Annotated in this window: 57 protein-coding genes and 1 tRNA gene; 23 read left to right on the forward strand and 35 right to left on the reverse strand. The window is 61.0% G+C overall.

Annotated elements, in window-relative coordinates:
• Positions 1 to 128: 128 nt before the first annotated feature.
• From KBY99_RS13455 to chrA, 6 genes are all read left to right on the forward strand, one after another.
• Positions 129 to 824 carry a DUF305 domain-containing protein gene (locus KBY99_RS13455; protein WP_254999553.1) on the forward strand — a complete coding sequence of 232 codons (696 nt, stop codon included), beginning with the start codon at positions 129 to 131 and terminating at the stop codon, positions 822 to 824.
• Positions 825 to 866: 42 nt separating this feature from the next.
• Positions 867 to 1,088: a DUF3721 domain-containing protein gene (locus KBY99_RS13460; RefSeq protein WP_254999555.1), complete on the forward strand. Its 222-nt coding sequence runs from the start codon at positions 867 to 869 to the stop codon at positions 1,086 to 1,088.
• Positions 1,089 to 1,094: 6 nt separating this feature from the next.
• On the forward strand, positions 1,095 to 1,370 hold the full coding sequence (locus KBY99_RS13465; protein WP_254941910.1) for a hypothetical protein: 276 nt from the start codon (positions 1,095 to 1,097) through the stop codon (positions 1,368 to 1,370).
• A gap of 233 nt (positions 1,371 to 1,603) precedes the next feature.
• Complete coding sequence (locus tag KBY99_RS13470) at positions 1,604 to 3,694, forward strand: copper-translocating P-type ATPase (protein ID WP_254999557.1); 2,091 nt, start codon at positions 1,604 to 1,606, stop codon at positions 3,692 to 3,694.
• Positions 3,694 to 4,119 (forward strand): cupredoxin domain-containing protein, encoded by a 426-nt coding sequence (locus KBY99_RS13475; RefSeq protein WP_254999558.1) that lies wholly within the window; start codon positions 3,694 to 3,696, stop codon positions 4,117 to 4,119. Before KBY99_RS13470 ends, KBY99_RS13475 begins: the two co-directional genes overlap by 1 nt.
• 421 nt (positions 4,120 to 4,540) lie before the next feature.
• Positions 4,541 to 5,887, forward strand: coding sequence for a chromate efflux transporter (chrA, locus tag KBY99_RS13480; RefSeq protein ID WP_254999559.1), 1,347 nt, complete (start codon positions 4,541 to 4,543; stop codon positions 5,885 to 5,887).
• Between the two features lie 52 nt (positions 5,888 to 5,939).
• On the opposite strand, the gene KBY99_RS13485 is transcribed toward chrA, so the two are convergent.
• Positions 5,940 to 7,562: a mechanosensitive ion channel family protein gene (locus KBY99_RS13485; protein WP_254999560.1), complete on the reverse strand. Its 1,623-nt coding sequence runs from the start codon at positions 7,560 to 7,562 to the stop codon at positions 5,940 to 5,942.
• A 420-nt stretch (positions 7,563 to 7,982) separates the two neighbouring features.
• Here KBY99_RS13485 and KBY99_RS13490 point away from each other — a divergent pair, with 420 nt between their 5' ends.
• Positions 7,983 to 9,584 carry an SGNH/GDSL hydrolase family protein gene (locus KBY99_RS13490; RefSeq protein WP_254999562.1) on the forward strand — a complete coding sequence of 534 codons (1,602 nt, stop codon included), beginning with the start codon at positions 7,983 to 7,985 and terminating at the stop codon, positions 9,582 to 9,584.
• Between the two features lie 97 nt (positions 9,585 to 9,681).
• Here the strand turns inward: KBY99_RS13490 and KBY99_RS13495 are convergent, their stop codons facing one another.
• Positions 9,682 to 10,509: a shikimate dehydrogenase family protein gene (locus KBY99_RS13495; protein ID WP_254999563.1), complete on the reverse strand. Its 828-nt coding sequence runs from the start codon at positions 10,507 to 10,509 to the stop codon at positions 9,682 to 9,684.
• A gap of 28 nt (positions 10,510 to 10,537) precedes the next feature.
• On the opposite strand from KBY99_RS13495, the gene KBY99_RS13500 reads away from it, so the two are divergent.
• Entirely contained in the window at positions 10,538 to 10,879 is a 342-nt protein-coding gene (locus KBY99_RS13500; RefSeq protein WP_254999564.1) for a hypothetical protein, read from the forward strand.
• 43 nt (positions 10,880 to 10,922) lie between these two features.
• Positions 10,923 to 11,861: a substrate-binding domain-containing protein gene (locus KBY99_RS13505; RefSeq protein ID WP_254999566.1), complete on the forward strand. Its 939-nt coding sequence runs from the start codon at positions 10,923 to 10,925 to the stop codon at positions 11,859 to 11,861.
• Here KBY99_RS13505 and KBY99_RS13510 read toward each other — a convergent pair.
• The gene (locus KBY99_RS13510) at positions 11,858 to 12,781 is read right to left on the reverse strand and encodes a DMT family transporter (protein ID WP_254999618.1); all 924 of its coding nucleotides are present in this window, start codon (positions 12,779 to 12,781) and stop codon (positions 11,858 to 11,860) included. The two genes, KBY99_RS13505 and KBY99_RS13510, sit on opposite strands and share 4 nt — an antisense overlap.
• 123 nt (positions 12,782 to 12,904) lie before the next feature.
• Here KBY99_RS13510 and KBY99_RS13515 point away from each other — a divergent pair, with 123 nt between their 5' ends.
• The 3 genes from KBY99_RS13515 (at position 12,905) to KBY99_RS13525 (ending at position 15,735) form a co-directional block, all read left to right on the forward strand.
• Positions 12,905 to 13,066, forward strand: a complete 162-nt coding sequence (locus tag KBY99_RS13515; RefSeq protein ID WP_254999567.1) for a hypothetical protein — start codon at positions 12,905 to 12,907, stop codon at positions 13,064 to 13,066.
• Positions 13,067 to 13,144: 78 nt separating this feature from the next.
• Positions 13,145 to 14,947, forward strand: coding sequence for a flavin-containing monooxygenase (locus KBY99_RS13520; protein WP_254999568.1), 1,803 nt, complete (start codon positions 13,145 to 13,147; stop codon positions 14,945 to 14,947).
• A 137-nt stretch (positions 14,948 to 15,084) separates the two neighbouring features.
• Positions 15,085 to 15,735 carry an SGNH/GDSL hydrolase family protein gene (locus KBY99_RS13525; RefSeq protein WP_254999569.1) on the forward strand — a complete coding sequence of 217 codons (651 nt, stop codon included), beginning with the start codon at positions 15,085 to 15,087 and terminating at the stop codon, positions 15,733 to 15,735.
• A gap of 72 nt (positions 15,736 to 15,807) precedes the next feature.
• Here the strand turns inward: KBY99_RS13525 and KBY99_RS13530 are convergent, their stop codons facing one another.
• Complete coding sequence (locus KBY99_RS13530; protein WP_254999571.1) at positions 15,808 to 16,350, reverse strand: DUF1579 domain-containing protein; 543 nt, start codon at positions 16,348 to 16,350, stop codon at positions 15,808 to 15,810.
• A 1,044-nt stretch (positions 16,351 to 17,394) separates the two neighbouring features.
• On the opposite strand from KBY99_RS13530, the gene KBY99_RS13535 reads away from it, so the two are divergent.
• The 3 genes from KBY99_RS13535 to KBY99_RS13545 all read left to right on the forward strand — a co-directional run bounded on the left by KBY99_RS13535 (position 17,395) and on the right by KBY99_RS13545 (position 19,468).
• Positions 17,395 to 17,757 (forward strand): AbrB family transcriptional regulator, encoded by a 363-nt coding sequence (locus KBY99_RS13535; RefSeq protein ID WP_254999572.1) that lies wholly within the window; start codon positions 17,395 to 17,397, stop codon positions 17,755 to 17,757.
• 448 nt (positions 17,758 to 18,205) lie between these two features.
• Positions 18,206 to 18,904 carry a cupin domain-containing protein gene (locus KBY99_RS13540; protein ID WP_254999573.1) on the forward strand — a complete coding sequence of 233 codons (699 nt, stop codon included), beginning with the start codon at positions 18,206 to 18,208 and terminating at the stop codon, positions 18,902 to 18,904.
• A gap of 120 nt (positions 18,905 to 19,024) precedes the next feature.
• Positions 19,025 to 19,468 (forward strand): EamA family transporter, encoded by a 444-nt coding sequence (locus tag KBY99_RS13545; protein WP_254999574.1) that lies wholly within the window; start codon positions 19,025 to 19,027, stop codon positions 19,466 to 19,468.
• 126 nt (positions 19,469 to 19,594) lie between these two features.
• Here KBY99_RS13545 and KBY99_RS13550 read toward each other — a convergent pair whose 3' ends face one another.
• The 8 genes from KBY99_RS13550 to KBY99_RS13585 form a co-directional block, all read right to left on the reverse strand.
• A complete protein-coding gene (locus KBY99_RS13550; protein WP_254999575.1) occupies positions 19,595 to 19,906 on the reverse strand; it encodes a hypothetical protein in 312 nt (103 codons plus the stop codon).
• Positions 19,907 to 19,963: 57 nt separating this feature from the next.
• Entirely contained in the window at positions 19,964 to 20,266 is a 303-nt protein-coding gene (locus tag KBY99_RS13555; protein ID WP_254999576.1) for a hypothetical protein, read from the reverse strand.
• Between the two features lie 148 nt (positions 20,267 to 20,414).
• Entirely contained in the window at positions 20,415 to 21,095 is a 681-nt protein-coding gene (locus KBY99_RS13560; protein ID WP_254999577.1) for a Coq4 family protein, read from the reverse strand.
• Between the two features lie 311 nt (positions 21,096 to 21,406).
• Entirely contained in the window at positions 21,407 to 21,664 is a 258-nt protein-coding gene (locus KBY99_RS13565; protein WP_254999578.1) for a hypothetical protein, read from the reverse strand.
• Between the two features lie 33 nt (positions 21,665 to 21,697).
• Positions 21,698 to 22,699 carry a sensor histidine kinase gene (locus KBY99_RS13570; protein WP_254999580.1) on the reverse strand — a complete coding sequence of 334 codons (1,002 nt, stop codon included), beginning with the start codon at positions 22,697 to 22,699 and terminating at the stop codon, positions 21,698 to 21,700.
• Positions 22,700 to 22,844: 145 nt separating this feature from the next.
• Positions 22,845 to 23,537, reverse strand: a complete 693-nt coding sequence (locus tag KBY99_RS13575) for a response regulator transcription factor (RefSeq protein WP_254999619.1) — start codon at positions 23,535 to 23,537, stop codon at positions 22,845 to 22,847.
• A 43-nt stretch (positions 23,538 to 23,580) separates the two neighbouring features.
• Positions 23,581 to 24,276 (reverse strand): winged helix-turn-helix domain-containing protein, encoded by a 696-nt coding sequence (locus KBY99_RS13580; RefSeq protein ID WP_254999582.1) that lies wholly within the window; start codon positions 24,274 to 24,276, stop codon positions 23,581 to 23,583.
• Complete coding sequence (locus KBY99_RS13585) at positions 24,273 to 24,920, reverse strand: Crp/Fnr family transcriptional regulator (RefSeq protein WP_254999584.1); 648 nt, start codon at positions 24,918 to 24,920, stop codon at positions 24,273 to 24,275. The genes KBY99_RS13580 and KBY99_RS13585 overlap by 4 nt, the downstream gene beginning before the upstream one ends.
• Before the next feature lie 295 nt (positions 24,921 to 25,215).
• Between KBY99_RS13585 and KBY99_RS13590 the strand changes: the two genes are divergently transcribed.
• A complete protein-coding gene (locus KBY99_RS13590) occupies positions 25,216 to 25,905 on the forward strand; it encodes a carboxymuconolactone decarboxylase family protein (protein WP_254999586.1) in 690 nt (229 codons plus the stop codon).
• A gap of 87 nt (positions 25,906 to 25,992) precedes the next feature.
• The gene (locus KBY99_RS13595; protein ID WP_254999587.1) at positions 25,993 to 26,757 is read left to right on the forward strand and encodes an SDR family NAD(P)-dependent oxidoreductase; all 765 of its coding nucleotides are present in this window, start codon (positions 25,993 to 25,995) and stop codon (positions 26,755 to 26,757) included.
• A gap of 53 nt (positions 26,758 to 26,810) precedes the next feature.
• On the opposite strand, the gene KBY99_RS13600 is transcribed toward KBY99_RS13595, so the two are convergent.
• The 6 genes from KBY99_RS13600 to KBY99_RS13625 all read right to left on the reverse strand — a co-directional run bounded on the left by KBY99_RS13600 (position 26,811) and on the right by KBY99_RS13625 (position 30,658).
• Positions 26,811 to 26,945 (reverse strand): hypothetical protein, encoded by a 135-nt coding sequence (locus KBY99_RS13600; RefSeq protein ID WP_254999588.1) that lies wholly within the window; start codon positions 26,943 to 26,945, stop codon positions 26,811 to 26,813.
• Positions 26,946 to 26,953: 8 nt separating this feature from the next.
• Entirely contained in the window at positions 26,954 to 27,643 is a 690-nt protein-coding gene (locus tag KBY99_RS13605) for a hypothetical protein (protein WP_254999589.1), read from the reverse strand.
• A 4-nt stretch (positions 27,644 to 27,647) separates the two neighbouring features.
• Complete coding sequence (locus KBY99_RS13610; RefSeq protein WP_106633011.1) at positions 27,648 to 28,010, reverse strand: ExbD/TolR family protein; 363 nt, start codon at positions 28,008 to 28,010, stop codon at positions 27,648 to 27,650.
• Positions 28,007 to 28,393, reverse strand: coding sequence for a hypothetical protein (locus KBY99_RS13615; protein ID WP_254999591.1), 387 nt, complete (start codon positions 28,391 to 28,393; stop codon positions 28,007 to 28,009). Before KBY99_RS13615 ends, KBY99_RS13610 begins: the two co-directional genes overlap by 4 nt.
• Complete coding sequence (locus tag KBY99_RS13620) at positions 28,393 to 28,875, reverse strand: MotA/TolQ/ExbB proton channel family protein (RefSeq protein ID WP_254999592.1); 483 nt, start codon at positions 28,873 to 28,875, stop codon at positions 28,393 to 28,395. Before KBY99_RS13620 ends, KBY99_RS13615 begins: the two co-directional genes overlap by 1 nt.
• Before the next feature lie 106 nt (positions 28,876 to 28,981).
• On the reverse strand, positions 28,982 to 30,658 hold the full coding sequence (locus KBY99_RS13625) for a peptide chain release factor 3 (RefSeq protein ID WP_254999593.1): 1,677 nt from the start codon (positions 30,656 to 30,658) through the stop codon (positions 28,982 to 28,984).
• A 123-nt stretch (positions 30,659 to 30,781) separates the two neighbouring features.
• Here KBY99_RS13625 and KBY99_RS13630 point away from each other — a divergent pair, with 123 nt between their 5' ends.
• Positions 30,782 to 31,744, forward strand: a complete 963-nt coding sequence (locus KBY99_RS13630; protein WP_254999594.1) for an amino acid ABC transporter substrate-binding protein — start codon at positions 30,782 to 30,784, stop codon at positions 31,742 to 31,744.
• A gap of 374 nt (positions 31,745 to 32,118) precedes the next feature.
• On the opposite strand, the gene KBY99_RS13635 is transcribed toward KBY99_RS13630, so the two are convergent.
• Both KBY99_RS13635 and KBY99_RS13640 read right to left on the reverse strand, forming a co-directional pair.
• The gene (locus KBY99_RS13635; RefSeq protein ID WP_254999595.1) at positions 32,119 to 32,361 is read right to left on the reverse strand and encodes a PAS domain-containing protein; all 243 of its coding nucleotides are present in this window, start codon (positions 32,359 to 32,361) and stop codon (positions 32,119 to 32,121) included.
• Between the two features lie 214 nt (positions 32,362 to 32,575).
• The gene (locus tag KBY99_RS13640; RefSeq protein WP_254999596.1) at positions 32,576 to 33,253 is read right to left on the reverse strand and encodes a class I SAM-dependent methyltransferase; all 678 of its coding nucleotides are present in this window, start codon (positions 33,251 to 33,253) and stop codon (positions 32,576 to 32,578) included.
• An 87-nt stretch (positions 33,254 to 33,340) separates the two neighbouring features.
• On the opposite strand from KBY99_RS13640, the gene nrdJ reads away from it, so the two are divergent.
• Together nrdJ and KBY99_RS13650 are read left to right on the forward strand one after the other, a co-directional pair.
• Entirely contained in the window at positions 33,341 to 35,770 is a 2,430-nt protein-coding gene (gene nrdJ, locus KBY99_RS13645; protein WP_409996572.1) for a ribonucleoside-triphosphate reductase, adenosylcobalamin-dependent, read from the forward strand.
• 46 nt (positions 35,771 to 35,816) lie between these two features.
• A tRNA-Ser gene (locus KBY99_RS13650) sits at positions 35,817 to 35,901 on the forward strand.
• A gap of 56 nt (positions 35,902 to 35,957) precedes the next feature.
• Here KBY99_RS13650 and KBY99_RS13655 read toward each other — a convergent pair.
• The 6 genes from KBY99_RS13655 to KBY99_RS13680 form a co-directional block, all read right to left on the reverse strand.
• A complete protein-coding gene (locus KBY99_RS13655; RefSeq protein WP_254999598.1) occupies positions 35,958 to 36,251 on the reverse strand; it encodes a hypothetical protein in 294 nt (97 codons plus the stop codon).
• A 369-nt stretch (positions 36,252 to 36,620) separates the two neighbouring features.
• Positions 36,621 to 37,523: a polyphosphate kinase 2 gene (ppk2, locus tag KBY99_RS13660; RefSeq protein WP_254999600.1), complete on the reverse strand. Its 903-nt coding sequence runs from the start codon at positions 37,521 to 37,523 to the stop codon at positions 36,621 to 36,623.
• A gap of 18 nt (positions 37,524 to 37,541) precedes the next feature.
• Positions 37,542 to 37,907: a hypothetical protein gene (locus KBY99_RS13665; protein ID WP_254999602.1), complete on the reverse strand. Its 366-nt coding sequence runs from the start codon at positions 37,905 to 37,907 to the stop codon at positions 37,542 to 37,544.
• A complete protein-coding gene (locus KBY99_RS13670; protein WP_106633003.1) occupies positions 37,904 to 38,152 on the reverse strand; it encodes a hypothetical protein in 249 nt (82 codons plus the stop codon). The genes KBY99_RS13665 and KBY99_RS13670 overlap by 4 nt, the downstream gene beginning before the upstream one ends.
• A gap of 66 nt (positions 38,153 to 38,218) precedes the next feature.
• Complete coding sequence (locus tag KBY99_RS13675) at positions 38,219 to 38,815, reverse strand: DUF4335 domain-containing protein (RefSeq protein WP_254999603.1); 597 nt, start codon at positions 38,813 to 38,815, stop codon at positions 38,219 to 38,221.
• A 19-nt stretch (positions 38,816 to 38,834) separates the two neighbouring features.
• Entirely contained in the window at positions 38,835 to 39,377 is a 543-nt protein-coding gene (locus KBY99_RS13680) for a DUF3038 domain-containing protein (RefSeq protein WP_254999604.1), read from the reverse strand.
• 41 nt (positions 39,378 to 39,418) lie between these two features.
• On the opposite strand from KBY99_RS13680, the gene KBY99_RS13685 reads away from it, so the two are divergent.
• The gene (locus KBY99_RS13685) at positions 39,419 to 39,943 is read left to right on the forward strand and encodes an adenine phosphoribosyltransferase (protein ID WP_254999620.1); all 525 of its coding nucleotides are present in this window, start codon (positions 39,419 to 39,421) and stop codon (positions 39,941 to 39,943) included.
• Here KBY99_RS13685 and KBY99_RS13690 read toward each other — a convergent pair.
• The 5 genes from KBY99_RS13690 to dapB all read right to left on the reverse strand — a co-directional run bounded on the left by KBY99_RS13690 (position 39,934) and on the right by dapB (position 43,277).
• The gene (locus KBY99_RS13690) at positions 39,934 to 40,143 is read right to left on the reverse strand and encodes a DUF2949 domain-containing protein (RefSeq protein WP_254999605.1); all 210 of its coding nucleotides are present in this window, start codon (positions 40,141 to 40,143) and stop codon (positions 39,934 to 39,936) included. The two genes, KBY99_RS13685 and KBY99_RS13690, sit on opposite strands and share 10 nt — an antisense overlap.
• A 28-nt stretch (positions 40,144 to 40,171) precedes the next feature.
• Positions 40,172 to 41,332, reverse strand: coding sequence for an FAD-dependent monooxygenase (locus KBY99_RS13695; protein WP_254999606.1), 1,161 nt, complete (start codon positions 41,330 to 41,332; stop codon positions 40,172 to 40,174).
• Between the two features lie 103 nt (positions 41,333 to 41,435).
• Entirely contained in the window at positions 41,436 to 41,693 is a 258-nt protein-coding gene (locus KBY99_RS13700; protein WP_254999607.1) for a high light inducible protein, read from the reverse strand.
• 82 nt (positions 41,694 to 41,775) lie between these two features.
• Positions 41,776 to 42,423 carry a hypothetical protein gene (locus tag KBY99_RS13705; protein ID WP_254999609.1) on the reverse strand — a complete coding sequence of 216 codons (648 nt, stop codon included), beginning with the start codon at positions 42,421 to 42,423 and terminating at the stop codon, positions 41,776 to 41,778.
• On the reverse strand, positions 42,423 to 43,277 hold the full coding sequence (dapB, locus tag KBY99_RS13710; protein WP_254999610.1) for a 4-hydroxy-tetrahydrodipicolinate reductase: 855 nt from the start codon (positions 43,275 to 43,277) through the stop codon (positions 42,423 to 42,425). Before dapB ends, KBY99_RS13705 begins: the two co-directional genes overlap by 1 nt.
• Positions 43,278 to 43,384: 107 nt before the next feature.
• On the opposite strand from dapB, the gene KBY99_RS13715 reads away from it, so the two are divergent.
• Positions 43,385 to 47,401, forward strand: coding sequence for a magnesium chelatase subunit H (locus KBY99_RS13715; RefSeq protein ID WP_254999611.1), 4,017 nt, complete (start codon positions 43,385 to 43,387; stop codon positions 47,399 to 47,401).
• Positions 47,402 to 47,678: 277 nt separating this feature from the next.
• On the opposite strand, the gene KBY99_RS13720 is transcribed toward KBY99_RS13715, so the two are convergent.
• Positions 47,679 to 47,822 carry a hypothetical protein gene (locus KBY99_RS13720; protein ID WP_254999613.1) on the reverse strand — a complete coding sequence of 48 codons (144 nt, stop codon included), beginning with the start codon at positions 47,820 to 47,822 and terminating at the stop codon, positions 47,679 to 47,681.
• Between KBY99_RS13720 and KBY99_RS13725 the strand changes: the two genes are divergently transcribed.
• Positions 47,815 to 47,961: a hypothetical protein gene (locus KBY99_RS13725; RefSeq protein WP_254999614.1), complete on the forward strand. Its 147-nt coding sequence runs from the start codon at positions 47,815 to 47,817 to the stop codon at positions 47,959 to 47,961. The genes KBY99_RS13720 and KBY99_RS13725 overlap by 8 nt on opposite strands.
• On the opposite strand, the gene KBY99_RS13730 is transcribed toward KBY99_RS13725, so the two are convergent.
• The 3 genes from KBY99_RS13730 to KBY99_RS13740 form a co-directional block, all read right to left on the reverse strand.
• A complete protein-coding gene (locus tag KBY99_RS13730; RefSeq protein WP_254999621.1) occupies positions 47,948 to 48,637 on the reverse strand; it encodes a response regulator transcription factor in 690 nt (229 codons plus the stop codon). The two genes, KBY99_RS13725 and KBY99_RS13730, sit on opposite strands and share 14 nt — an antisense overlap.
• A 17-nt stretch (positions 48,638 to 48,654) precedes the next feature.
• Positions 48,655 to 49,044, reverse strand: a complete 390-nt coding sequence (locus KBY99_RS13735) for a hypothetical protein (RefSeq protein ID WP_254999615.1) — start codon at positions 49,042 to 49,044, stop codon at positions 48,655 to 48,657.
• 3 nt (positions 49,045 to 49,047) lie between these two features.
• Positions 49,048 to 52,463: VCBS domain-containing protein (locus KBY99_RS13740; RefSeq protein WP_254999617.1), on the reverse strand; the 3,416-nt coding region annotated here is incomplete at its 5' end.

A 52,463-nucleotide genomic window follows, 5' to 3' on the forward strand; every position in this document is an offset into this window, starting at 1 on the left:
AGCAGTCCCTGATCGCAATAGAAGCGGATCGTTTTTACGGAAACGCCCGAATGGGCAGCTGAAGTGCGGCCACTTGACTCTCCACCAAGGGGAGACCCCATCGTAGGAACACAGCCAACTTCATACCCATGCGTTCCCTCGCTGCATCGCTATTGCTTGCTGGGATCTGGACCGCCCCGGCCCTGGCCCAGGGCGATCCCCACAAGCACCATCACCACCATCAGGCGGCCCCTGCTGCCGCTTCCCCCAGCCAGACAGACGCCAGCCATAGCCATGACGTCGGCCCAGCCGGTGCCACCTACGACCTGCGCTGGCTCGACGCAATGGTGCAGCACCACACCGGTGCGCTGCGGATGAGTGAGTTTGTGTTCAACATCGGCCACCCCGGGGTGGGCGCCCTGGCCAACGGCATCTGGCGCGAGCAGGCCCGCGAGATCAAGGCGATGGCCCAGTGGCGCAAGGCCTGGTATCCAGACGCGCCGGTCTATCCCGTGGCCCTCAGGCCGGGCGGTGATCCCAACTCCATGAGCAGCCTGGAGCGCATGGGCGCTGCCCAGATCCAGGCGATGCAGATGATGGGCTCCACCCCCACCAAAGCCAACCGGTTGGGGTGGTTTCTCGAGGGGATGATCGCCCACCACGGCGGTGCCCTGCAGATGGCCCACGACGCCCTCAACAAGAGCAGCGATACCACCGTGCGCCGGCTAGCGCGGGATATCATAGTGGCCCAGCGCGCTGAAATCATCGAGGTGCGCCGCATGCTGCGCCTGGAGGGATTGATCAAGCCGGAGTACAGCCAATACGACGCACTCTTTCGCTTCTAACTCTTTTAATCTGACTCTTTTGATCTGATCGATTCACCTCTGATGGATCTCTTCTCCATGACTAGCCGCATGGCCCTGATCGCCCTGGCCCTGGCGGCATTACCACTTGCCAGCCAAGCCCACCCCAAAGGGCTTTACGACAATCAACAGCAAGCTGAGCAAAGGGCCAAGGAGCTCGGCTGCACAGGCACTCACCAGAACAGCGGTAAGTGGATGCCCTGCAGCAATGAGGCAACCCTGCACCAGCACCTGCGTCACCACTAAAACGCCATGCCTGTATTGCCTAAAACTCGCTGGCGTCAGCTGCACCGCTTGGTAGTGCCGATCGCGGCGGCACCACTACTGCTCACCGCCGCCACCGGCTCGCTCTACAGCCTGCTTCTCGAGCAGGGAATCGACGCCTTCTGGCTGCTCAAGATTCACTCCGGTCGCTTTGGCCCGCTGAATCTGCAGCCCTTTTACTCAGGGCTACTGGGGCTGTTCACGCTTATGGTCATTGGTTCCGGCTTGGCCCTGCTGATTTCAAGCCGCAGGGCTAGGGCCTGAGTGCTGGAAATCCACACGGACAACTTCGAGACAATCAAGCTGCAGCGCTATTATCCGGAGATTATTTTACTCGGCGATCAATATAATTCACTTGCTACATAACTGAGCTCAAAGGAGAAATATCAAGAGCAAGAATAGGAAAATCACGGGATATGGCTCTCCATCGAACTGGACATCACTAGCTTAAAGAGATAGCTCCGCGCCGACGGCAGGCCTCTTATGTCAAGCACACAATGAGCGCCCGTTCCCCCGGCCCAGCCGAGGGACCAGCCCTTTCGGCAGACGGCATGGAGCGGGAGCTGGCCCGGGAGCGCACCCTGCTGCGCCGCAAGGTCAGCGTTGCTGCCGTCCTCACCGTCCTGGTGATGGGCTCGAGCCTGCCCCACATGTTGGGGCTTCACAGCCTTCCGTTACTGCCTTTCTGGTTCACAAGCCCCTGGACCCAGCTGATCCTCACCACACCGGTGTTGTTCTGGTGCGGGCGTGACTTCTTCACCGGCGCCGTCTCGGCCTTCCGGCAGCACTTCGCCGACATGAACACCCTGGTGGCGGCCGGCACCGGCATCGCCTACCTCACCTCGCTGTTCACCACCCTGTTCCCCCAGGTGCTGATCGCGGAAGGCCTGCCCGCCGACGTCTACTACGAAACCGTGGCGGTGATCCTGACCCTGGTGCTGCTGGGCCGGCTGCTGGAGGCCAGGGCCCGTGGCCAAACCTCAGAAGCGATCCGGCGGCTGCTGCAGCTGCAGCCCCCCAGCGCCCGGGTGCTGCGGGATGGACAACCGGTTGAAGTTCCGGTGTCGATGGTGGTGGTCGGTGACCTGGTGCAGGTGCGGCCCGGCGAAAAGATCCCGGTGGATGGGGAGGTGAGCGAAGGCAGTTCCTGGGTGGAGGAGTCGATGCTCACCGGTGAACCCACGCCCGTGGCCAAAGCTGCCGGCGATGCCGTGATCGGCGCCTCGATGAACCGCAGCGGCAGTTTCACCTTCCGAGTCAGCCGGGTGGGGGCCGACACGGTGCTGGCCCAGATCGTGGAGCTGGTGCGCCAGGCCCAGAGCTCCCGCACCCAGGTGCAGCGCCTGGCCGATCAGGTGGTGGGCTGGTTCGTACCGGTGGTGATCGCCCTGGCTATTGCCGCCTTTGTGGTCTGGTTCCTGATCAGCGGCAATCCCGTGCTGGCGATGCTGTTTCTGGTGAGTGTGCTGGTGATCGCCTGCCCTTGTGCCCTGGGCCTGGCCACCCCCACTTCGATCATGGTGGCCTCCGGCAAGGGGGCGGAGAACGGCCTGATCTTCCGCAGCGCCGAAGCCCTGGAAACGGCCGGCAAGCTGCGCACCATCGTGCTCGACAAGACCGGCACCCTCACCCGCGGCCAGCCGGAGGTGACCGATTTCGAGCGGCTGGCCGGTGGCGTGCTGCCGGCCGACACCCTGCTGGCCCTCACGGCAGCGCTTGAATCCCGCTCGGAGCATCCCCTGGCCGAAGCGATCACGACCTACGCCCGCAGCCAGTTGAAGGACAGTGAACTCCCGGCGGTGGAGGACTTCGAGGCAGTGGCCGGCCGCGGCGTGCAGGGGGTGGTCGCCGGCCAGCAGGTGCGGGTCGGCACCCCCCGCTGGTTCAAGGAACTGGGCATCGACACCGCCGCCCTCCAGCCCCTGGTGGAGCGTCTTGAGGCCGCCGCTTGCAGTGTGGCGGCCGTGGTGGTGGACGGGCGGATCGAGGCCTGCTTCGGCGTGGCCGATCCCCTCAAAGCGAGTTCAGCGGCAGCGGTGGCTGGCCTGCGGCGTCTGGGCCTGCAGGTGGTGATGCTCAGCGGCGATGCCCGCCGCACCGCTGAGGTGGTGGCCGCCCAGGTGGGGATCGAGCGGGTGATCGCCGAAGTGCGTCCCGCCGACAAGTCCTCGGTGATTCGCAAGCTGCAGGAGCAGGGAGAGGGCCCGGTGGCAATGGTGGGCGACGGCATCAACGACGCCCCAGCCCTGGCCCAGGCAGATGTGGGCATCGCCATGGGCACCGGCACCGATGTGGCGATCGCCGCCAGCGACATCACCCTGATCTCCGGCAACCTGGCCGGCGTACCGGCGGCGATCGAGCTCAGCCGCGCCGCGATGGCCAACATCCGCCAAAACCTGCTCTTCGCCTTCGCTTACAACGTGGCCGGCATCCCGATCGCCGCCGGCCTGCTGTTTCCGCTCACCGGCTGGTTGCTGAGCCCGATGATCGCTGGCGCCGCCATGGCCTTCAGCTCGGTGTCGGTGGTGAGCAATGCCCTGAGGCTGCGGAACTTCCGCCCCGCGCGCCTACCTCTTCCAACCACCTGATGCTGATCCTTGCTGCCGCAGCGCCCCTCTGGCGCACCATCGATCAACCCGTGGCCCTCAAAGGGCTGGTGGCCATGGTTGGCTTGCTTCTCATCGCCTGGCAGCTCTGGTGGTTTCTGGGTCGCCATGGCGGTGGCGTGGCGGCCCGCCAGAGCGGGGCAGGATTGCAGGAGATCACCATCCTTGTGGATGGCGGCTACGCACCCTCAAGAATCAATGTGAAGGCCGGCCAGCCGATGCGACTTGCCTTTCTTCGGGTCGATCCGAGCAGCTGCTTGGCCCAGGTGATCTTCCCCGATTTCCACAAAAGCCTCGATCTGCCCCTTGATGCCACCACCAGCCTGGAGTTGCCCCCCACAAAAGCCGGCGTCTATCCCTTCCACTGCGGCATGAACATGGTGCGAGGAGTGCTGGAAGTGAAGTGAGGGACGAGGGTGTCCCAGGTAGCTGGCTAAAACAGAAACGAGCCAATTTGCACTCACAGGCTGCCAACGCAGAGAAGCAACAGCCGTCGACAGGAGGCTTGGGCAGGCAAAGGGAGCCTGGATGTTCCGCGGCACCAGGTTCGCGGCACCAGGGTCCCGGTAGCTGCCCTGCTTGAAAACCTGGAAGACGGGGTTCTCCATGACCGGAACCGAATTCGTTGAGTGCTTCCCCGGTGTGCAGCTGGAATAGATCCGCTTTGTGCTGGAGCATGGCGCCCGCATTACGCCAGTGGCCCTACCTCGATGAGGCGGTGCTGCTCAAGGCCCGCAGCCGCCATGGGGTTAGGCCCGCCCCCGCTGCCCAGACTCCTTTGCGTTGACCTGTGCCTTGATATTGATCGTGCCCGCATTGCCCACGCCCGTGACCACTGGATCCGTCAGCCCTGTGAGCCTCGCCGAGGCCTCGCGCTTCTGGTTCCAGCTGGGCTGGGTGAGCTTCGGCGGGCCGGCCGGGCAGATCGCCCTGTTGCAACGCCAGCTGGTGGACCAGCGCCGCTGGCTCTCGGAACGGCGCTACCTGCACGCCCTCAATTACTGCATGCTGCTGCCGGGGCCAGAGGCCATGCAGCTAGCCACCTACCTGGGTTGGCTGATGCACGGCGTGCCCGGTGGCCTGATCGCCGGGGGGCTGTTCATTATCCCCTCGGTGTTTGTGCTCACGGCCCTGGCCAGCGTCTATGCGCTCTGGGGGCAGCTGCCGCTGCTGGCCTCGGTGTTCGCCGTGCTCAAACCCGCGGTGCTGGCCATCGTGCTGATGGCCGCCTGGCGCATCGGCCGCCGAACCTTGCACACGCCCCTGCTCGTGGCCCTGGCGATTGCCGGTTTCTTGGCTCTGGCGGCGTTCAAGCTTCCCTATCCCGTGGTGGTGATCGCCGCTGGCCTGATCGGCCTTGGCGCCGCCCGTTGGCGGCCCAACCTGCTGGTGGCGAGCAAGCCCCACGGGGCCGGATCGAGCGACTCCCAGCAGGATCGACCTGGCGCTCTTCATGACGATGACTCCGCTTCGCCGGACCATGCGCGCTTTTCAAAGCGGCGGCTGGCGGTGACGCTGTTGATCTGGGCCCTGGCCCTGCTACTGCCCCTTGCAGCCCTGGCGATTGCCGGCGGCTGGAGCGGCACCCTGGCGCTGATGGCCCGCTTTTTCACGCGGGTGGCCCTGCTCAGCTTTGGTGGTGCCTATGCCGTGCTGCCCTACGTGGCCCAGGGCGCGGTGGAGCAGTTCAACTGGCTCTCGGCCAGCCAGATGCTCGATGGCCTGGCCCTAGGCGAAACCACCCCGGGGCCACTGATCATGGTGGTGGCCTTCGTGGGCTTCATGGGCGGCTGGAATCAGTCGCTGGCTTCCGGCTCTGGCCCTTGGCCGCTCGCCCTGATAGCTGTGCTGGTGACGGTGTGGTTCACCTTCCTGCCCTCCTTCGGCTTCATCCTGGCCGGGGCACCTCTGGTGGAAGCCACGCGCGGCGACCTGCGTTTCGGCGCGCCGCTGAGCGCCATCACTGCCGTGGTGGTGGGGGTGATCGCCAGCCTGGCGCTGTTCTTCGCCGGCCCGGTGCTCTGGCCCGCCGGCGCCTTCAATCCCTGGGCGGCGCTGGTGGTGGCTGCCGCCTTGTTTGCCCAGCTGCGGCTGCGTTGGAGCGTGCTGCAGGTGATCGGTGCAGCGGCGGCCGTTGGTGCACTGCTGGCAGGGGTGGCAGCGCTCTCAAGTTGATCGACTGCAGAGACAACAAAGCCCGGAGCGTTGGTCCCGGGCATTTGCTTGCTCAGCCGGCGGCGGGCGGAGTAGGGGTGGGGGTGCCAAAGGACTTGGCAGGCCAGGGAGGCACCGTGCTCCCGTTGCCGTTGCGCATGGCGTGATAGCCGGGGGAGAGGATCTCGACGCCAGCGCCGGCGAATTGGTCCTGGATGGCCCCCAGCAAATCTGAGAGGGTGCTGCGGTAGGTGTCCACATCCACCACGTAGGCGCTGAGCTCGTAGCTGATGTGGAAGTCGTTCAGTGAGGTCTGGAGCACGAACGGGGGGATCTCCTGGCTGATGCCTGCGGTGGCGCCGGCAGCATCCAGCATCAGCCGGTGAACCTGGCGCCAGGGCACGTCGTACCCGATGGTGACGGTGGTGGCGATCACCACGGGCTGGGCGATCTCGCGACGGGCCAGGCTGTAATTGATGATCGAGGCCCCCAGCACGGTGGCGTTGGGGATGCTCACCACCTCGTTGCGGGGGGTGCGCAGGCGGGTCACAAGCAGGGCGGAGTCGTGAACGATGCCGACGGTGCCGTTGATGCTGACCCGGTCGCCCTCCTGGTAGGCCCGGGTGTAGGTGAGCATCAACCCCCCGATCAGGTTGGCTGCCACGGCACTGGAGCCCAGGGCCGCCAAAACGCCCACGAACAGGCCGGCCCCCTGGAAGGCCTTGCTGTTGGCCCCTGGGATGTAGGGGTAGGCGGCCACCACACCGAGCAGCAGGATGCCGATGCCCACCAGCCGGGCTGTGGGCCGGGACCATTCCGGATAAAACCAGCTCAGGCGAAGGTTCCCTTTCTCCACCGCCCGGAACCAGGCGTTGCTCGCCCGCATCAGCAGCACGGCCAGACCCAGGATCACCGCCACGGAGATCAGGTCGGGGATGGCCCTCGAAACGGCCAGGGCACCGCTCACCACGAGGCCAGTGATCTGGCGCCGCAGGGTTTCGGAGAGGGCCTGGGTGGGGGGAAACAGCCCCAGAAACAGGGGGATCGATAGGTAACTGACCAGCAGCAGCACGGCCCCGTGCACGATCCGGCGCAGGGGATCGAGGAGGCTGCGCTCCTGATCGGCGGTGAGCCACTGGTTACCCCCCACCTGCAGCCCCCGGATCCGGCGGTTGGCGGGGTCGTTGATCCAGCGCTCCAAGCGCCGGTTGAGGGCGATCTGGCCTCGCAGCCACAGGATGTAGAAACCCAGGGCGAGCAGGGCCAGCGCGCCCCCCCGCAACCAGTCCGAACGGCGGTGGGTTTGGCGGTGGCGCACGATCGCCGCGCGGATCTGCTCGAGGTAGCGCTGGGCAAGCTGCTGGCGGCTGAGCTGAAAGCGGGCCGCGTTGCGGTCATCCACTGAGAGGCGGGGCTCAAAAATTTCGCCCCGCATCACGCCGATGGTGCTGTAAGGCGGGTCCTCTTGCAGGACGATCTGCTCGGGCTGGATCGAATAGTTGGCGGCCAGCTCGGCCAGCCGCTGGCTAGCTGTCCTGGCCAAGTGCGCTGGGGTCTGGGCGCCGGCGGCGACCCGGATTTCAAGCACCCGGCGGCCATCCAGTTCGATGTAGGCCGGGGTCGGGGCGTCAGCAGCTCGGGTAAGGGGGGCCGCTACCAGCAACTGCGTCGCCAGCAGAGCGACCAGCAGGGGCAAGAGGAAGCACGCCCATCTGGGGCGTGGGCGAAGGCCCAAGGGCTCTAAATGACCCACGATGCCTCTACTAGAACGTCAACGGACCCTATCTTCTCCTTCCTGATTGAGTTCCGATCGCTTTGGGCCCCGAGCTGGCAAGGCTGCGCCATCTTCCTGGCTGCTCACCTGGCACCGGTCCAGTAAGGACGAATTGAAGCGATGGCCTTAAAGATCAGCGAAAGGCTCAATGCAAATTCATGTCAGCAACCACTGCGAATCAAGGAACGGCTATGCAAAGGGGGATCTAAAAGTGGAGTCCCTATGGTGCAGAATGAAACCCGCATCGATCCTCACCAGCAGTAAGTCTATTCTGTATTGATGGGCCTCCTAGCACATATCGATCCACAACTCCGACCATCGAACCAAGCCGCTCAAACCTCCATGGCGACCACTTCAAAGCCAAAGATTAAGGGCCTATTTCAACAACTCTACGTCTTCGGTGACAGCCTGACGTCCTATGGCGATTACGCCGCCTATCTCCAGAAGACGGTCTTGGCGGCCAGCGCAAAACCGGCCTGGAGTGGCGTCAGTTGGAGCAATGCCAATTTCGGCAACCAGCTCGGCCTGAGGACAGACCTGGGCATCGCGACACCTTCAACAACGCCTCCAGCGGCGCTTGGCATCCCTTCGCCCTTCTACCAGGTCGTCAATACCTTTGTCGCCACTCCCACCCTTGGGACACGAAGGGCGCCATCCTTTGCCATCGGTGGGGCCACCAGCGGAACCACCAGCCTCTACGACGTCCTCAGCATCGGGGCGGTGTCTCTGTCAACCCTGTTCCCCAAACTGGCGCAGACGGGGGTTCAAAATCAGATCAAAGCCGCCCTGAAGCAAGGGATTCGGCCTGCCTCCAACGAACTGACCCTGATCCAGGGAGGCTCCAACGATCTGCTGATTGCCTACATCCAGGCAAACCCGGCCATTGAAGCCGTCTTAGACCAGGTGATCGAGAACATGCGCCAGAATCTCACGGTTCAGCTGAGGGCTGGAGGCAGTCGCCAGTTGATGAGTTTTGGCCTGGCGGACTTCCAAGGCGAAGTGGATGGCGTGGCCTACCAGATGCCCTTCTTGAGCAACCTTCTGGAACAGGCCAGCCAACCGGGCTCTGAATGGCTCATACCCTGGAAGAGCTTTGTGGAGAGTGGTGGACTGGAAGAGTTCCAGACCGAATACGCCACCATGCTGCAGGAGGTCGGCAGACAGTTCCCCTACGCCACGGTGATTTATTTCTCACCCGAGTTCGGAACGAACTGGGACACCTACGGCGACCGCTTGGGCAACTTCGCCAGCTATGGAATCAAGAACACCCTGGGCTATGCCCAGGCCGAGGATCAAAATCTGACTACAGAGGAAACCAACGCCTATCTCTACTTCGACGACGTTCACAACACCGAAAGCGGCCAGGCGATGACAGCCCAGGCCATGGCCCTCACGCTCGAGAGCAACCGCGAGGCCATTGCCGCCGCCACCCTCACCTACCAGCAACAAGGCACCTCAGGGCAAGACCGCCTACTGGCCCCACGGCAGAACAGTGAGCTCATCGGCGGTGCCGGCAACGACCTCCTGCTCGGCAACACAGGCAACGATGCTCTCTGGGGCGGCCAGGACCAGGACACCCTGAGCGGCGCCGAGGGCACCGACTGGCTGCAGGGAGGCCAGGGCTCAGACCGGCTCAGCGGTGGAAAGGGAGCAGACTTCTTCTCTTATCAGAGCAACGATGCTTCCAGCCTCTGGCGAGACACGATCACCGATTTCAACGGCCGGCAGGGCGATCGGCTGGGAATCACCGCCGTGCTGGACGGTACGGATCCCTTCGCCAATCCAGGCTGGGAGTACATCGGCTCCAGTCGCTTCAGCAAGGCTGCGCCTGAACTGCGGTTCGCCGATGGGCATTTGCAGGGCGATGTGGACGGCGATGGCAAGGCCGACCTGCTCATTCAGTTGCTTGGGGTGAGCAGCTTCAACCCCGAGTGGATCAGCTGAAAGGTTGGGTGGTGACTGACGCTGGCGGAGCCATTGGCTTGGGTCGCGCGACCCAGCCAATTGATAAGCAGGGCACAGTGCAGATTGTGGGCCTCGCTCACTCGCCCAAGGCTTCAGCTACCGCCCGCTGGAATACCTCCTCCTCAGGGCTTAGGCCTGTCCAGCGTTGAAAGATCTGCATCGCAAGCTGCACAAGCATTTCAACCCCATTAACTATCGGGCAGCCCCGCTCCAGTGCCGTAGACAGGAAGGGTGTGATGCGCGGGTTGGTGATCACATCCACCACCACACAGGCGGGATCTACCGTCTCCCAGAGCACGGGCACCGGCTCTAGCCCCGGTGCGCACCCGAGACGGGTGGCATTCAATAACAGAGTGGTGCCCTCTGGTACAAGCACCTCCCCCTGCCATGGTTGCCACACCGCCGGCACCCCGGAAGCATTCATTACGGTGGCCGCCACCTCCTCCCCCTGTTCCTGGCGGCGCGTTACAAGGGTGAGATGGGTAGCACCGGCCCAGGCCATCTCAACTGCCATTGCCCTGCCGGCCCCTCCGGCCCCCAACATCACCACCCGCTGACCAGTAAGCGGCGCCACCTTTTCGATGGCCTTCACCACGCCCTTGCCGTCGTTGTTATGGCCGGTCAGGCGGCCCTTCTCGATGGTGAGGTAGTTGGCGGCACCGATGGCGCGCACGTCATCATCCACCGCATCAAGTAGCGGGATCACCGCCACCTTGTAGGGGACTGTGATCGCCATACCGCGATAGCCCAAGGGTGACAAAGCCTTCACCGCTAGGTACAGCTCCGCCTCGCTGGCGATGTCATTCTTCCAAAACTGCCAGTGCAGGCCGTAGTGGGCATACACGGCATCGAACATGCGGTCGATCGGGCTCGCGGCCACGGGATGACCAAGCATCCCGGTCATCTGCTTTTGGGGAGGGATCAAGGCAGCAATGACATTTTTAACCAGCTTTGCGCGAAATAAAGAGTTGGCAATCCATCAACTGGCTTGCGCAGTAGTTGTTCATATCGCCAGGGGACAGCTTAGTGCCGGGCTTAAAGACATACTTGTTAATGAAAAGTCAACCCCAAGAGGAGTTTTAATGAAAGGCATGGTTGCATTACTCCCTGTCAGCATGACACGCTGGACCGAAGCCATCGGCAATCAAACGGCCGCCCTCTCACTATCTGTACCAGCAGGTTTCAAAGCTTTTGAACCGGGCGACTCTCTGATTCAAAATGGGAGGGACGAAAAAAATTGTGCTCCAGCCAACATCTCCTCTTGCAGCGAATAACGTAAATTATTGATTTAATCGCAAAAGTGGGGCCGATATAAAAATGACCAAGTCCATTACAGAACTCACTGAAATGATTTCCCTTTTAACAAGGAGTATTGCTAACGCCAATAGGCCCCCATTGGCGCTTCTAAAAAGATCAAGGTTTATCACTAAATCAAACACTGAGGCTGCTATGTTTCGAATTCTGTTCACCCTTCTGGCGTTCACTTACATCCTGGTTCCTGCTGCGTCCATGGCTCATAGCCAGCCATCTCCCACAGCAGCAAACGGAAACCAGGCTCGAGATGGTGTGATCAGACTCTATGGTGCCTGCGGCCCGCAAAATGCCTTGCGCAAAGTGGCAGATGCATGGGAGCGGAGCAACGACCTGAGTGTCACGATCACCTGCGGACCAGAACCATCATGGTCCCGAAAAGCACAGGACGATGCGGACATCATCTGGGGAACATCAGAACAATCAATGACCGCATTTCTGCAATCATTTCCCAGCTTTCCTTCGAAAGATGTTGTCCCAATCTATCTACGTCCTGCCATCATCGCTGTCAAGACTGGAAACCCACTTCGCATTCAAAGGTTTGAGGATTTGCTCCAGCCAGGCATCCGCATCGTTGTCACCGAAGGATCTGGTATTGCCAATACCTCTGGCACGGGCACTTGGGAAGACATAGCCGGGCGACTAGGTAATTTGGAAGATGTCAAGCGCTTTCGCCGCAATATCGTGGCCTTTTCAACGGGTTCTGGTGCCAGCTTTAAGGCATTCAAGGAGCTTAATGCCGACGCCTGGATCACCTGGCCTGAATGGGCCGTTGACAATCCCGAGGTACTCCAGGCAATTCCCATCTCGAGTAATCGAAGTATTTGGAGAGATCTGAATATTGCTGTGTCGTCATCTGCGGATCCACAAGCCGCATCCTTCATTCAATTCCTGGTCTCCGATGAGGCACAAAAGCTGATGCGTAGCGCTGGCTATGTGCGCTAGGCCACCTCAGGATTGCTAACTGGCTTCGCGCCTGCCATAAGTAATGCCGCCAAAATCAACAAAGCCCCCATCAAGGTACGCGCATTGAGTGCTTCGCCAAGCAGCAGATAGGCACTCACTAACGACACGAATATTCCTGCATTTCCCCACAGAGCTACCGTTATTGCGCCCAGCCCACGATAACTCATCAATAGCAGAAGTTCACCGCCGAGATTAATGCAAGCTGTGTATACCAAAAGGAGACCAAGCAACCACCACCAGCGCATATGAAGAAACTGCTCTGGACCATAAAAAACAAGTGTGATCGTCCCAAATACCAATGCTGCTAACAGATTTGTCAGGCCAATAGTCAGGCCTGCACCCCAACCCTTGTCCACCACTACCCGATTCAGAACCCCGGAAGCAGAAAAGGCCAACACGCTGAGCAAGCCCAAGGCAAGACCGACAGGATCAAGGCCACTCCAGGGCGCAGCGGAAGATAACAAGGGATCAACATTACGAGTGATCAGCAATCCCAATGGCAGCAACGCGAAACTAAACCCGAATCGCTTGGGCAGAGGTTCTCGCAGGAGCAGATGTGCAAGCAGCGCAGTGACGGGGAGAATCAACGTGAACAGCAACGTCTGGCTGATCACGGTCAATCTTTGAAGTGCCAGGAAATAACAGATCGGTCCAATCAGGCTACCTAGGCCCGCACGCAAACATAAAAGGCTTCTATCGCGAAGCACAAGTTGTGGTATTTGACTCTTCAGACACTTCCGGCCCAGCAGCAAAACAACCAGTCCCGTGGCCAGATTGGAAAAGAAAAAGACGTTGCCAAAGCTGATTGGATCCTCTCCACCTGCTGTTCGAAGCAGAGTGGCGGCACCTCTTTCCTGCAACCACTTCAGGACACTGGCATCACAGCCGCGCAAGAGCACATAACCCAAGAGAGCCAGAGGCGCCAATCTGGATGGAATCATTCACCGAATTCCAGAACAACCAGCATATCAATTGCATATCCCTGAGGTTCGCCGCCGTATACCCGGGCTGGATTTCTTGCAGTGCTCCAGTCGCTCAGCAAGCCACCCATTGAGGCGCTTCTGCTGCAGGCGGGGCCGCATAGCGGCGTCGATGACGCCATGGTCCAGTTGCTGAAGAAGCGCGCTGGTGCCCATGGCCGCAGCCAGGAAGCGGAGGGTATTCCTCGCATCGGAGCAGCCTGAACTGTGAGGAACGGTTGCAACTGGGGAGTGATCCAGGCCGCCGGTTCAGGCTTGGAAGGCACCTGATCCCTGTTCCCGATGGCGCCGGCCTCCTCTCCCACAGCCGCAGCCGAAGCGTGGCTGGGCTCGTTCGCTGAGGCCTTGGCCTCCGGCGACTCCCAGGCCGTGCTGGCCCTGTTCGGCCCGGAGTGCTTTTGGCGCGATCTGGTGGCCTTCACCTGGAACCTGAGCACCGAGGAGGGACCCGCGGCGATCGCGGCGATGCTGGCGGCCCGCCTGGCGGATGTGGCACCCCATGCTTTCCAGCTCAGGGGCGAAGCCAGCGAGACCGAGGGGCGTATCGAGGCCTGGTTCGGCTTCCAGACGCGGGTAGGTCGCTGTAGCGGCCATGTGCGTCTGCAGGACGGACGCGCCTGGACCCTGCTCACCGCCCTTGACGAACTGAAGGGCCACGAGGAGCGGCGGCGTGAGCGGCGGCCGGTCGGCGCCGAGCATGGCGTGCATCCGGGTCGGCAGTCGTGGGCGGAGTTGCGCGAAGTGGAGCGGCAGGCCCTGGGCGTGACGGAGCAGCCGGATGTGGTGATCGTGGGCGGCGGCCAGGCGGGCCTCACCCTGGCGGCCCGCCTGCGCTATTTGGAGGTGCCCACCCTGGTGCTCGAGAAGCTGCCCCGGCCAGGCGACCACTGGCGCCGCCGCTACAAGAGCCTCTGCCTGCACGATCCGGTTCACTATTGCCATTTCCCCTATCTGCCCTTCCCCGAGGGCTGGCCCCTCTACACGCCCAAGGATCAGCTAGCCGACTGGATGGAGGCCTACACGAGCGTGATGGGCCTGAACGTGTGGGGTGGTTCGCCGGCCCGCAGCGCCCGCTTCGATCCGCAGCAGGGCCGCTGGCAGGTGTTCACCGAGCGCGATGGCCGGCCGGTGGAGCTGCGGCCCCGCCATCTGGTGATGGCCCTTGGGGTGTCGGGCTACCCGAGTGTTCCGGAGATTCCCGGTGCCGAGGCCTTCGCCGGCGATCAGCACCACTCCAGCGCCCATCCGGGCCCCGACGCCTACCGCGGCAAGCGCTGCGTGGTGGTGGGCTCCAACAACTCCGCCCACGACATCGCCGCCGGTCTCTGGGAATCTGGAGCCGCCGCGGTGACGATGCTGCAGCGCAGCTCCACGCTGATCGCGCCGGTGCCGGCACTTGAGAAGCTCGCTTTCGCGGGCTCCTATTCGGAGCAGGCGCTGCAGCGGGGCATCACCCCCGAGCAGTCGGACATGGCGGTCGCTTCGATTCCCTACAAGCTGCTGCCCCAGTGGCAGAAGCCGATCTACGACGCGATGCGCGTCGAGTACGCCGACCTCTATGCGCGCCTGGAGAAAGCCGGTTTCCTGCTCGATTTCGGCTCCGACGACTCGGGGGTGTTCATGAAGTTCCTGCGGCGGGGCTCGGGCTACTACCTCGATGTGGGCGCTTCGGAGCTGGTGGCCGATGGCCGCATCCAGTTGCGCAGCGGGGTGCAGATCGACCGACTCACGCCCCACTCGGTGGTGCTCAGCGACGGCAGCGAAATGCAGGCTGATCTGGTGGTGTATGCCACGGGCTACGGCTCAATGAACCGATTCCTGGCGGAGCTGATCTCCCCCGAAGTTGCCGACAAGCTGGGCAAGGTTTGGGGGATGGGCTCCGACACCCCCAAGGATCCCGGCCCGTGGGAGGGAGAGCTGCGCAATATGTGGAAGCCCACCCAGGTGGAGAACCTCTGGATCCACGGCGGCAACCTGCACCAGTGCCGCCACTACTCCCTCTATCTGGCGCTGCAGCTCAAGGCGCGCCTCGCCGGGCTTGACACGCCGGTGTACGGCCTGGCTCCCAGCTTCCATCAGAGCTGAAGCGAGCCTGTCCGGTGCCGCTGCGGTTGCAGTCCCGGGGATAGGCTCAGCCGGAAGCTTGCAACTTTGTAGTTTGTGAAGCTATCGCTGCCAGTTGATGCGGATGCGACTAAGCAATCGTCAGGCCTCGACTTGGAATGATTGTGACAAGAGAAAAATCAGTACTCTGCTTTGGTGACTCGAATACTTGGGGATACATACCGCTCACTGCAGGTCGCCTTCTTCGCACTGAACGCTGGCCCGGAGTTCTGCAAGAATCCCTAGGAGAGTCGTATTACGTTATTGAAGAGGGCCTTAATGGGAGATCTACAGTATTTGAAGAACCATTTCGAGACGGTCGAAATGCTCGCACCACAATTCTGGCGCTTCTCGAAAGCCACGCGCCGCTTGATCTGTTAATAATAATGCTTGGCACCAATGATTTAAAGCACCATCTAAATGCATCGGCTCACGAATCAGCGAGGGGCATTAGCTCACTCTTGCAGATAGCTATTAATAGCGCCACCAGCTTCGATAAGGGCTCACCAAAAATTTTAGTGATTGCGCCACCAAGGTTTGGAAATATGTCCGAGCTCATGGCCCATCATTTCAAAGATGCAATGGCTCGCTCCGCTGAGCTGCCTGCTCAATACGAGCAATCATGCGCCCAATTCGGCTGCAGCTTTATCGACTGCAATCAGGTGGTGACTGTGGCAGAGGATGGCATTCACTTGGATGCCCATGGCCATCGCAAGTTGGCCTTGGCTCTTGCGCCGATAGTCAAGGACTTGATAGGCGATGCCGCATAACATGGCGATGCTTATATCGCGATTTTATTGATCTTCAATGCTCCACGAAGGACAAGACTGCAAGTTCCAACGCTACCTACCAACCCGTTTCAGGGTGTCAGAGAAATTACTCTGTACACCGTCTACCTTTACAAAGCCAGTGTGAACATGGGTATTGCCATCGTTGCTAAAAGTTGTTTTCCACCTATACACTACTAATCGGCCATCGGCGAAATTTCCGAAACTTGACCACTCAAGCATTCCCGCCTCTATCGAACCAATCCCTTGATCAAAGTTGCCGGCGGAATCAACAACGGTCATCCGCAGCTTTTTCTTTGCAGGGTCCCAATAAAGAAGTTGCATGCCATTCCCCTTCTTGGCATCTCCTGAGACACTTTCGCACAGGATCGCCGAGCCACCTGCCGCCCAGCGACAAGTAGATCTGCTGGTGAACTTATCACCCTTTTTGCCAACTCCGGGATAATCTCTTGAGTAGGTACCAGATCCGGCCCAGGTGCCAATGAGTCGCTTTCCAATGGCTTGAAATTCCATCGATGACTCACTAGCTCCTGCCCCACTGGCGACTGCCATGAAAAGACAGGCCGAAGCAGATAATGAAACAGTGGTTTCAAGCAAAGATAGTTCAAGCCTTCCAAATACTCGCCTTGCTCCACTCAAGCAATCCGCAATCATAATATACTTTGCACGCAATTAGAAATCAATTCTCGCACGTCTGTCAACTACACTGGGTTACCAGCCAGACGCAAGGAAACATTTCGCAAGGAGGCATGCGCAAAGGTGCCATCACTCCTTGGCTTTAATGCCATCAGTCCAAGGCTCATTAGGGTTAGATTCTCACAATTGACAAGATCGGCTGTGCGACGGCAAGGATGGAATCGGATGATCGCATGACCAATCCGCCTGCAAGGTATCCCAACAGGTCGCCAGACGCAATGACTTGATTTCACTAAATACATCAGATACACCTAAAAAACACGCCCCAAGATATCATTCAGAAAACAGGACGGTCGATTGTTTTTTGCCATAGAGCCTCAAGATAATGTTGTGGGCATTTTTTCACTGAGATAGCGCAGGATCTCGCAACCCAAGCCCCCCTTCCGACGCACTAGAGCTAGAATCGGGTCACTAAGGTATCAACGGCTATTCACGCAGTAGCTTCCTGATGAATACCAACCCAACGGATAACCAGCACCACTTTTCTTAATGATGCCGCGGGTGTTGCTGCCTTTGCTCGGCACACAGCAGGCGCCAAAGCTGCAGCAACCGAGCGGGCAACCGTCCCCCTTGGGCAGCGGTTGAACCGGCCGCCTAGCAATCTGCGTCCAGGTCATCGTCAGTGCGACCGTCCTCCCGACTGGTGATGGGGCCCCGATCCGGGTGCGTCAGGCGGGTAAGACACTCATCGTTCGGATGGCCTACATCGATGCAACTGAAAGCGCCCATACCTGAGCGGGTACAACGCCAAGGACACAGCTATCTCGGTGGAAGCGGGGACGGAGACGCCTGTGAAACCCAGCTCTGACAGTCGCCTTTTGCAATATCGCGTAACTGCATTGTTGGTTGACATTGAAGCCAGTGGAGGTAAAGCCTTGCCTGCAGATGTAGTGGATTGACACCGCATGTAGGTTTGGTATATTCAGAAGACAACGCCATTATCAGATGATTACCGGATCCGACCTGCTCGCCAAGGTCAAGGAACTGGGCGATGTCTCCAAGTCAGAGCTCGTGCGTGAGTGCGGCTATGTGAGCACCAAAAAAGACGGCGGCGAGCGCCTCAACTTCACCGCTTTCTATGAGGCCCTGCTGGGCGCTAAGGGTGTAAGCCTCGGCAGCGATACCGCCGGAAGGGGCAAGGGTGGGCGCAGCCTTAGCTATGTGGCAACTGTTCAGGGCAACGGCAATCTGCTGGTGGGCAAGGCCTATACAGCCGTGCTCGACCTACTCCCCGGCGATGAGTTCGAGATCAAGCTTGGCCGTAAGCAGATCAAGCTGATTCCCCTGGGCAGCGCAGATGAGGAGTGAGGAGACACCAGCCGTGATCTCATGCGCTGTGAAAACCGGCGCCCGCAAATAGGTGCCGGCATAACCGCCTGCAATCCCTTGGTGCGGATACATCAACAACGATTGGCGCAGTGGAGTGGTCGCTTTCAGTGATCGGTTCCACCCAGGCAATGGCATAAGCGATTGAGGCTCATAGCCATTATCGATGGAGCAATAGCAGCGCTCTGCCCCCTGGCTAGTTGAAATCTGCATCCGATCTATTCCCTCGGCACGGAGCCCTCTCCCTCAGACCCGAGTCCTGGTCGCCGGGCTCGACATTCTTAATTAGGAGTGATCGGTAGGCTCAGGCCCCACCCGACTGAATAGGCGGTATGAGGCTGAGGGGGGGCACGTCACCAGCAGCGCGACTGGACTAGAAGACTGCACCAATAGCTACTACTTTCGACCATTAGGGGCCAGAATCCAGCTTATGGAGCTCCATGCAGACCTCAGTCAGCGGGCGGTGCTCGACACCAATGATCTCAATTGGAACCAAACCCCTATGGCGGGGGTGGAGCGGCGCCTACTTGACCGCAATGGCGGCGAGGTAGCCAGGGCAACCTCGATCGTGCGCTATGCCCCAGGCAGCCACTTCGAGCGCCATCTTCATGGCGGCGGCGAGGAGATCCTGGTGCTGGAGGGCACTTTCTCAGATGAACAAGGCGACTACCCAGCCGGCACCTACCTGCGCAACCCCGCTGGCTCCAGCCATGCTCCATTCAGCGTGGCGGGCTGCACCATTCTGGTCAAGCTGCACCAGATGCACCCGGCAGATCAGCAGCAGCTGGTGATAAACACCCATAAAGAAGCCTGGCTTCCAGGTCTAGTCAGGGGGTTGGATGTGCTGCCTCTGCACGCCTTTGGCTCTGAACAACTAGCCCTAGTGCGATGGGCCCCGGGAACGGTGTTTCAGCCCCACAGCCATCCAGGTGGGGAGGAGATTCTGGTGCTAGTTGGGGTATTCAAGGACGAATACGGCACATATCCGGCTGGCAGCTGGCTGCGCAATCCGCCCGGCAGCGTGCACAGGCCATGGAGCGAAACCGGTTGCACGATCTGGGTTAAGACCGGCCATCTACCGGAGACGATGCCTCCGCAGAGCGCCAGGGTGCACGAATCAAAGCGGTGACGTCCTTCCTGAGACCGAGGCGGGCACGCTGCGCAACCTTGCGGGCTTGATTGCTCACATTTCAATAGAGGTACTTGGCTAGAATGAAACATGCAATACCGATACGGAAAATAGATTCAAATGAGCCCGTTTCCAGCCCTACCCCTTTGGCTTACATGGGCTTTACTTTCAGCAATTTTTGCTAGCGCTTCTGCCGTACTCGGCAAAGTAGGGCTTGAAAACATTGAGGCCGACCTAGCCACCCTTATCCGCACAGTGGTCATATCAATATTCTTGCCGTTGCTAATCATTGCAACCGGCAAATGGAGCAATCCATTTGAACTATCACAACAGACTTGGGTATTCATAACCCTTTCCGGCATTGCCAGTGGCCTGTCTTCGTTCTGCTTTTTTAGGGCCTTGAAACAGGGAGATGCGTCATTAGTGGTGCCCATTGACCGCCTCAGCTTGCTGTTTGTAGCCCTTATCGGATTCGCCTTTCTTGGCGAACGCCCCTCAGCTACTGGCTGGGCAGGACTATTGCTCATCGCCGGAGGAGGATTGCTGCTATCACTAGCCGAATAGATTCCAAAATAGATGATCTTGCTAGCAATAGTCCATCATATTAGCCGCCAAGCTGATAAAATTAGATTTATCATTTCCTGATCCCCAAAACACTCAGGAAGCATCAAAGCCAGAGAGAATGCGGCGCTACTCTTCAGCATTACCCTCAACTTTTCCAAAAACATTACCCCATACATCGCCCTTGATATCCCCCCAAACGCTTCCCTCAACATTGCCATTAACATTACCTAAAACATGGCGACCAACATTTGCGCCAACATCGCGTCCGACATATCCCTCTACACTTCCTTCAACGTCTCCATATATATCGCCGCGAACACTGCCCTGAATACTCCCAACAACATCACCCCAGACGTTTGCATTGACCTGCAGAATCCGAAGCTTGCCGTCTACAAGTCCAAAAGTGACCAGCTTATTGATTTCCTCGATCTCAGACATTCTCTTAGATATCAAGTGAATAGTGGAGCATAGACCATAGAGAGGATTACCTAAACATTATTCACCGTGGCTACGATCCCACTGCAGCGTCAGAGTAGGTTGCTCCACGCAAGCTATTACTAGCGGATGACCAACCAGTTCAGAAGAAACGCAGGCTGATATCAAGCTCCTTAGTAGGGGATAGCGCTCCACCATCGCTGCGTATTCAGGTGAATTGCGATAGGAGTGCTCCAGAAGCCGGTAGTCCTGATCTGGCTGCATCGCACCAGCGGGAGCGCCGTACAGAACCGAAGAGGGCTCCGCCTTGTCCAAGTCCGCTTCAGGCTCGATGGGCCTGAAACCAAATTTTTCGGTTGTCATGGAAATACTGAGTGCGGGCGCTCGGGGTTGCTGCAGAGCGCTCGTACACAAACCTGGCGCAGCTGCAAGCCAATGGAGCCTGCTGTCAGCGGGATCAAACAGAAGCAGCTGCCTTAGTGGCTCAGATGGAGGGCCATAAGCCTCATTTCTAGGCAGACAATCCATAGGCCGCGCCATCAGCCGGATCATTTATTCCCAGCTCCAGGCGCCAATCGCTAATGGACCGCTCCCAGCCCTCCTCCCACCGGGCCGCCATCAAGCAGTGGGCCTGATGGCCGATCGCCATGCCGTGAGCCACCGCCTGGGCTAGTTCCTCATAGCGCTGCAGCTGAAGGCGGAAGCTGGCAAGTTGGCCGGCGGTGGTAAGCAGCACATAGGCGGGAAAGCCGATTTGAGCGGCGGTGATCGCCAGCACGCCGCTTTCGCCTGCTGCTGAGGTGCCAAAGCCAGCCACTACATGGTGGATGTCGTGGGTGGTGGCAACCCGTTGGGTGAGCCATTGGGCCTCGCTATCAATCGGGCGCGGCCGGAAAAATTCCGGGTCGTAGTTGAGCCTGCGGATCAGCTCGGCGTAGCTGCGGCCCAAGCTCCCCACTGGAAGCTGGATCAGCCGCTCGATGTCGGGCTGCAGCGGCGGAAAGCGCTGCTCGAGCATTTCTGCTCCACCAGCCACCGCCTTAAAGCGCCTTATCGAATCGACCATCTGGGGGCTATCGATCATGTTGTCGAGCAGATCGGCTATCGAGTTCAGATCGCCGCCACTGCGACCTATCGCGGCAAGCAGTTTGAGGTTGTTGGCCGCCCGCAGCAGCTCACCAAAGCGCGACATAAACCAATCTCAACTGCCTCCAGCATGACTGATACTTTCCACCTTCACGAGCCAGTGGTGGAGCAGTGGACATAAGGCTCAAGGATTCATACGAGCACGAACCGATCTATTATATTCAACATTCGAGATCATTCCATCTAGTGAGACGTTAATCTCCATTTCCAGAGTGGCCGCTTTGCGTTAAGTCGTCCGGCCAGGATGAACGCCAAGTGACTTGTAACGATATCCCTAGGCTGTATTCATAACCATACGGCTACCACCTCCCCTTAGAGCTGGCCTTGTGGTGCCCTTCACCATGATCCCTGAGCCGCTCAGGCTGGCTCCCACTCAATCTTCACCACATCTAACGGACCGCGGCCGTCGCGATTCAGCTCAGTGGCGGCTCGCAAGGCAGCTTCGTGGGTATGAAAAAGGAAGGCATCAGAAGTGCTATCAACATCGACGAGTCGCTGATCCTCGCCGGCAATGGCCAGAAATGTGCCATCGCTAAGCCGCTTCAGGGCATATCGCTCAGCCTGGGTGCAGTCCATCGGATGGGATGGATCAATCTCGGGAGCCCAAAAATGCATGGCCTCAAGCCCTTGGCCTAATACCCAATCAAGCTAGCCAGGGCTGACGCTGTCGACTACGCCCGGCAGGATCATCTCAAGCACTGCACCTCCTTCAGCCTGGTTGCTCGCCTGGATCCGTCCGCCGTGGGTAACGGCGATCTGCTGCACGATCGACAAGCCCAGGCCACTACCGATCCGGTTACTTCGGGCCCGAGATGGATCACCTCGGTAAAAGCGTTCAAACAGATGGGCTAGGTCTTCTTCGCTAAGCCCGGGTCCCTGATCAGCCACGCTCAGCTGGCACCAATCACCGCGGCGATCAAGGCTGACCCGCACCACCCCACCATCGGGGCTGTAGCGCAGGGCGTTATCAAAAAGGTTGAGCAGGGCCCGGTGCAGGCGGGAATTGTCGCCGCTCAGCTGCAACTGTGCTGGTGCAACAAGCTCAAGAGCTATCTGGCGTTGATCTGCCAGCGGCCGCACGCTGGTCCATACCTGCTCCACCAGCTGGGGCAGATCCACCACCATGGCCCGTGAGGCCGTCCCGGGCAGGGTATTTTCTAGGCGGGAGAGCTCTAGTAGGTCGCCCACCAGCTCCTGCAGCCGCAGCAATTCCCGCTGCAACCGCTCCACTAGTCGCGCATTCTGGCTATTTACCTGGGCAGCGAGGCTATCGCCCACCAGCAGCAGGGCGGTGAGGGGGGTTTTCAATTCATGGGCCACATCACTAACCCAGCGCTCCTGCTGCTCGAGCTGGGCATCAAGGGAGCGGCGGCTCTGCAGTTGCACCACCAACCAGCCATCTCGTCCCGGCACCACCATGGCGTCTAGGTCATGGCCGCCAGAGTGCAATTCGAGCCGCTGGGGTCGATCCTGGCGGCGGGCAATGCGGATGCTGCTGGCTAGGCCTGGATCTGGGCAGACATCACCGAAGGGCTGGCTGAGCAACAGGCGGCCGGCATCAAGCTGCAAGATCCGCTCCGCCCTTGGGTTGATATGGCCGATCAGGCCCTGGCGATCCAGCAGGATCCAGCCAATGGCGGCGGAATCCATCCAGCTCAGCAGCTGCCGGGCTGGGGGCAGGGGGCGGTTCAGGCCAGCTCGACGCCGCCAGGAGGGCACTCCAAGGCTGATAAGTGGGCTGGCAAGCAGGCCTAGCCCTATCCCCAGGCTCAACGCGAGCAGCAGCTCAAGGGCTCTAGCCAAAGCGATAACCAAAACCCCGCACCGTAATCAGATGCACCGGGGCTGATGGACTCTCCTCCAACTTCTCCCGCAACCAGCGGATGTGCACATCAACGGTTTTGCTGTCGCCGATGTAGTCGATACCCCAAAGTTGCTCCAGCAGCTGATCGCGGCTCCAGACCCGCCGTGGATTTTGCATAAACAGCTCCAGTAATCGATATTCCTTCGGCGATAGGTTTACCTCCACTCCGTCCCGCGTCACCCGGCATTCGTCCTGGTAGATGCAGAGGTTGGCGTGCTCCAGCACCTTGGCCCGGCTGGTCTGGCTAGATGAGCGCCGCAGCAGGGCCCGGCACCTGGCCACCAGCTCCCGCATGCCAAAGGGTTTGACCAGGTAGTCGTCGGCACCCACCTCGAGCCCCAGCACCCGGTCGGTTTCGGTATCGCGGGCACTCACCACCAGGATCGGCGTTTGGTTGCTGTGTTGACGCAGCTGCCGGCAAACATCCAGCCCGCCCATTCCCGGCAGCATCAAATCCAGCACCACCAGGGAAAATTGTTGGCCATCGGGCGCCTGCTGCAGCATTTGCAGGGCGTCGCGGCCATTGCCACAGGCCTGGACGCTGAACCCCTCCAGCTCCAGGGCTTCGCGAATCGTTTCGCGAATCGTTTCGTCGTCTTCGACTACGAGCAAGGAAGGCTGCATGTCGCCATTCTCGCCGGCCAGCTCAACCCCCCAGAACGTTGCTTCAACCACAGCGGTAACCCTGGCCGCGAATCGTGGTGATCAAGCTGGGTTGGGCGGGATTCTCTTCCAACTTGAGGCGCAGCCAGCGGATATGCACATCCACGGTCTTGGGATCGAGCTCCACGGCCTCGCTTTCTCCCCACACCCGAGCCAGCAGCTCATCGCGACTCCAGATCCGGTGTGGATGCTTCAAAAAGAAGTGAAGTAGTCGAAATTCCCGTGGCGACAGGCTCACCTCGGCACCATCGCGGCACACCCGGTGTTCCTCCACAAGCATGGAAACCCGGCCGCAGCGCAGGGAAAGCGAGCTTTCCGAGCCGAGTTGGTGGCGGCGCACCAGGGCACGGCAGCGGGCCAGGCATTCCGCCAGTCCAAAGGGACTGGGCAGCACGTCATCGGCGCCGTCTTCGAGGCCCCGTACCCGGTCGGTCTCGGAGACTCCAGGGCATAGCAGCAGCACAGGAATCGGCGTGCGGGCCGAGCGCAACTGGCGGCACAGCTGCCGGGCTGTTTCGCCCAGGCTGCCATCCAGCACAAGCAAATCCCAGTTGAAACTTGGCCCCAACTTGGAGGTCGCCTGCTGTGCATCAGTGCAAACGGTTACTTCGTAGCCCTCATCGCCAAGCTTTTGATGCAGGCAGGTGGCTGCGGTGCAGTCGGAGTAAACGAGCAACAGCCGTATGGACGGCTGATTCATCGATGCTGGTTGCGCTGCTGGGGGAGATGGCTCACCACCAGTCGCCGCTGGCTATCGATGTGGAGCCAGCCCTCTTCGCGCAAGGCGCCGAGAATCCGGGTCACGGTGACCCGGGTGGTGCTGAGGGTGCTGGCCAGCTCCTGGTGGGTGAGCTTCACTTGAAGTCGCAGGCCCTGTTCACAGGGCTGGCCGTAGTCGTTGGCGAGCAGCTCTAGGAACCCGCGCACCCGATCTTCGATGCGGCGCAGGCCGAGCAGGGCGAGCAGGGCCTCACTTTGGCGGTAGCGAGAGGCCATGCCCTGAAGCAGGCCCATAGCCAGATTGGGCGAGCGCTGAATTTCGTCGCAGCTGACGCAGAGCAGGTCGCTGTCCACCAAGGTGTTGGCGGAGTAGGCCTCAACATTGGTGAGGGGATCGCCGAAGGGCTCGTTAGGGCCGGCTAATCCCAACAGCAACTCATCACCATGGATCGAAATCGCGGTGAGTTTCACCATGCCTCGCACCACCAGCCAAACGCTGCGCTTGAGCAGGGGCACCTGGCTTCCCGCCGCAAGGTGCACCAGGCTGCGCTTCTCGTAGCTGGTCTCAAGCAGATCGCGGAAGCTATCGCTGCGACCCGGCTGAAGAGAGGGCGTGAACACCATCGAGGAGCAAGCCAGTGGGCTGGCACAACGCTATGGAGGCAGCTGCGCCGCCAAGCAAAGGCTCGGTAGTCCCGGGTTTAAGACCCGGTTAGGGCTGGGGCGCCACCAGAGCGCGGCGCAACGGATCAACGAGGCCTGAGCGTTTTGGATGCAGAGGATCTCAGCAAACTCCAACCCAACAATCTCCAGCTCAACAATCTCCAAGCGGGAACCGGGGACCATGCCCATCGCGCCCGGTGCTGGCGACCATGGCTAGACGCTACCTAAAAGGAACCCAAGGGAGTTCGTTGGAACGATGAGCTTTGAGGTTGTTGTTTCGGCAGCGGACCTGCTCGATGAATCCATACCTACGGGGCCTTTAAATGAATGTGGAACAACCTCCATTCCCACCATGGGCATCCCACCCGTTCACCCCAATGAGAGCAACCCAAGGCAGGGCGCTCAATCCACCAATGATCTGAGTCCAGAGTGCTGCGCCATTCTCGAGCGCATTCCTGGGGCAGGGCTGAAAGGGCCGGGCTATCCGGAAAATGTATTGGGCCAGCTGATGCACAGCCCAGAGTTGCTGGCCCCCTTCCTGAATTGGTGGGTCAGCAGCAAGAGCTCGATGGCGTTCGGTGAGCGGCAGCAGGAGTTGGTCATCCTGCGGATTGGCTGCCTCTATGCAAGCGATTACGTCTGGAAGCACCACGTTCCAGTGGCCCAAGAGTTTGGTGCCAGCGATGAGGAAATTGAAGCGGTGCGGGTCGGGCGCTTTGAGGCTTTCAGCGGCCTCGAGAGGGCCTTGCTCACCTTGACAGAAGCCATGGTGGAAGAGCGCACCGTATCGGCTGAACTTTGGGCTGCATACGGCAGCCAATTAAGCGCCCAGCAGGTGGTGGATCTGATCGGTTTGGTTTCCCAGTACGTCCTGTTCGCCCTTACCAACAACGTGTTGCAGGTGCCGATTGAAGCATCGATGCCCTCTGTACCCGGGCTGACCTAATCAAATAAAATCACCACTAGTGCAGTCTAGCCTCGTTTAGCTGAGGCATTGCTGGTCACGATGCAGACTTAATCGCGAGGAAAGTTAATGGCCCCAGGAACAACAGTTGTGGTGGGAGCTGCCCACGGCATCGGTGCGGCAATCGCCCGTCGTGTCGCCCGGGAAGCCTGGACCAACAGGCTCGTGATCGCTGGCATTTCCGACGCGTCAATGGATGCTCTGGCGAACGAATTGCGCCGTGATGATCTGCCGGTGGATGTGGTGCACGTTGACCTCACCGATCAAACCTCCATTGCAACGCTTGTGGCTGCCACTGCAGAGGCCGAGCGCGTGGCGATCGCGGCGGGGGTCTACACCAGCGCTCCTGCCTTGGAAACCACCCGCGAGCAGATCGACAACGTTATGGCAATTAATTTATTTGGGGTGTTCTTTACTGCCCAAGGCTATGCCCGCGAAATGTTGGGCCGCGGCTCTGGGTCCATTGTGGCGATTGGATCCATCTCCGGGCGGTTTCCGCGCGTGGGACAGGTTGCCTATGGAGCAGCCAAGGCCGGCATGCGCCATGCGTTGCGCATCCTTGCGCTTGAAACCGTGCCCATGGGAGTTCGCATCAATGTGATCTCGCCCGGAGCGACGGAGTCGGACATGATGCACAAACTGATGGCGGATCACCCAAATCTTGATGATCTAGCCGCCGGCAGCTTGACGTCATTTCGGCCAGCCATACCGGATGGACATGTGGGTCGCCCTGAGCAGGTGGCTGCGGCGACCGCCTTTTTGTTATCTCCTGATTCGGCGCATATTGCCTTTCATGATCTCTACATCGATGGTGGCGAGACCCTGGGGATCTAAGCCCCTCACTTCTTATTGGCTGGATCAACATCGTCTTGTCACCTGGAACGGCCTTACCAAGGGCCATCAGGGCTCCTCCCCACCTGAATGCAACGCACCAGGCCCGCAAAAAGGCGGGGGTGGGTCTGCACAAAGCCGTCGATGGCCTGGCTAGCGAAGTCCGATGGATCGCTTGGAAGGTGGGTCATGGCCCCGGTTATGCAGCATCCGTTGGCAAGGCGATAGGACCCCGCAGGATCCAGAGACGGCTGCCCTGCTGCCAGAGCAGCCAAAGCTCATCACCGCTGCGCAGGGAGCGGCCATGCAGCTCAGCCAGGGATAGGGACGCCGCCGCCGTGACGGGAACCTGACGCACCGAGACTCCCGGTGGCACGGCGCCCAGGTTCGGCGGCCAGGGCTTCTCCACTCCCCCCGTCCAAAGGTCTTCCAGGGACCGCGACTGGGCCGGGAGCAGCCACCACTGGCGCCGTTGCACCGCCACCAGGGCTTGGCTTGGCGGATCCTGGGGCCATTCGCCCCGGGCCACCAGGCGAACCAGCGCGAAGGCCGCCCCCGGCTGAGGCGGCAGCCCATCAGCCGGGCTGGGTGCACCCCTGCCCAGGCGCAGCGGCCCGGGCCCCCTGGCCTCGGGCTCTGTGGGCAGGCTGGAAGGCGGCGGCGGCGGCGGCGGCAGGGCCGAGAGGCCCTGCAGGGGAATCACTGGAAGCGCCGCGGCCGCGGCCTGCTGGTTGGGCAGGCGACTCCAGCGCAGCAGGGTGGGGGTGTCGTCGGGGGTGGCGATGCGCCCGGAGCGCCGGCCATCAGGCGCTGGGGGCACCAGGGCCAGCAGCAGCCATGCCTGACAGAGACCGGCGGCGATCAGGGCAGGTGCCCAGCGCCGCACCATCGGCTCAGCCAGCTTTGGGTGTAGGTGCAGGAAGTTGGATTTCAAGGTGCAATGGCAAGGAATCGAGCTGGCTGAGCAGGCGGCGCACGTCGCCCCAGGGGGTGTCGGGATCGGGCACGATCCGCAAGCGATTCGCCCTGCTGCGCAGGGCCGGAGCGGCAAGCAAGCGCCGCAGCTCGGCGGCGGCAATGGGCTGGTTCCATAGCCTCAGGCCACCGTCAGCAGCGAGGTGCAGGCTGATTACCCCCTGGGCCAACGGGCGCTGCAGCCTCACCTGGGGCAGCAGCAGCAGGCCCAGGGAAAAGGCGCATAGGGCCGTTGCCAGCAGTGCATGGGAGAAGGGTTGCAGCAGCCAGGCTTGCTTCACCGCATTCCTCCCGGCCACTCCACCAGCACCGGCAAGCGGGAGTGGTGCTGCAACCAATCGAGAGAGGCGGCCACCTCAGCGCTGGCTAAGCCAGCCGAGGGCTGGAAACGCACAGCCACAACCGCGGGCGGGCGAGCCTGCAGTTGGCGAAGCAGGCCCTCATCCGCTTGGGGGGCACCGTTGAGAATCCAGCGGCCGGATGCGGCGCGGGCCACAACCAACACATCACCGCCGCCAACGGCGGGCTCGGGGTGCACTCTCAGGTTGGCTTGCTGCACCAGGCTGGGCAGGGCAGCAACTGCCAGCAACACGGTGATGCTGGTTGCCACCAGGGGCACCAAGGCGGTTAAGAGCCCTGGTTGTGCGGCGCTTGACTGCTGCATCAGGGGTTGGCGCAATGACGCAGCTGCCAGCGGCGCAGCCCCTGGTTGAGCAAGAGCAAAGCCATCGCCACAAAAGTGATCTGCAGACCAAGCAGGGTGGGAAGCAACACGTCGCCGTAGCCGGCCAAGGGAGCGCCGGGCGGCAGCAGCAGCTGGCTTCCTAGTTGCTTCAGCACCGCCATTAAGCCAGCCGTCGTGCCGATCAGGCCCAGCAGCGGAGCCAGCACCACTGCTGCCTGCAACAAGGGCTCACCCCAAGTCATCTGGTGGTCACAGTCGTCAAGCAACTGAAGGCGCAGCTCCGCTGAGGGCGCCTGCGCCAGCGCCGTACGCAGCTGCCGCCAGGAACGGCGACCACGGGCAAACCAGCGCCACCAAAATGCACAGCGATCAAATCCCACGGTGAATACCGCCACGGATAAAACCAGCAGGGGCACAGCTACCGGACCGCATGCCTTCCACAGAGACAGGAAGGAAGCCATAGCTCTTGCCGAATGGGGCGAGGATATGGAGCGATTGGGGCCGCCGCCTGTATCGCCCCTGCTTGACATGGGCTCGGGCGCTTGCACGGCTTAAAGATTGATCTGATTAAAGATTGATCGGCTCCACTCCGCTCACCACCGGCGCCACGGCGCTCAGCGCCAGTTGCGGGTGCTCCTCCGCCAGCTGACCCAGGTTCCAGCTGTTCTTGAACAGCAGCACCGGCCGGTTCCAGGCATCCCGCACCGTCTTGCAATTAAAGATCCGCCCCACCTGCTCCAGCGCTGGCCAGCCGCCGGCCACCCAGCGAGCTACCGCAAAACCGAGCGGTTCAAGCCGCGTCTGCACTCCGTATTCGTGCTCAAGCCGGTATTGCACTACCTCCAGTTGCAGCTGGCCCACAGCCGCCAGAATCGGATCGCGCTTGCTTTCATCTGTGTCGTAGAGGATTTGCACCGCTCCCTCCTCGCGCAGCTCATTGACGCCCTTGCGGAAACTTTTGAACGCCGATGGGTTGGGGTTACGCAACCAGGCAAATATTTCCGGTGAGAAGCAAGGAATACCCTCGTATTCCACCTTCTGGCCCAGATAAAGGGTGTCGCCAATGGCGAACATGCCCGGGTTATTGAGGCCGATCACATCGCCGGGGTAGGCGTCCTCCACCACTTCCCGGTCCTGGCCGAACAGCTTCTGGGGGCGCGATAGGCGAATGGCCTTGCCGGTGCGGGCGTGCTGCACCGTCATGTCCTTTTCAAACTTGCCGCTGCACACCCGCACAAAGGCCACCCGGTCGCGGTGGCGCGGATCCATGTTGGCCTGCAGCTTGAATACAAAGCCGCTGAAACCGGGGCCGATCGGATCGATCTCACCGGCATTGCTGGCGCGGCCCACCGGCTTCTGGGCAAGCTCCAAAAAGGCATCAAGAAACGGCCGCACGCCGAAGTTGGTCATGGCCGAACCAAAGAAAACAGGGGAGAGCTCACCGGCGTGCACCAGCTCCAGGTCGAGGTCGGCACCAGCCCCCTCCAGCAACTCCAGTTCCTCAAGGGCCTGAGCCAGGAGCTCCGGCTCCACAGCCCCCGTATCGCGGGCTTCCTGCACCGTGAGCAGCTTTTCCTCGCTCTGGCGGCCGCGCTCGGCGCGCTGAAACAGGATCACCTCGTGGCTGCGGCGATCGATCACACCGCGAAAGCGATCGCCGCTGCCGATCGGCCAGTTCACCGGCCAGCAGGCCAGGCCTAGCTCCTGCTCGATCTCATCGAGCAGCTCCAGGGGCTCGCGCCCCGGCCGATCCATCTTGTTGATGAAGGTGAAAATCGGGATGCGCCGCATGCGGCACACCTCAAACAATTTGCGCGTCTGGGGCTCCAGGCCCTTGGCCGCGTCTTCCAGCATCACCGCGTTGTCGGCGGCGGCCAGGGTGCGATAGGTGTCTTCTGAGAAGTCCTGGTGGCCGGGGGTATCCAGCAGGTTGATCGTGCTGCCCGCATAGTCGAACTGCAGCACCGTTGAGGTGATCGAGATGCCGCGCTGCTTCTCCAGCTCCATCCAGTCGGAGGTGACCTTGCGCTGCTCCCCTTTGGCCTTCACGGCGCCGGCCTGCTGGATCGCTCCCCCGTAGAGCAGCAGTTTCTCGGTGAGGGTGGTCTTGCCCGCGTCTGGGTGGGAGATGATCGCAAAATTGCGGCGGCGACTCACCGCCTCGGCGAGGGCCTGCAGTTCTGGAGTGCTGGTGGCGTGGGGATCGTTCAAACCGCTCTGGGGGGCCGATTCGGTGCTGGGCATCGGCACAGCCTGACAGGCAAGAGCCAGCTCACGCCCAGCTGGCTAGCCCCCAGCCTCCTACTGGCAATAGCCCTCGCCGGCTCAGGCTGCTCCGCTCCGGAAAATCATCGCGCCAGCTCAACCATGGCGCTGATCCGGAACCGAGGGCAGCTGATCTGCGGCGTTGAGGGCACGATGCCAGGCTTCAGTTGGCTGAGCCCCAGCAACCGGGAACAGGGGCTAGATGCGGACCTCTGCCGCGCCGTAGCGGCCTCCCTGCTGGGGGATGGGGAGCGGGTGCGCTTTATTCACCTCAGTGCCGCCGAGCGGTTCACGGCGCTGGGGAGCGGCGAGGTGGACCTCTTGGCCCGCAACACCTCGATCAGCCTGAGCCGGGATGCGGCAGGGGGGAACGCCATCAGCTTTGGGCCCATCGTCTATTACGACAGCCAGGGGTTGCTGGTGCCGGTGGCCAGCGGTGTCCGTGCCGCCGCCGATCTGGCAGGCCAACCCATCTGCGTGGTGACGGGCACCACGACGGAGCAAAACCTGGCGGACTGGGGACGGCGCAACAGCATCGCCATCACCCCGCTCAAATTCCAAACCCACGACCAGAGCCTCACCGCCTACCTGCAGGGCCGCTGCACAGCCGTGACCAGCAGCAGGGCACTGCTGGCAGCCCGCCGCAGCACCTTCCACAATCCCCAGGCGCACAAGCTGCTGAAGGAGGAGCTCAGCCAGGAACCCCTAGCTCCAGCCACCCGCCAGGGAGATCCCGGATGGGCCGATGCGGTGCGCTGGATCGTCTACGCCCTTATCCGCGCGGAGGAGTTGGGCCTGACCCAGGCAAACCTGAAGGCGGAAGCGGCGGCAGCACAGCGCGATCCCCGCCGACTGGAGCAGCGCCGGTTTCTGGGAGTGGGGGCCGACCTTGGCCGCCAGCTGGAGCTACCCGCGGATTTCGGCGCCCGAGCGGTGTCTGCGGTTGGAAACTACGGCGAATTGTTTGAGCGCCATCTGGGGCCGAACACCCGCCTGGGATTACCGCGAGGTCGGCAACGGCTGGTCGACGATGGCGGTTGGATCCAGGCGCCACCCTTCCGCTGAAAACCACGAAGCGTCTTCAGGTGGGAGGGTCAGGAAAGGGGGGCAAAAAGTATCACCGCTAGCGCTGGCCCCCTGGACAACCACGATCCCAAAAGCGTTAAATCATTTTAACTACGCATCAGCACGACAGGATGTCGTGCCCCAGGCGAATGATTAGGTAGACATGGAGAACTTGATTGGCGTGCAAGAGCAGGTAGACCTTGTACGAGAGTGCGAAACCGATTTATTTTATGGAGCGATATTCATGGCTTTATGTCGAAGTCGGGTTTGATCTCGTGGCAAACGCCGAGCACGCCTACGACCTTGCCGTCCTTACCTATCCAGGGCGTTTTCAGCGTCTCAACATAAACTTTCTTTCCATCAGGATAAACCAACTATTCATTGTTTGGAGTGGGTTTACCACTAGCCAGCATGGCTTTGTCATACGACTGGAAGGATTTGGCCATTTCTTCTGGGAAGAGATCTAAATCGGTCTTGCCAATGAGTTGATCGAGCGGCTTGCCGAGCAAATTGGACCATGCGGTGTTGCCACCGCGATAAATGCCTTGCGTGTCCTTGTAGAAGATTATGTCCGGAATGGAATTCATCGCAGTGGTGATGGTTTCGAGTTGGGCCATAGGGTTGGCACCGGCGGACAATATGTACGTAGGGGAGACCCTGCAATAGGTTTGCCCTCTGTTGCTTATCACAGGGGAACATAGATAACCCCTGAGCAGGGAAACAGCCCCTAAAAGACACACCCACCGTTCGCGAAGTCTTCTCAGTTACCGAAGGCATCTCGAAGTGAAGGATTTGAGCATGCGCCTTGTTTGTCATCGATCAAGACAACGCCTAGACCAGTCGGCCCCAAACCTCTAGGTAGCGCTCCTGCCGCGGCGCCACCTGGAGCTGGGCGGCCAGCCCGGCCTGCTCCAGCTGCTGTTCAACCTCCACCACCGTGAAGGCCGCATGCAGGGACGCGCGATAGTCGCGCCGCAGCACCTCCGGGGCGCTCGCCATCTCGGCGGCCACCAGGCCCTCAACTGCCTCGCCGTTATCGGGCCGGCGCAGGTCTTGGACATAAACAAAGGCCCCAGGGGCGCCGAGCTGGGCCACCGTCTGCCAAAGCGCCGCCGGATCATGCAGGTGGTGCAACAGGCTGTTGCTCAACACCGCCGAGAAGCGGGCTTCAAGCTCGCCTGCGGCAGCAAGGGGCAGCAGCGCCTGCTTAAAGCGCAGCCGAGCCGCCAGATCCGGCGACGCTCCGGCCAGGCGCTCGCGCGCCACCGCAAGCATCCGTGGCGCCCCGTCGAGCCCCAAAACCTTTGCAGCAGGCCAGCGATCGGCCAAAAGCAAGCTGATGTTGCCCGGGCCGCAACCCAGATCCACCAAGGCCGTGCCGGGATCTTCACCGCATAGCTGGGCCAGCCGCTCCACCATCGCCGCATCGGAGGCGGTGAAATCGGCCTGGGCATAGGCCAGCACCTGGCCTACCTCGTCCATCAGCTCCGGCTCCGGAATGCGCTGCATCAAATTCAGGATTTCCAAATCCATTGTGGCGCAGCCTTGCTGGGCGGCGCACTGTCGCTGGTGTCTACCAGATGTTGCACACCCCACCTGTGGCGTTATGGTTCGGCTCACCTTCGGGCCGTACTGCCTGTGACGCTCTCAGCCACGCCCCCTACAGCCGCCAGTCAGAACGCCGAAGCTGCGGCGGCTGAAAAGGCTTTTGCCGCCGCCAGCGGCAGTCCGGCGGGCGAGGCTCTCGATTTCCCAGCCACCGCCCCTGCTGCCAACCCGGTGTTTTACCGGACCTACAGCCGCAAGACCGAGACCGGCCGGGAAAGTTGGCACCAGGTGGCTGAGCGCAACCTCGGCGGCCTGAGCAAGCTGGGCAACCTCAGCGATGCGGAGGTGGAGTTGATGCGCCGCATGCAGCAGCAGCAGAAAGCTCTGCCTTCAGGGCGCTGGCTGTGGATCGGCGGCACCGAATGGATCGAGCAGCAGCACAACTTCTCCGGTGCCTACAACTGCACCTCCACCAACCTGGTGGACTGGGAAGCCTTCGGTCTGATGATGGACCTGGCGATGATGGGCTGCGGCACCGGCGCCATCATCGAGCCGCACCTGATTGGGCGCTTGCCGGCGGTGCGCAACCGGCTCAGCATCGCCGCTGTGACCGATATCGGTGCCACTCCGGCTGGCCAACGCCAGGAGCACACCAGCCACAGCATCGAGGCCAACCGGGTTGCCATCAAGGTGGGTGACACCCGCCGCGGCTGGGTGGACAGCTATCAGCTGCTGCTCAATCTCTGCAGCGACGAGCGCTTTGACCCCACCAGCCCCATCGAAATCAGCGTCGATCTCTCCGACGTGCGGCCCGTGGGCGAAACACTCAAGGGCTTCGGTGGCATGGCCAACCCGGTGAAACTCAAGGACCTCTACGGCCGCGTGGCCCAGATCCTCAATAAGGCCCAGGGCCGCCAGCTCACCTCGGTGGAGTGTTGCCTGCTGATCGATGAGGCTGCCGTCACGATCGTGGCCGGCAACATCCGCCGCAGCGCCGGCATGCGCCAGTTCTGCGCCGACGACAACTCCGCCGCCGGAGCCAAGGAGAACCTCTGGCAGCAGGACAGCGAAGGCAACTGGAGCATCGATCCGGAAAGGGATTCGCTGCGAATGGCCAACCACACCCGGGTCTTCCACAACCGGCCCGACCGGGCCACGGTGCTGGAGGCAGTTGTTAAGCAGTTCCAGAGCGGTGAGGGCGCGATCCAGTTCGCTCCCGAAGCCATCGCCCGCTCCAACGCCGACGTGCTCAGCACCCCAGAGCTGCGCACAGAGTTCATCGGCATCTATTGCGACCAAGGCCGCGAGCAAGCCGGCCGCTGGCTCACCACCCACCACCCCGAGATCAGCGCCGCCGAACTAGAGCATCGCCTGGGCCGCTACGGCCTCAATCCCTGCGGCGAGATCCTTGGCGCAGATTTCCACTGCAATCTGGCTGAAATTCACCTCAACCAGATTGACCCCGCCGATCTGGTGTCCCAGGAGGAGGCATTCCGTGCCGCCGGCCTGGCCGTGGCCTGCCTGCTCAACCATCGCTTCGAGGTGGAGCGCTACCGCCAGAGCCGCGCCTGGGATCCGATCGTGGGCGTGAGCTTCACCGGCCTATTTGACTTCTTTGTGCACGCCTTTGGCACGCCCTGGCTCACCTGGTGGGAAGCGGGCCGGCCCAACACGGCCGAAGGCCTGGCCTTCAAGGCAAAGGAGGCCGAATTCTTGAGCCGCTGGAAGCAGATCGTCAATACGGCGGTTTGGGACTACTGCGATCGCCACGGCCTGCGCCGCCCCAACCGCTGCACCACCGTGCAGCCCGCCGGCACCAAGAGCCTGCTCACCGGAGCATCTCCTGGCTGGCACCCCCCCAAAGCCCAGCGCTTCATCCGCCGCATCACCTTCCGCAAGAACGATCCTGTGGCCCTTGCCTGCATGGATTACGGCTACACAATCGTGCCCTCGCAAAGCGATAAGGACGAACAGGGCCGCCTGCTGGATGATCCGTTTGATCCCCGCTGCACCGAGTGGCTGGTGGAAATTCCCACCGAAGTGAGCTGGGCAAATATTCCCGGTGCCGATGCGGTGGAGATCAACAACTTCTCAGCCTTGGCCCAATTCGACTTTTACATGCAGGTGCAGAAGCACTACACAGCCCACAACACCTCAGCCACGGTGGAATTCCGCGAAAACGAAATCGAACCACTAGCAGATGCTATCTATCAGGCAATCGATCAAGGTGAGGGATACATCTCTGCTGCCCTATTGGCCCGTTTTGACGCCAACGCCACCTTCCCCCGATTGCCATTTGAACCAATCGATCATGCAACCTACCTGCGTCTCAACGCTGAGGTGGCCGCCCGGCGCAGCACCACCTGCTTCTTTGAAGCTCTTCAGCGCTACGACCGCGGTGAGCTGGTGGAGGCAGGCCCAGCTGGCTGCGATTCAGACAAATGCCTACTGCCTTTGGCTAAACCGGGAAACAACTGACCATTTAAGATGAAATATCGGTGTGGCACTGCCGCACCGACCCTCTGGAGAGGTGGTCGAGTGGTTGATGGCTCTGGTCTTGAAAACCAGCGAAGTGAAAGCTTCCGCGGGTTCGAATCCCGCCCTCTCCGTTCCAATGGCATCAGCAGAACCCAGCCCCGCAAGTGCTTGCAGGGCTGGTCTGGCATCAGTCATGAAGGTGGCTGAAGGGGCGGATCGCTGCGGCGGGCTCAGCGCAGGCGCGGTTGAGCTCCCTTTCTAGATTGATTATGCGCTTCTCCCTTAGGCAGTATTTGCAGCCGCCGGTGGTTTGGAGGTGCTTCTCTGGGGTGATCGAAATCTCTTTGACTGGATGGCTATTGCAGCGAATCTTGATTGGGGACTTGTAGCTCTTATAGAGGATGGCTGCGTAGTCGTATTGATCGCCAAAACGGGATCGGGCCCTTGCCAAAAACAGTTCACGACTGATTGGGTTGCCCATTTCCAGGCCAGATCGGATCAGTGAAGTTGCGGCATATTACGGGGGTTGCCGCCCCAGGCGAATGCGCCGGCCCAGACCGTCACGTTGCGTGATGCGGTTCAAAAGATATGGGTTTGGCTCACTTGATCCCATCTTTTCTAGGCTGCTCCTGAGCGCCACGAAGGGAGTGGTGATCAGGCAGGGAGCAATCCCTGCTTTTTTATGGCCTACAAATTCCTGTGGTGCGAATCTGGGGGCTACCAACCCAGCCTGGCTGTTCATGGCCCCAGAGAGTCCCCAGCGTCCCCCCTGGCTGAATTGGTTGTTTTTATTGGCGTTCCTGTGGAGCTCATACCAGCTGGCTGGCCTCTGGTTTGCGCGCCTACACGGCTAGGGATATTGGTTGGGCACGAAGAATTGCTCGTTGCGTGGCGGACGGGCCGTGCCCTTGGGTGGCTTGCGGGGCGGCAGCTTGATCGCTGGAGGTGTCATGTCTTCGTAGGGAATCTTGCTGAGCAGGTGGTGAATGCAATTGAGGCGGGCGCGGCGTTTGTCGTCTGCCTCCACGGTGAACCAGGGCGCTTCGGGGATGTTGGTGTGAGCAAACATCTGATCTTTAGCGGCTGAAAAGCTTTCCCACTTGTTGCGGGCCTCCAGGTCCATCGGACTGAGCTTCCAGCGGCGGGTGGGATCGTCGATACGGGCCTGGAATCGGCTTTCCTGCTCCGCATCGCTCACTGAAAACCAATATTTGAGCAGCACGATTCCAGAGCGCACCACCATCCGCTCGAATTCCGGGCAGCTCTGCAGAAACTCCTCCGTTTGGGCTGGTGTGCAGAAGCCCATTACCGATTCCACCCCAGCCCGGTTGTACCAGCTGCGATCAAATACGACGATCTCCCCAGCGGAAGGAAAGTGTTCTACGTAGCGCTGGAAGTACCACTGGGTTTTCTGTTGATCAGAGGGGGTGCCCAAGGCCACCACCCGGCAGCCGCGGGGGTTGAGCGGTTCGGTGATTCGTTTGATCGTGCCGCCCTTACCGGCCGCATCCCTGCCCTCGAACAGCACGATCAGCCGAAATCCAGAGGCCTTCAGCCAGTACTGCATTTTTACCAGCTCCACCTGCAGCCTAGTGAGCTCTTTCTCGTAAACCTTGCGATCTAGCCGGCCCCCATTGCTGGCCAGATCTTCCAGCAAAGGTGACGGGTAGTAGCGATCGCTGAGGGGCCCAAAATGGGGTGGCTGGGGCTTGCTCGAGTTGGTGGCTTTATCGCTTTTCTTGTGTTTTCCCATTGCTGAGAGTCTCCAGAACTAGCTGCGGCGGCTGGGCTGGGGCCATAAAGCTCGCACCAGACGGATGATCCCAGCAACCACCAGGCCCAGGGCCGCAATGGCCGCCAGCACCAGCAGAACCACCGCCAGCAATTGCACCAGTCCCCAAAGCGCCTGCTGCACCCCGCCGATCAGGTTGGCTAGGGCGGTGCTCAGCACCAAAAAGGTGTCGAAGCGCTCCGGTAACTGCAGCAAGGCCAGCATCAGCCCGGTTCCGGCAGCGCCCAGCAGCAAGGCGATAGCGGCCTGACGCCAGCGGGCCGGGCGGTGGCGGCGGCGAAATACCCGTCGTGTCGACGTGCCTGTGGTGGGCAATTGCAGGGCGCGGCTACGGGGGGAGGTCATACCTCGAGGACGTAACCGGCACCGCGCATCCAGCGCTCGAATTCCATCAGCACCAACTCGTTGGGGCAGTCGATCAAGGAGAGATCTGCCACGGTGCAATCCCCCTGGCCGCCGTGATGCAGGGAGATGCGGAAGTCGTCGCCGCTAAGCCCGCAAACCTCCGGATCACTGCGCACGACCACATCGAGGGAGGCCCCAAGTCGAGCTACCCGAATCCGCAATTCCGACCAGGTCAGCGCCGCCATGGACCCAATTCAAACTCTCTCAGCGATACCCAAGTGTGACCAGCTAGCCGGCTACGTCAATAGACGCTACTTAGCTTGGGCGGCAGCTGGACGCTGCGTTGGATCGAGCCCGGGCTTGGGTTCTGGTATCAGCAGCCCTAGCCCGGAGGCCACGGCCACAGCTAGGAGCCCTGCCAGCGGCGCTGCAAGGCGCTGGGCAAGGGGGCGGCGCTCCAGTAGCTCGCGGCCCTTCAAGGGCATGGGCTCAGGCAGCTCCAGGGGCAACTGCAGCCGCGAATCGAGGCGCAATTGATCCAGCACCCGCACCAGATCGGCCAGCTCGGCATCATCGAGATTGAGCTGCAGCGGGGGCGTGTCGGGCTGGCTACTGCGCAGCAGCAGGCCATGGCCGCCCTCTGGCCCCGGACCTATCTCCACCGGCTCGGGCTCGGCGCCAAAGCGACGCGGCACACCACTGATCAAGTAGCGGGCGTAGGGCAGCACCACCTGCATCAGGGCTAGCAGGTGCTCCTTGCGGCCCTCAAGCTCGGGGCGACCGGCCCAGGCCAAGCTCCAGCCAGTGATGATGCCGAGGTTCTGGCCGCTCTGGCCGACCGACACATCCGGCAGACCCTCCACCTTGAGGCGGCAGCTGAGTTGGTCGAACTGCAGTACTTGCTTCATTGCAGGTTCAGGGGCTGGATCATGGCTGGGCATCCAGCAGGCTGGCGCGCAGCCGCTCAAAACCGCCAACCCCGGAGCCCAGGGCCAGGGCCTGGATCAGCAGCCGCGACTGGCGGGCACCTGACTCGGGATCGAGCAACAGTTGCACGCCACCACGACGGAGGTTCATGCGCTGGCGTACCAGATCGGCCAGGCGGCTGCGGAATAGGTTCCAACGCTCGCTGAGCACTTCAGGCGGCTCGGCGCTGGAGAGCAGGCCGCGCAGCAGGGGGTAGAGGCGGTCTGCCAAGGCGCAAAGAATGCGGATCAGGGCGTCGGTTTCAGCTGGCTCCAGACCTTCGCGGCGAGTGGTGCGGCGCAGGGGGTTGGTGCAGCGGCGTTTCCACAGTTCCACCCGGTTTGGGAAGAGGGTGGTGAAGCCCATCTGCTCGCTCATCCACACCATTGCCTCACCGCCGTTGAGGTCGAGGGCCTCGGCGCTGAGCAACAGCAGGTCGAGGCGTTCTAGGCCGCGGCGGGGAAGCCGGGCGGCCGATTCAGGAGCGAATGAATCAAGGGGCATGGCTGCGATGATGCCAGTAAGTGCACCCAACCGTCACGTTCATGGCCCCAGACCTGCGGGAATTTGTGCGCGATGTGCCTGATTTTCCCAAGCCCGGCATCCTGTTTCGCGACCTCACGCCGCTGATGCGTGACCCGGACGGCTGGCAGGAAGTGATCCGTCAGCTGAGCGCAGTGTGCGAGCGGGTGCAGCCCGACCTGATCGTGGGCATTGAGTCGCGGGGCTTCATCGTGGGCACAGCCCTTGCCACCGCCGTGCGATTGGGTTTTGTGCCAGTGCGCAAGCCCGGCAAGCTGCCCGGGGAAGTTACGGGTGTGGATTACGCCCTCGAATACGGCAGCGACCGGCTGGAAATCCACAGCGATGCCCTGGCCGATGGCTCCAAGGTGCTGATCATCGACGATCTGCTGGCCACCGGCGGCACCGCGGCGGCCTGCGCCGAGCTGGTGGCTGCGGCTGGTGGTGAACTGTGTGGCTTCGGCTTTGTGGCCGAACTGGCGGCCCTGGAAGGGCGTCGCAAGCTGCCTGAAAATCAGCCCGTGGAGTCGCTGATCATCTATTCCTGATCCTGCCAACTCAGCAGGGCATCGAACTGCTCCAGGCTGATCAGCCCGAAGCGCCACAGCACCACCGGCAGGGGCGCTTGCTCCTGCTGGGCCTGGCGCAATCCCAGGGCCAGGGCGCTCTCGCTCAGGCCGAATTGATTGCGCAGCAGACGCAGCAGCGCCGCCGAAGGCGGCGGCTGGTAACTGGTGCTGATCACCATGGTGGCGGCTCCGGATAGCCCATCCTGATCAGCGGCGCAGCAGCTGGCAAGGGCCATCGGTCATGGCGGACAGGCTGAGCTGGCGCAGGGGAGAAAGCTTGGCCAGCAGCAGCAGGGCCAGGTGGCGCAGGGGCATCAGCAGGGGCGAGCGATTTGAGAAAAGCCGCACCAGCAGATCGGTAGCCAGCAGGGTGAGCAGCAAATCCGGCCAACGACGCCTTGAGTAAGCCGCCGGTAAGCGGTGCACCGCCAGCCGACCAGCCGCTGCCCGCCGGGCCAGGCGATGCAGGGTGGCCACATCGCGCCAGCAGAGATTTAGCCCCTGGCCGCCCACTGGATGGCAGCGGTGACCGCTCTCTCCCACCAGCACCGTATGGCCGCGGTGCAGGCGCCGGGCCAGCAGCAGGGCCACCGGGAAGGCGCGCGGATCGTCGAGCAGGGCATCGGGCTGAAGCTGGTCTGGCAGGGCACCGGCCAGGGCATCAAGGAAGGCTGAATCGCCGAGGCTTTCAAGCTGGCGGCAGCGCTGGGCTGGGGCACTCCAAACCAGTTGGAACAGACCATCGCCCAGGGGCAGCACCGCAAAAGGCCCCTCGGGCCGCAGCAGCTCCCAGGCCTGGTCGTCGGCGCTGCCGCGGAGTTGAACCAGGGCCGTGAGGCAGTTTTGGCGATAGGCCAACTGCAACACGCCAATGCCGAGGGCCTCGCGGCTGGGGGAGTGGGGGCCGTCGGCGGCCACGATCAGGTCGTGCGGCGGCTGATGGCCTGCGGCGTGCGGTGGCGGCGTGCCCAACTCCAGGGTTATGGCGGGATGGGCGCCCAGGCGCTCCAACAGCAGGGTCATCAGCGGCCGGTGCTGTCCCACCCAGCCCACGGCCGCCGCCCGCCGCGAGCCCAGATCCGCCAAGCAGAAAGGCACCTGGCGCTGGGTGGCCAGATCAAGGAGCTGCAGGGAGCGGAAGGGCACCAGCAACTCCTGCACGGCTGACCACAGCCCCAGCTGCTCCAGCAGGCGCTGGCTGGAATGGGTGAAGGCGTAGGCGCGGCTGCGCTCGAGCAGCACAGCGGCGGGCAGGGGATCGCTGATCTGCACCTGCCAGCCAGCGTCCGCCAGGGCAAGGGCCGTGAGGGCACCGGTGGGGCCCGCCCCATTCACCAGGGCCCGCAGAACCCGTTTGGACTCGACCATGGCGATGGAGGATCAGCCCGGGGATCGGGCACAAAAAAGCCGCAGCTGTGCAGCTGCGGCAATTGGTGTAGCAAAGGCTCAGGCTGTTGCGAGAGCGGGCAGATCAGCCGATGCCAAGCAGGCCGCGGGTGAAGGACTCACCACCCAGGGCGTATTCAGTGGCAAGCAGGGCGATGAAGCCGAGCATGGCCATACGGCCATTGAGCTTCTCGGCGCGCTCGTGAAAGCCCCAGCCGCTTTCGGTTGATACCACTTCCATGCGGGGCTCGGTGGCGAAGGCATTGAGGCGGCCGCCGTCTTCGGTGGTTACGGTGGCGCCGCGGATGGTTGCAGCTTCGATCGAAGGAGTGGTCTGAGTCATGGAAACCTCACGCGTGCTTTCCAGAAGTGTAACGCAATATTGCAGCTTGTAACTGCTGCCCCGGGAAAATGCTGGGCCTGGATCAGCGGAAACGCTTCAGGCAGAGCTCCTCAAAGGCCGGTCGCAGCAGGAAGGGGTATTCACCAACCCAAAGCTTGAGCTGGGGCAGCCAGGCGTCGCTGATCGCTCCTACCTGGGAGAAATCCTTGCGCTCGCTCAACACCAACACCCTCACCACCATGCCGGCACGAATCTGCTGGTGTTTTTTTTCAAAGGGGAAGCGCACCTTGCCGAGATAGCCCTCCTCGTCCTCAAGCTCGAGGGTGAGCCAGGTGCGGCGGTTTTCCACCAGCTCCAGGCGGCCGTCGTTGTTCGCCTGTTCGCGGCGCTCCTCAACGATTTCGCGGGTATAAAGATCGAATATCTGGCCTTCAAACAGGGCTGCAGCCGGATAGCGGCGCAGGGTGGAATTTTTCTGGCCCGCCTCGAGGATCGGTCCCCAGAGCAGGTAGAGGGCAAACACAAAGCCCACCACCAGGAATACCGGGCCGAACTGGCTGGAGAACAGCAGGGTTTGGCTGATTAATAGGGCAATAACCGCGCCGATCACGGAGATCAGCACCCGCTGCAGCACCTTGCGGGGATTGCCGGTGCAGGCGTTGAACTGGGGGCCGGTGGCCACCGCTGGGATCAGGCGCAGCAGCTCGCCGGGGCGCAAGGGAAGCAGCATCAGATCAGCCGCTCCAGGCCATACACCAGGCCAGCCAGCTGGCGCACCTTGCGCACGGTGAGCAGCACGCCGGGCATGTAGGCGGAGCGCTCGATCGTGTCGTGGCGCAGGGTGTACGTCTCACCGGGAGCACCAAACATCACCTCTTGGTGGGCCACCAGCCCCGGCAAGCGGATCGAGTGCAGGCGCAGGCCGCTATCGCGCTGGCCGCCGCGGCAGCCCGCCAGGGTTTCGTGCTCATCCACCTGCTGGGGGTTGAAGGATTTACCCAGTTCCTCGATCAGCTCGGCGGTTTTGATGCAGGTGCCGCTAGGGGCATCGGCCTTACGGTTGTGGTGCAGTTCGGTGAGCTCGGCGAAGTCGTAAAAGCGGGCGGCGGCGGCGGCGGCCTGCTGCAGCAGCACCATGCCGACAGAGAAGTTGGGGATCACGGCCCCACCCACACTCGCCTTCTCGGCGAAGCCGGCCAGGTCAGCCAACTGCCCAGGCGAGAGTCCCGTGGTGCCGATCACCGGGTGCACGCCGTAGGCGATCGCGGCGCGGGTGTGCTCGTAGACCACAGAAGGGTGGGTGAAATCCACCAGCACGGCGGCGCCGCCCTGCCGTGCCGCCTGGCTGGCTTGGCAGAGGGCCCCCTCGAAGTCGCTGGCGATCGCCAGCTCCAATTCACCCAGACCCAGCTCCAAGCCCAGATCAGCCCCCTCTTTGTCAGGGGTGGTATCGATGGCGGCCACCAGGGTGCAATCGGGGGCCGCAAGCACGGCCCGCACCACCTCGGCGCCCATGCGGCCCAGGGCACCGGCCACCACCACGGGGATGGGTGCCCCAGAGGCCGGATCGGGTGCAGGAGCCATGGTGTTGGGGAAGCGCTGGCAGCGAGCCTATGCGGCGCATGCGGGGCCAGACCTCGCATCAAGGCGGATACATCCGTAGATTCCCCAATAACCCCTTATTCGTGCTGATGTTCACGCAGGTTCGCTCCACCAACCGCCGCGTTACGCCCGGCGACGTGAACGGCCGTGCCGTGATGAAGGCCGTTTATGTGGTGCTCGAACCCCAGTACCAAAACGCCCTTACCCAGGCCGCCAACTCGCTCAATGCCCAGAACGGGCCCCTGGCGATCGAACTGAGTGGCTACCTGATTGAGGAATTGCGCGACCCCCAGAACTACGCCGATTTCCAGGCGGACGTGGCCGCGGCGGATGTGTTTATCGCTTCGCTGATCTTCATTGAAGATCTGGCCCAGAAGGTGGTGGAAGCAGTGGCACCGCACCGCGACCGGCTCAAGGCAGCAGTGGTGTTTCCCTCCATGCCGGAGGTGATGCGGCTAAACAAGCTCGGCACCTTCTCGATGGCCCAGCTGGGCCAGAGCAAGAGCGCCATCGCCAGCTTCATGAAAAAGCGCAAGGAGGCGGGCGGAGCTGGCTTCCAAGACGCGATGTTGAAGCTGCTCAACACCTTGCCGACGGTTCTGAAATACCTGCCGGTGGAGAAAGCGCAAGATGCGCGATCTTTCATGCTGAGCTTCCAGTATTGGCTGGGCGGCACGCCAGACAATCTCAGGAATTTTCTGTTGATGCTGGCCGACAAATACGTCTTCCCCCGGGGCGGCTCTGGAGAAGCTGCAGACCGCGCTGCAGTGGTTGTGGCAGAGCCCGAGGTATTTCCAGACCTGGGTATCTGGCACCCGCTAGCACCGGGAATGTTTGAAGATCTGAAGGAATATCTAAATTGGAATTCCAGCCGCAGCGATCTCAGCGAGCAGGCCCGCAATGGCCCGGTGATCGGCCTGGTGCTGCAGCGAAGCCACATCGTCACCGGCGATGAGGCTCACTATGTGGCGATCATTCAGGAGCTGGAATATCGCGGCGCCACCGTGATTCCGGTGTTCTGCGGCGGGCTCGATTTCACCAAGCCGGTGAATGCCTTCTTCTACGACCCGCTCAACCCCGACTTCCCATTGGTGGATGGGGTGGTGTCACTGACGGGCTTTGCCCTGGTGGGTGGTCCAGCCCGCCAGGACCACCCCAAGGCAATTGAGGTGCTTAAAAAGCTGAATCGCCCCTACATGGTGGCGTTGCCATTGGTGTTCCAAACCACCCAGGAGTGGGAGGAGAGCGATCTAGGCCTGCATCCGGTGCAGGTGGCCCTGCAAATCGCCATCCCCGAACTCGATGGCGCCATTGAGCCAATCGTGCTCAGCGGCCGCGACGACGCCACCGGCAAAGCCCACACCCTGCAAGACCGGGTTGAGGCGATCGCCGAGCGCGCAATTCGCTGGGCTTCCTTGCGGATCAAGCCCCGGGCTGAAAAGAAGCTGGCGATCACCGTATTCAGTTTCCCCCCTGATAAGGGCAACGTCGGCACGGCGGCCTATCTGGATGTATTCGGCTCGATCTTCAGGGTGCTGGAGGAGATGCAGCTCAAGGGCTACGACGTGCAGAACATGCCGCGCACACCCAAGGCCCTGATGGAGGCGGTGATCAACGACCCAGAAGCCCTCCAGGGTGCACCGGAGCTCTCGATTGCCCACCGCATGAGCGTTGAGGAATACGAGCGGCTCACCCCCTATTCCGAGCGCCTGGAAGAAAACTGGGGCAAGCCCCCCGGCAACCTGAACAGCGACGGCACCAACCTGCTGATCTACGGCCGCCACTTCGGCAACGTGTTTGTGGGCGTGCAGCCCACCTTTGGCTACGAGGGCGACCCGATGCGGCTGCTGTATTCCCGCAGCGCCAGCCCCCACCACGGCTTTGCCGCCTACTACACCTATCTGGAGAAGGTGTGGCGGGCCGATGCGGTCCTGCACTTCGGCACCCACGGCTCGCTGGAATTCATGCCCGGCAAGCAGATGGGAATGAGCGAAACCTGCTATCCCGATTCCCTAATCGGCGCCCTGCCAAACCTCTATTACTACGCCGCCAACAACCCTTCAGAGGCCACCATCGCCAAGCGGCGCGGCTATGCCTCCACGATCAGCTACCTCACACCACCGGCCGAAAATGCCGGCCTCTATCGGGGACTCAAGGAACTCGGCGAGCTGGTGGGCAGCTACCAGCAGCTGCGCGAAGGCAGCCGGGGTGTGCAGATCGTCAACGCGATCGTGGAAACGGCGCGCCAGTGCAACCTCGACAAAGACGTAGTGCTGCCCGAAGCCGATGCCTCTGAGATCGGTCTCGACGGCCGCGATGGCGTGGTGGGTGCGGTGTACCGCCAGCTGATGGAGATCGAAAGCCGGCTGCTGCCCTGCGGCCTGCACACGATCGGTAAACCACCAACTGCCGAGGAGGCAATCGCGACCCTGGTCAACATTGCTGCGCTCGAGCGCGAGGAAGATGGCCTGCGCTCCCTGCCGGCCCTGCTGGCCGAGAGCCGGGGCCGCACGATTGCCGACATCTACAAAGGCAACGACGGCGGTGTGCTCGTCGATGTGGAGCTCAATCGCACGATCACCGAGGTGTGTCGCGCGGCTGTGGGCTCGATGGTGAAGGCCGTGACCGGCGCCGATGGCCGGGTCACCCTGCGTCAAAACTTCGCCTGGTTGTTTGCCCTGCTGGAGAAATTCGGCTTCCAGCTGCCCAGCCCCTGGCTGAGTGCCTGCCGTGTTGCTGGCTTCCCAGGGGTGGATAAAGCCGAGCTCGACAAGTTGTTTGGCTACCTGCGCTTCTGCCTTGAGCAGATCTGCGCCGATATGGAGATGCAGAGCCTGCTCAAGGCTCTCGATGGCGAATACGTGCTGCCTGGCCCAGGCGGTGACCCGATTCGAAACCCGGGCGTGCTGCCCAGCGGCAAGAACATCCACGCCCTTGACCCCCAGTCGATCCCTACCCGCGCCGCAATTGCTGCCGCCAAGGTGGTGGTAGATCGGCTAATCGAGCGCCAGAAGGCCGAGCAGGGAGCCTGGCCCGAAACGATCGCCTGCGTGCTCTGGGGCACCGACAACATCAAGACCTACGGCGAGTCGCTGGCTCAAATCCTCTGGTTTATCGGAGTGCGGCCGGTGGCAGATTCCCTGGGCCGGGTCAACAAGCTGGAGCTGATTTCCCTTGAGGAACTAGGCAGGCCCCGCATCGACGTCGTGGTGAACTGCAGCGGCGTGTTCCGCGACCTATTTATCAACCAGATGGGCCTGATCGATCAGGGCGTGAAGATGGCAGCGGAGGCCGATGAGCCGCTGGATATGAACTTCGTGCGTCGCCACGCCCAGGAGCAGGCGGCGGCCCAGGGAGTGTCCCTGCGGGATGCGGCGACGCGGGTGTTTTCCAATGCCAGCGGCAGCTACAGCTCAAATGTAAACCTGGCGGTGGAGAACAGCACTTGGGAGGAGGAGAATGAGCTGCAAGAGATGTATCTCTCTCGCAAGACGTTCGCCTTCAACGCCGACAACCCAGGTGAGATGAACCAGAACCGCGAAGTATTCGAATCAGCTATGAAAACCGCTGATGTGACCTTCCAAAACCTGGATTCAGCTGAGATTTCACTCACCGATGTGAGCCACTACTTCGATTCAGACCCCACCAAGCTGATCGCCGGCCTGCGCGACGACGGCAAGGCACCAGCGAGTTATATAGCCGACACCACCACGGCCAACGCCCAGGTGCGCTCCTTGAGCGAAACCATTCGCCTCGATTCCCGCACAAAGCTGCTCAACCCCAAGTGGTACGAGGGCATGCTTAATTCCGGCTACGAGGGCGTACGCGAAGTGGCCAAACGGCTCAACTTCACCCTGGGCTGGAGTGCAACCAGCGGCTCGGTAGACAACTTCGTATACGAGGAGGCAAACGACACCTTCATCAACGATCCGGAGATGCGCAAGCGTCTGATGGAGCTAAATCCCCACAGCTTCCGCCGCATAGTGGGCACCTTGCTCGAAGTAAATGGCCGCGGCTACTGGGAAACCAGCGATAAAAACATCGCCCAGTTGCAGGAGATCTATCAGGAAATCGAAGACCGGATTGAGGGGGTTACGGAGGGGTGATACCTCACATAGATCCATGGCTAACTCCAGCGAACGCGTTGTAGGGGTCACTGATTCTGATAACGCTCTAACTGTCGACCTCGCAGATAGGGGCACCATCAGTAGCCCACTGGCTTGGTATCCCAAGCTTCTCCACGCCACACCAGAAGAATGTGCCCATTGGGTGCACACGGGAGCCGGCCACTGGATCCATTGAACCGAGATCGATGAAGACCTCAGCAGCGAAGGCCTGCTTCGCGGAGCTCCTGCATCAAGAATGCATGCGGGTAGGATCTAATCACCCATCCACCAGCTCCTGCTCTAGCTGGCTGCGCAGGGCCCCAATCTGCTCCTGGATGACGGTGCGATCAGCCGTAAGTGGAAAGGGCCCTTCTCCATAGCGGGCTTCCACCGCATAGGGCTGGAGACTAGCCGTGGCCAACCTGCCGCAGTTGCATCGCGATCCCTTTGATCGCCTGCTGGTGGCTCAGGCCAGTGCCGATGGCTTACTGCTGATCACCTCAAATCGGCAACTCGGGGCTTACCCAGGGCCGGTGCGGATGATGCTCACTGCAACATGAAGCCAACACCACGAACGGTGTGAATCAAGGGTTCAAGTTCGGGCCGCTCTAGCTTCTTACGCAGGTAGCGGATGTAGACATCGAGCAGGTTCTCGTCGCCAACCCAGGAGTCCCCCCAGACGGCCAAAAGGATGTCCTGACGGGAGAGCACCTGCTCGCGGTGCTGGAGCAGATGGAGCAGCAGGTCGTATTCCTTGACGGTGAGCTTAATCGGGGTAGCTGCCCGCGATACCTGGCGGCTGTCGGTATTGACCGTGAGGTCGCGATAGTGCAGCTCGGTGCCATCTACATGGTTGAGCCCCATGCGGCTGCGGCGTATTAAGGAACGCAGCCGAGCGATCAGCTCCTCGATTGCAAAGGGGCGCGATAAGACATCATCAGCGCCGGCCTCAAGAGCAGCTACACGGGAGCTGTAGTGATCAATAGATAGGAGCAAAAGCAGGGGGATGGCATTAGCTGCGGCGCGCAGTTGGCGGGTAAAGACGAGCGCGGCGCTATCAGGCAGAGCATCGCTGATCAGAAGCATCTGCGGCGCGGCGACCTCGAGCCGCTGCTGGGCAGCTTCTGTACTGGTTACTGCGCTGATGGCAAAGCCATGGACCTGGAGATGCTTGGTGAGCAGATCAGAGGAGCGGGTATCCGGATCAACCAGCAGCAGACGGGCAGTGGGGGGCACAGACAACCGTTGGGAGCTCAGCCTAAGGCGGCCGACCCATCATCACTAAAGGACTCCGAACTGAACAGGGTCTCGAAGTGATGGTCCATGGCGGCCATCACCTCAGCGGGATCGGCATTACCAGCAGCATCAAAGCTGACGTCGAAATCGGCAAGGTCTTCGTGCTGTTGAGCAAGGTCGTGAGCAATGTTGTTGAGCACATCCTGCTGAATGAGCTGGTAGGCATCAGCTGAGAGCTGCTGCTCTTCGAGGTAGAAACTAACTACCTGATCGAGCTCATAAACAAGCTCAGCAGGGCGAGCCTCTTGAGCCGCAAGATCTGGCGAGGATCTCACGGCTTCAAAGAAGGTTTCGATCAAGCCGGCGATCACATCGCCGGCTACAAATGAGGCATCCGTATCGGCCATGGCTCAAACGGTGTAGGAGAAGTCGTCGACCACGTCGGTAGCCGTAACAATGCCGTCGCTGGCATCATCGGGCAAGAGCGCATCAACCTGGTCGAGGGCGGCAAGGGCATCGGCGGTGGGCTCAATCGCTGCCGGGTCGGTAACCATATCGACCGCAGCCGGCAGCTCGGTGAGCGCTAGCTCCTGCTGATACTCAGCCATCGCCTCATCAGTAACTGCGTGCTCACCCACGTACTGCGCCACTAGGTCGGCAACGCTGGCAACTTCGGCCTCAACCAGCTGCTCATCGGGAATGGCGACATCCTGGATGAAGGTGTCGGCAGCTGGAACTGAAGTATCAGCAACCAGGGCATCAACAGGAGCCACGGAGAAGGCACCATCTTCCGCCAGATCGGGCAGGCTGGAAGCTGCCTGGGTGAACTCAGACTCTGTGATCTGCCCATCGGTGCCAGCCAGGGTGAGCTGCTGATCGAAGCTGTCCAGTTGATCGAGCTTCAGGTCGCCTTGGCCATAGGCCGTGAGCGTGTGCGTTAGATCATCGAGCGAGTGAACAGCAAGATCACCATTGGCAACGGACCCGAGCACCTGCGCGTAGGAACCCTGGAGCAGATGCTGCACGGCACTGATGGCAGCCAGGGCGTCTGCACCTGGAGGGAGAGTATCGAGACTGTGCTGCAGGGCTAGCTGACTGGCAGCCATGAACGCAATGACATCACTGCTGGCGAGATGGTCCAGTTGCAGCTGGTCTGCAATCGCACTGAGCAAGGAGGCCGAGCTGAAATCCGCCACCTGGCCATCTGGCAGTTCTGAAAGAACGAGGCTGATGGAGGAGAACACAGACCAGGAGGCATGGGCCTCGTCAGTTCCGAGCTGGTTTGCGGCGAGCTCGGAGAACTGAACGGCCGCAGTCATCACGGCAGCATTCTGGCCGAGGATCGCGTTGGAACCCAGAATGGGGTTGAGAGTGGTGAGATCGCTGCCAGCGGGGAGGCCAAGCCGCGAAGAGAGGGTTGCATTGGCTGATGCATAGCCGACTCCGCTTTCCAGGAGGGTCTGCAAGAGGCTTGTGAGAGGGGTGACCACGGAGGCACCCACCTGACCGTAGAGATTGATCTCGTAGGTGAGGCCGGTGTCGATGTCGAGGCCGCCACTTTGAACAGCTCGGGCTTCTCCAAGGGTGAACTCACCATCGCCATTGACGTCTAATTTGCCAAGATCCACCACCCATTCCACGTGGCCTTGGGCATCGGTAACGCCTAACCGCTCACCAAAATCTTCCTGATTATTTTGGTTGATATCGAGGTAGAGGGTTGCCCCAACGATGGTGCCGTCGATGGTGGCTGAGGTGGTTGTGATGACTGTACCGTTATTCAATAACGTAGCGCCGTTGCTTAGCGCAACCTTGAACACATCAGTCGGTGCACCACCGCTGTAGGTGACGGTGAAAGTGTAGGTGGTATTCCCTGTTATCAATGGCACGAACATCACGGTAACTCCCGTGATGTTCGTGCCATTGATAACAATGGTATCGGTTCCCTGGGCAAAGTCAGTGATCGTATCGATCTGAGTGGCACTGCCCTGACCCTTGAGGAAGATAAACTGATCAGCGCCATCACCACCTGTCATGGTGTCAACGCCAGTGCCCCCAACAATGCGGTCGTCGCCAGCACCACCAGAGATCACATCATTGCCACCTTGGCCAAAGACAATGTCATTACCAGCTCCAGCATCGATGACGTCATTACCACCAACAGTTCCTTCCCTCGCATAAGCGGGATTGGACGAGGTGAGGTTAGCGTAGATATCATCTGCCTTGGCCTGGTCGGTCGTGAGCGATGGATTAGCGGCGACATAGGCAGCCCAACCTTTGTCAATCGAAGTAGAGAAGATGCTATCGCCAAGGATTGCGTCAGCGCCGCCACCCCCATTGATCACGTCATTGCCAACAGGATCTACTGTAGTTGTCGTACTTCCACCCTGGAGGATTGAATCAAGCTGATCACCGGTGGTCACGATGTCAGGCGTTGCAGCAGGACCAGTGACGGGAGTCCCCGGGTTAGTAACAATCCCAAAGAAGGTGGTCCGCCCAACAACAACGGTCTTAGAAACTGGGCTAGAGGTGTTATCAAAGAACTGGAGGTATTCCTCATTAGTGGACGTACCGATTCCGATTGCGTATACGATTGACTTGGAACTAACTGGCACGAAAGCACCAATAGCCTCTTGAAGCTCTGCTGCCGAAGTCGCCGATCCATCACCATCATCTTCTGGATTACCGCTGCTGTCTAGGCGGTAGGTCGGATCACCATCGGTCAGGAAATAAGTTATCGTCTGATAGCCATTGACCGCGGAGTAACTTGCCTGGAGGGAGGCAATCTCACTATTCGCCTTAACAAACGCAGCCTCATAATTAGTGCCTCCGGTTGCAGAAAGACCGCTGATTGCGGACAGGACACCAGCACTATTCAGGGTAGTGAGATTAATCACGGAAGATGGAGTGCCAGCAGAACCACCATTAAGATCAACGGTCTTGATGTCCGTTGCAAAATTGACTAGTGAAATATTGACCTTGCCACCCGTTGAACTGTGGTCGTCAAGCTGATTGACCAAATTAGCGAGAGAATCCTTAAGCAAATTGATACGGCTTATGGTAGTTATAGTAGAGCTTCCCGTGGCAGCATCCCGATCCATACTCCGTGAAGTATCGACAATAAGCACAATATTATAGTTAGCGCCAGGAACAACCGTAGTCGTCGCCCCGCCAACATCTCCAATAAGAACATCAGCACTTGGCGTACCATCAATGGGGCCATCTGGAGCACTCGGGGTGTTGTCGACAACGTGATCGTCCGCAGTCGCTGCTGTACCTTGTGTCAATGACGTATCAGAGATATTCTGGCCAACGACGATTCCCTTATCGTCTGTTAGTCCATTAATGGTTATGGTCAGCGTTGCGGTGTCGGTTCCGCCTTCTCCATCACTCAACGTGTAGGTGTAAACCTCCGTCAGCGTCTCGCCTACGGCCAACGCCTGCACCGCTGCACTGGCGTTGTTGATCGCGTAGCTGTAGCTGCCATCTGCATTCCAGGTCAGCGTCCCGTACTGGTTGGCACCCGTGGCATCGACAGCGCTGACACTCAGCACATCGGTGGTGTCAGGATCGCTGTCAACACCAAATCCATCGTTGTCGCTCAGCAGATTGCCGGTAACAGGCGAGACCGCGTCTTCGCTGATCGCATTTAGGTTTGCCGTCGCTACAGGCAGGTCATTTGTTCCGTCGATCGTGATCGTTAGCGTTGCGGTGTCGGTTCCGCCTTCTCCATCACTCAACGTGTAGGTGTAAACCTCCGTCAGCGTCTCGCCTACGGCCAACGCCTGCACCGCTGCACTGGCGTTGTTGATCGCGTAGCTGTAGCTGC

This window comes from Cyanobium sp. Maggiore-St4-Cus (genome assembly GCF_024345615.1).
GTDB lineage: Bacteria > Cyanobacteriota > Cyanobacteriia > PCC-6307 > Cyanobiaceae > Cyanobium_A > Cyanobium_A usitatum.

Bases quoted from the DNA above. Each gene is read 5' to 3' on its own strand.
- KBY99_RS13590 (WP_254999586.1), top strand. From the start codon at position 25,216: ATGAGCTTTGAGGTTGTTGTTTCGGCAGCGGACCTGCTCGATGAATCC.
- KBY99_RS13460 (WP_254999555.1), top strand. From the start codon at position 867: ATGGATCTCTTCTCCATGACTAGCCGCATGGCCCTGATCGCCCTGGCC.
- KBY99_RS13670 (WP_106633003.1), bottom strand. From the start codon at position 38,152: ATGGCGGCGCTGACCTGGTCGGAATTGCGGATTCGGGTAGCTCGACTT.
- KBY99_RS13500 (WP_254999564.1), top strand. From the start codon at position 10,538: ATGACATTTTTAACCAGCTTTGCGCGAAATAAAGAGTTGGCAATCCAT.
- KBY99_RS13640 (WP_254999596.1), bottom strand. From the start codon at position 33,253: ATGCAGCGCATTCCGGAGCCGGAGCTGATGGACGAGGTAGGCCAGGTG.
- KBY99_RS13700 (WP_254999607.1), bottom strand. From the start codon at position 41,693: ATGACTCAGACCACTCCTTCGATCGAAGCTGCAACCATCCGCGGCGCC.
- KBY99_RS13615 (WP_254999591.1), bottom strand. From the start codon at position 28,393: ATGCAGCAGTCAAGCGCCGCACAACCAGGGCTCTTAACCGCCTTGGTG.
- KBY99_RS13555 (WP_254999576.1), bottom strand. From the start codon at position 20,266: ATGACAACCGAAAAATTTGGTTTCAGGCCCATCGAGCCTGAAGCGGAC.
- KBY99_RS13455 (WP_254999553.1), top strand. From the start codon at position 129: ATGCGTTCCCTCGCTGCATCGCTATTGCTTGCTGGGATCTGGACCGCC.
- KBY99_RS13575 (WP_254999619.1), bottom strand. From the start codon at position 23,537: ATGCAGCCTTCCTTGCTCGTAGTCGAAGACGACGAAACGATTCGCGAA.
- KBY99_RS13620 (WP_254999592.1), bottom strand. From the start codon at position 28,875: ATGGCTTCCTTCCTGTCTCTGTGGAAGGCATGCGGTCCGGTAGCTGTG.
- KBY99_RS13525 (WP_254999569.1), top strand. From the start codon at position 15,085: ATGATTGTGACAAGAGAAAAATCAGTACTCTGCTTTGGTGACTCGAAT.
- KBY99_RS13560 (WP_254999577.1), bottom strand. From the start codon at position 21,095: ATGTCGCGCTTTGGTGAGCTGCTGCGGGCGGCCAACAACCTCAAACTG.
- KBY99_RS13490 (WP_254999562.1), top strand. From the start codon at position 7,983: ATGGCGACCACTTCAAAGCCAAAGATTAAGGGCCTATTTCAACAACTC.
- KBY99_RS13565 (WP_254999578.1), bottom strand. From the start codon at position 21,664: ATGCATTTTTGGGCTCCCGAGATTGATCCATCCCATCCGATGGACTGC.
- KBY99_RS13695 (WP_254999606.1), bottom strand. From the start codon at position 41,332: ATGGTCGAGTCCAAACGGGTTCTGCGGGCCCTGGTGAATGGGGCGGGC.
- KBY99_RS13605 (WP_254999589.1), bottom strand. From the start codon at position 27,643: ATGGTGCGGCGCTGGGCACCTGCCCTGATCGCCGCCGGTCTCTGTCAG.
- KBY99_RS13630 (WP_254999594.1), top strand. From the start codon at position 30,782: ATGGCGCTGATCCGGAACCGAGGGCAGCTGATCTGCGGCGTTGAGGGC.
- KBY99_RS13535 (WP_254999572.1), top strand. From the start codon at position 17,395: ATGATTACCGGATCCGACCTGCTCGCCAAGGTCAAGGAACTGGGCGAT.
- KBY99_RS13675 (WP_254999603.1), bottom strand. From the start codon at position 38,815: ATGAAGCAAGTACTGCAGTTCGACCAACTCAGCTGCCGCCTCAAGGTG.
- KBY99_RS13680 (WP_254999604.1), bottom strand. From the start codon at position 39,377: ATGCCCCTTGATTCATTCGCTCCTGAATCGGCCGCCCGGCTTCCCCGC.
- KBY99_RS13550 (WP_254999575.1), bottom strand. From the start codon at position 19,906: ATGTCTGAGATCGAGGAAATCAATAAGCTGGTCACTTTTGGACTTGTA.
- KBY99_RS13495 (WP_254999563.1), bottom strand. From the start codon at position 10,509: ATGACCGGGATGCTTGGTCATCCCGTGGCCGCGAGCCCGATCGACCGC.
- KBY99_RS13520 (WP_254999568.1), top strand. From the start codon at position 13,145: ATGGCGCCGGCCTCCTCTCCCACAGCCGCAGCCGAAGCGTGGCTGGGC.
- KBY99_RS13735 (WP_254999615.1), bottom strand. From the start codon at position 49,044: ATGGCCGATACGGATGCCTCATTTGTAGCCGGCGATGTGATCGCCGGC.
- KBY99_RS13505 (WP_254999566.1), top strand. From the start codon at position 10,923: ATGACCAAGTCCATTACAGAACTCACTGAAATGATTTCCCTTTTAACA.
- KBY99_RS13570 (WP_254999580.1), bottom strand. From the start codon at position 22,699: ATGGATTCCGCCGCCATTGGCTGGATCCTGCTGGATCGCCAGGGCCTG.
- KBY99_RS13580 (WP_254999582.1), bottom strand. From the start codon at position 24,276: ATGAATCAGCCGTCCATACGGCTGTTGCTCGTTTACTCCGACTGCACC.
- KBY99_RS13465 (WP_254941910.1), top strand. From the start codon at position 1,095: ATGCCTGTATTGCCTAAAACTCGCTGGCGTCAGCTGCACCGCTTGGTA.
- KBY99_RS13625 (WP_254999593.1), bottom strand. From the start codon at position 30,658: ATGCCCAGCACCGAATCGGCCCCCCAGAGCGGTTTGAACGATCCCCAC.
- KBY99_RS13655 (WP_254999598.1), bottom strand. From the start codon at position 36,251: ATGGGCAACCCAATCAGTCGTGAACTGTTTTTGGCAAGGGCCCGATCC.
- KBY99_RS13665 (WP_254999602.1), bottom strand. From the start codon at position 37,907: ATGACCTCCCCCCGTAGCCGCGCCCTGCAATTGCCCACCACAGGCACG.
- KBY99_RS13545 (WP_254999574.1), top strand. From the start codon at position 19,025: ATGAGCCCGTTTCCAGCCCTACCCCTTTGGCTTACATGGGCTTTACTT.
- KBY99_RS13635 (WP_254999595.1), bottom strand. From the start codon at position 32,361: ATGGCCCAACTCGAAACCATCACCACTGCGATGAATTCCATTCCGGAC.
- ppk2 (WP_254999600.1), bottom strand. From the start codon at position 37,523: ATGGGAAAACACAAGAAAAGCGATAAAGCCACCAACTCGAGCAAGCCC.
- KBY99_RS13600 (WP_254999588.1), bottom strand. From the start codon at position 26,945: ATGACCCACCTTCCAAGCGATCCATCGGACTTCGCTAGCCAGGCCATC.
- KBY99_RS13690 (WP_254999605.1), bottom strand. From the start codon at position 40,143: ATGGTGATCAGCACCAGTTACCAGCCGCCGCCTTCGGCGGCGCTGCTG.
- KBY99_RS13715 (WP_254999611.1), top strand. From the start codon at position 43,385: ATGTTCACGCAGGTTCGCTCCACCAACCGCCGCGTTACGCCCGGCGAC.
- KBY99_RS13470 (WP_254999557.1), top strand. From the start codon at position 1,604: ATGAGCGCCCGTTCCCCCGGCCCAGCCGAGGGACCAGCCCTTTCGGCA.
- KBY99_RS13705 (WP_254999609.1), bottom strand. From the start codon at position 42,423: ATGCTGCTTCCCTTGCGCCCCGGCGAGCTGCTGCGCCTGATCCCAGCG.
- KBY99_RS13595 (WP_254999587.1), top strand. From the start codon at position 25,993: ATGGCCCCAGGAACAACAGTTGTGGTGGGAGCTGCCCACGGCATCGGT.
- KBY99_RS13475 (WP_254999558.1), top strand. From the start codon at position 3,694: ATGCTGATCCTTGCTGCCGCAGCGCCCCTCTGGCGCACCATCGATCAA.
- KBY99_RS13685 (WP_254999620.1), top strand. From the start codon at position 39,419: ATGGCCCCAGACCTGCGGGAATTTGTGCGCGATGTGCCTGATTTTCCC.
- KBY99_RS13540 (WP_254999573.1), top strand. From the start codon at position 18,206: ATGGAGCTCCATGCAGACCTCAGTCAGCGGGCGGTGCTCGACACCAAT.
- KBY99_RS13585 (WP_254999584.1), bottom strand. From the start codon at position 24,920: ATGGTGTTCACGCCCTCTCTTCAGCCGGGTCGCAGCGATAGCTTCCGC.
- dapB (WP_254999610.1), bottom strand. From the start codon at position 43,277: ATGGCTCCTGCACCCGATCCGGCCTCTGGGGCACCCATCCCCGTGGTG.